Genomic DNA, 57,671 nt, shown 5'->3' with positions numbered 1-57,671 from the left:
CAACTCATCAATTTCACTTTTCGTTTGATCGATTTCTTCTTGAACTGCAGTAATTTTGAATTCAGTTTCTTTGATTTTATTATCCAGTTCCGTGATTTTCGTCATGATTCCGGTTAACTTCGTTTGATTTTCGCTGATGGCATTTGATTTTTCGTTGATTCTAGCATCTAACTCACCTTTTTTTTGTTCTGTTTCCTGCTGCTTTTTTTCAAGTTCGCTTAACGTATTTGCATTTGTTGTTGGCAAGTACATGGTGAGGGCTAATACAGTTGAAACACCCGTCACCATCCATTTTGATTTCACATTCACTTTCATATTCCCCTTCCGTATGTCCATTCTTTAGTTGCTACCCATTAAAAATCAGGATTTTTCTGACCGTCAAGAATCACTACTCTATATTTGGTAACTCATCATTTTTTCTTCAAGGTTCTCGTTGCTATTTATTAATACACACCAGCTTAAAAGTAGCTTCAATTTTTCACCTGGTTAACTTACCTTCCTAAAAAAGTGCAATCTAACATGCAAGAAATAATAGCATCTCAAAACTCTTCTTATAATAAGCGAAACTTATGGAGAAACTATCGAGACTGAGTTAAATAGGTAAATGTACGTACTTTGTGTTGGTTAAGAATAGCTGCCTCCACTATGACTGTTTCTTAAAAGAACCTTCCACCTGTCCTGATAATTGCCATAACCACATATTATAATCTTCTTTTATTTGCTTTAACACAGCTATCTGTACGTTGTCAGAAGTGGTGCTTGCGAGCATCATCCATGCTTCCACTTATGAAAAAGAGCATCTTCAGCTATGTATTAGCTGAAGATGCTCTTTAATGTCGAACTCTGAAAGAACTTTTGATAAAACTTGATAACTCATCTGTATGGTGTATTTTAATCGATTCTTATACTTCATTTAAAATCCAATAAGATCGAGTAATTGAAAGTCATTTAAGGTAATCCGATCTCCGCATCCCCTGCAGGTGAAACTCAATTCGAAATCGACGGTTTCAGCAAACGTATTTTCCGTTATCTCTTCCTCCAAGATTTCTTTTCGTTCCTCATTGGAAGTGGCTTTGCCCAATTTGTCGATGAAATCTTCTTGAAAGTTCTCAATAACCTCGTTCTTCCAGCTCACGCCTACGAGAAATTTCTGATTTACTGTTCGGATACCCACGTCTGCATCTTTGCTGCGAGGGAGAAGTTCCGCAATTGTACTGCAGTTCTCACATATGATTTGAATTTTCATTTCATCCCTCCTCAAGTTAACTAGTATCTTGAATGCAATTTCCGTCAAATTCTAATTCTCTTACACGCAAAATTTTATGCTTTTAAAAGTTTCGCATTGATGGCGACAATGATGGTGCTTAAACTCATAAATACGGCGCCAATCGCAGGACTGACCACAATTCCCCAGGGAGCCAAGACACCTGCAGCCAGCGGAATCGCGAAAATATTGTATCCGGTGGCCCACCATAAATTCTGCACCATTTTCCGATAGGTCTTTTTCGATAAATCCATCAATGCAACCACATCGTTCGGATTGCTTCGGACTAGTATTACATCCGCCGTTTCCATGGCGACATCAGTCCCAGCCCCGATGGCGATTCCGAGATCGGCTGTTGCGAGTGCCGGTGCATCATTTACACCATCTCCGGTCATCGCCACTTTCCAGCCTTTTTCTTTGATTTTCTTGATTTGATTGGCTTTGTCATCCGGCAATACTTCTGCATAGACTTCGTCGATGCCCACTTGTCTTGCTACCCAGTCTGCCACTTTCTTGTTGTCGCCTGTCAGCATGATGGAATGAATGCCTTGTTCCTTCAATGCCGTAACGGCTTCTTTGGCCGTTTCACGAACCATATCGGCAAGGGCAACCATTCCAGCAAGTTTATCTTCCACCAAAACAAATACGACCGTTTTCCCTTCTTCCGATAGTTCAGTGAACTGTTGCTGATTGTAGCTTAGCTTGTTGCTGTTCATATAACCGGGGCTGACAACGTTAACTTTCCGACCATCTACTTGCCCTTGAATGCCTTTTCCGGTAATCGATTCAAAATCGATGACTCTCCCAAATGTAATCCCTTTTTCTTTTGCGGAATTCACAATGCCCGCCGCAATTGGGTGTTCCGAATTCTGTTCAATAGTGGCAGCAAACCGTAAAACGTCTTCTTTTGTATACTCGCCGTTTGGCACAATGTTAGTGACGCCGAATTCCCCTTTTGTTAAGGTTCCTGTTTTATCAAAGACGACAGCATTCAAATTCCGGGCATCTTCGAAGCCGGTCCGATTCCGGATCAATAAACCTTTTTTTGCCGATATGGAAGTTGAAACTGCCATGACAAGTGGCGCCGCTAACCCCAATGCATGTGGGCATGTAATGACCATGACCGTCACCATGCGTTCAACCGCTATATCCAATGAGTAGCCAAGCAGCAGCCAAGCAGCAAATGTTGCAAGACCAGCGACTATTGCCAGATAAAACAGCCATTTGGCTGCACGATTGGTCAAGTCCTGTGTTCTGGATTTGGATTCCTGCGCTTCTTTGACCATCTTGATCACTTGCGATAAGTAGGACTCTTGCCCGGTTTTCTCCACTTCCACAGTCAGGGAACCTTCCTTGTTCACCGAACCGCCGATGACATCATCGCCTTCTGTTTTGTCGATGGGCATGGATTCTCCGGTTAGCATGGATTCATCCACTGTGGATTTCCCTTCCACAATTAAGCCATCTACCGGAATCTTTTCACCCGGTTTAACCAGCAACCGATCTTTATTTTTGATTTCGGATAGCGGCACATCCTGGACTTGGTTATTGTCGTCCAATTTATGTGCTTCGTTTGGCATCAACTGAATCAGCTGTTCAAGTGCATTGGAAGCCCCCATGATCGAACGCATTTCAATCCAATGTCCGAGCAACATGATGACGACCAGCGTGGCCAGTTCCCAGAACAGCTGATTGCCGTCCCAGCCGAAGACCACCATGGTGCTATAACCATAAGCAATCGTAATGGCCAGAGCGATTAAGGTCATCATTCCAGGATTTCTGTCTTTCAACTCCCTGATGCCACCGGTTAGAAACGGCCATCCCCCATAAAAGAAAACAATAGTCGATAGGCCAAATAACAGGTACATATCATTGTCAAAGCGCCAATCAACTCCCATGAAATGCTGGATCATCGGGGATAATGCCAGAATCGGAAGCGTCAGAATCAATGAAATAAAGAACCGTTTTTTGAAATCTTCCACCATATCGCCATGTCCGTGATGTCCGTGATGGTCATGGCCCCCAGATTTCCCATCCGCATTCTCTTCCTGGATCGTGGGTTCGTCGTGATGATGTTCTGAATGATGATGATCCTGTTCAGTTGAATCTAAATGTTCATGAGAACTGTGTTGATTTTGATTTTCCTTCATTAATATCTCTCCTCATATCGTATGATCAATATCCTTCTAAACCAACCTTATCTTCTCTATATTGATAGCCAAATTACCGGCTTGGCATGGATATTTCGAGGTAGTTACAGCTAACGACTCTAAACCAGCTGTGGCAATTCTTTGATTTTCAGTTTATACAATCTTTTTCGAGAAACTGTGGAGAAACTACAGAAAAATAGCCCAAACTCCAGTTAATTTAATTAGAACCAGGGTTTGGGTTATCTTATTTCAGTAAATTTGTTCGTTGTAGGCGCAAGGCATTCAAAACAACTGATACTGAACTGAACGCCATTGCAGCTCCTGCTACCCAAGGAGCAAGAAGGCCAATTGCTGCAATAGGAATACCGATGGTGTTATAAATAAACGCGAAAAATAGATTCTGTTTAATGTTGCGCATCGTTTTTCGGCTCATGATAATTGCATCCGCTGCGCTATTCAGATCGCCGCGCATGAGCGTAATATCAGCCGCTTCAATCGCAATATCCGTGCCTGTTCCGACAGCCATCCCAATATCCGCAGTAGCCAGTGCCGGTGCGTCATTAATCCCATCACCAACCATTGCCACTTTTTTGCCCTGCGCCTGCAGTTTCTTAATCTCATCACTCTTCTCTTCCGGAAGGACTTCCGAAATGACGTTTGTAATGCCCACCTGTTTTGCCACGGCTTGTGCAGTGCGGCTATTATCGCCTGTCAGCATAATCACGTCGATTCCTAGCTTCTGCAATCGGCTGACCGCTTCTTTCGATGTCTCTTTGACCGTATCTGCCACTGCCACAACACCGACTGCTCGTTTATTCACTGCGACAAGCATCGCGGTTTTCCCTTCACTTTCCAGCTGTTCCATAAGTGTTTCTACTTCCGTAAACGCAACTTCATGCTGAGTCAACAGTTTCCGTGTACCTGCAAGCAGTTCTTTGCCATCCACGACTGCATGAATGCCGTATCCTGGCAATGCTTCAAATTCAGTGGGATTCGAAAGCTCATAGCCTGCTTCTTTTGCACCGTTGACTATGGCTTGTGCCAGCGGATGTTCCGAAGCACTTTCTGCTGAACCAATCAACTGAAGCAGTTCAGCTTCGGGGAAACCGCCTGTAACCACAACATCCGTTAGTGCTGGCTCTCCTTTTGTTACGGTTCCGGTTTTATCCAACACGATGGTGTCAATGGATTGTGTATTTTCCAGGTGTTCTCCACCTTTAAACAGCAAACCCATTTCTGCAGCCCGACCGGAGCCAGCCATAATCGACGTCGGTGTTGCCAGACCGAGAGCACATGGACAAGCAATGACAAGGATAGAGATGGTTGGGATAAGTGCTGCGCGGAAATCGCCAGGTGACACGACAAAATACCAGATCAGGAACGTAACAGCCGCAATTCCGACAACGATCGGCACAAAGATACCAGAAATTTTATCTGCTAAACGCTGGATATCAGCTTTAGAACCCTGTGCATCTTCAACCACTTTTACAATTTGAGCGAGTGCAGTATCTTTGCCAACTTTCACAGCCTGCAATTTCAGCGAGCCATTTTTGTTGATGGTTGCTCCGATGACTGTATCCCCACTTATTTTATCGACCGGCATGCTTTCCCCGGTTAGCATCGATTCGTCCACTGCCGATTGTCCTTCCAGCACTTTTGCATCAACCGGTATTTTTTCGCCTGGCTTCACAAGTAAAATGTCACCTGCTGTCACTTGCTCAATCGGCACCTCAACTTCTATGCCATCTTGCAATAGGCGTGCTGTTTTTGCCTGCAGTCCCAGCAGCTTCTGGATGGCTTGGCTTGTTTTTCCTTTTGCCCGTGCCTCAAATAGCTTGCCGAGTACAATCAAAGTAATGATTACAGCAGAAGCTTCATAGTATAGTTCTGCCATTCCTGTACTTCCTGCCAAGGTCCACTCAATCGTCAAGAAGAAACTATAGAAAAATGCGGCACTTGTTCCAAGGGCAACAAGCACATCCATATTCGCACTTCTGTTTCTCAGTGCATTAAATGCCCCCTTATAGAACTGTGCCCCGACAATGAATTGCACCGGGGCTGCAAATGCTAACTGAACCCAAGGGTTCATAAGAAACATTGGCAAATATAAAAAAGACAAAAATTCGAAATGGCTAATCATTGTCCAAGCCAACGGAAGCGTTAGTACCAGTGACAGTAAAAATTTTCTCGTCTGAGAACGAATTTCCTGTTCTTTATGATCCAGCTTATTTTTGCTGTCCTGCTTTGGGATAAGTTCATACCCAAGCTTTTTGACTGTTTCCATCATGTCCGAAGGCGTGACTTGATTTGCGTCATAGCTCACCGAAATTTTCTCCAAAGCAAAATTGACGTTCGCACTTGAAATACCGTCCATTTTATTGACCTTTTTTTCAATCCGGTTCGCACATGCTGCGCAAGTCATCCCTGAAACATCAAAATCTACTTTCTCTTCGACCACATTATAGCCAAGCTTTCCGACTTTCTCTTTGAACTCCTGGATATTCGTTTTATCCGGATCGTAGACAATTGTGGAGCGTTCCAATGCAAAATTGACATTTGCTTTTTCAACGCCGTCGATTTTTGAAAGGCCTTTTTCAATCCGGTTCGCACATGCAGCACAAGTCATGCCGCTGATCTGCAATGTTTTTTCTTTGGTCTTCATCTTTATCCCTCCCATACTATGCCGGGGTATATCTTATTGAAAAAGAAAGGTCACACGCGGGGTATGACCTTATCTTCTAATTACTAGATAGCTAAAAAAGTTAGGCAACGGAATAGCCTTGCTCCTCAATTGCCTCTTGAATTTCATTCAATGACGTTTTGGTTTCATCATATGCAACTGCCACTTCGCCCTTGTCAAGGTCCACTTTTACACTCGAGACACCTTGGATTTCACCGACGCTTGTTTCAACTGCATTCACGCAGTGGCCACAAGACATCCCTTGTACTTTCAATGTTTCAGTCATATTTTTCACCTCCACGAGTAATATTAGTCAAACCTTACCATACCCCTCAAGGGTATATCAACTAGTATTTCTACTATTTTATTTTGTCATGGTTTTCATAACATCCATCAGCTCGCTAATTGCTTCTTCGCCTTTGTTTTCTTTGATGGCTTTTGTTACACAGTGATGCGTATGATCTTCCAGTAAAGCGAGTGATACTCTATTCATGGCGGATTGGATGGCGCTTACTTGGTGTAGAATGTCTACACAGTAACGATCGTTTTCCACCATTTGATGAACACCGCGAACTTGTCCTTCAATCCGTTTCAACCGATTCAGTAGTTGTTCTTTATTGGGTTGTACTGTTGTCTTTAGCGTTTTTTCCATTGGTTCAATCCTCCTTGAATATACCCTATACCCGTATTATACGTTGTTTAAGAGTTTTCGTCAAAGTAACGGATTCTTCCAATATATCACTCTAAAGCAGCAGTTCTTTCGTTACTTTAATTTACAGTAGAGATCTTTCTTTTACTATTTTCAATTGATAAGTAGAAAAATTTAAGAATTTAGATGGTTAACCGTTTTAATCAACAACGCGTCTACATCGGTGGAACTTGAAGTTGTGCAGTTTCTATGGAGTTTCTAAATTATCGTTTAATTATAAAACCAACGGGAACTCTAATTAGGAAGCACAAATACAAAAATGGAGGTTTTAGGAATGGCACATGAACAACATCAAGAACTTATTCAGGCATTGCACGATTGCGCAGCGGAATGTAATCACTGTTTTGACGCTTGTCTGCAGGAAGAAGATGTCAAGATGATGGCACAGTGTATTCGATTAGACCGGGAATGCGCCGATATTTGCGCATTTCTAGAACATGCAATCACTAGAAACTCGCCGTTTGTCTCACAATTGGCACAAGTATGCGCAGAAATATGTGAAGCTTGCGGCAACGAATGCGACAAGCACGCAGATCATCACGAACATTGTAAGCGTTGCGCCGAAGCGTGCCACAGATGCGCCGAAGCGTGCAGAAATATTGCGTAACATTTTAACAAAGCCCACGTACAAAAGATTCTTTTGTACGTGGGCTTTTTTTTGTTACAACTAGTTATGGCATATTGATCCACTTATATCCAATACCCCAGACTGTAAGAAAATGCTCATCAATCGGAAAACCGGTTTGCCGAATTTTTTCTCTTACGTTCCGAACATGCGAATCGATGGTTCTCCCTTCTGTTTTTGAATCAAACCCCCAGATCAAATCAATCAATTGTTCCCTCGGAAAAACCTTGTTCGGATTTCCCATTAAGAGCCCTATCATGGCGAATTCTTTCGGGGTTAACTTGATTGGCTCCTTCTTGAATGAAAGTTCGAACCGATCTCCTTCCCAAAGCAATTCGTTTACTTCAATGAACTTCACCGGGGTTCTTCTCCGCAACAGAGCTTCCATGCGCGCGAGTAGCTCTTCCTCATCAAAAGGTTTGGTAATGTAATCGTCCGCCCCCAGTTTTAACCCTTTGATAATATCCTCTTGTTGCTCTCGCGCAGTCAACATAATAATTGGGACATCTGAAAATTTCCTGATTTCTCGGCAAAGCGACCATCCATCCATTTCGGGCATCATGACATCTAATAAAACGATGTCAACTTTTTCTTTTTTCAAATAGGAGAGAGCTTCGGATGCTCCGAGCGCTTTTTTGCAATGAAAATTATGCGGCCTCAGGTACAGCGCAACTAAATCCAGCATCCGTTGTTCATCGTCCACTAATAACACTTTATAAATGAGAATTCCCCCTCTCTAATTCAATTAGGACCGTCGTCCCTTGCCCACGTTCACTTTTGATGGAAATATATCCCCCGTGTGACTCAACGATCTCTTTGGCAATCGCTAATCCCAAACCACTTCCCCCGCTTTGTCTAGACCTTGATTTTTCCACCCGGTACAACCGTTCAAACACGAAAGGCAGATCTTCTGACGGTATACCTTCTCCTTCATCACTCACACTGATGCTAATCGTTTGTTCATTTTGCTCCCCTCGAAGGGTTACCTGCGTTTCTTTACCGGAATGCTTTCTAGCATTATCCAATATATTCAGAAGAACTTGCTGGAAACGTTCTGGATCGATAGCTGCAACAATTTCCCGATCGCAGCTGACCAACAACGAAATATTTTTTTCATCAAAGGCTGGCCGAACCAGACTGCTGACACTGTTAAAGAGCATGGCCAGTGAGAAGTTCTCTTTTTTAATCAAGAACTGGTTGTGATCCATCTTAGCTAATTCAAACAATTGCTGGATTAACCCGGTTAAGTGTGTCGTCTCTTCCCGGATAATACCGATATATTCCTTTTGTTCTTGCGGGGAAGTGGTTGATCGGCTCACAATATCAGCATACCCTTTGATATAGGTAAGCGGTGTCCGCAGTTCATGCGAAATACTGGCTAAAAACTCATTCCGCGCCGTTTTTAAACGGTCCAGATCGTCTGATAAGGTAGTAATAGCATTTGCCAACTCACCCAATTCGTCCTTCCGTTCCATATTGAGTTTGACGTGGTTGTTTCCTATACTCAGTTGCTCAGTCGCTTCCTTCATGCGAATCAACGGCAGTGTAATCAATCGGGACAATACCAGAATGGTGATGATTGTCAGACAGATGGCAACCAGTCCTATTACTAAGAACTGTTCTGTTAAATGATCCACAATCTGTTTAATATGGCTTGTTTCCGCAAACATAAAGACATGTCCTTGGTGTTCTCCGTTGATGGTAATCGGACTGTCCGTGGCAATGTACTTTTTCTCCTTCCATTGCTCTTCCACGATTCTTCCATCTGTCGGAATTTCATCAAAGTCCGTATGGTTGAGCACTTCGGCCATTTCAGATTCAATCAAGTCAGAATTCACTAGCCGGTTTCCTTCTACATCCGTAATAATTACAGTGAAATCAGATGCTGATTCCATCATGCCGACATGGTTCAATGTGGTTTGTTCGAAACTGTCTTCCAAAACTTCACTATGGGTATTTCCTCTGGCTAATAAATTCTCCATCACTTCATCCACCCGGTCATTTACAAAGGTGAAATACAAAGTCAGGAACAAAATCGATTCAATGATGACGATAAAGACAAAAAACAGCAAACCGATTTTCAATGACAGTTTATTAAACATCACAACCTCCTTCTGACCAAATCGGTTAATTGATTTGCAAACCACTGAAAAAACTAGTCAAATAAAAATGTTTCACCAGGATGTTCCATTCGCCCATATCACCCTATTATTAGACATTTCCTTCTTCAAGCAGTGGAAGCCAGGTCTTTGTAGCATCTTCTGATAAAAAGGCTTGTCCTTGCAAAGTATAAAGTGCAAGTTCTTCGTTGTTATTTGGATTTTGGAAGATAAAAACTATTCCGTCTCCTGTGAGCTCCGGTAAGTTTAGCATCTCTTCTTCTTGAGTTTCCACCGTATATTTCATCAATGACGGGCCAGTACCATAGCTTGCAAAAAACAGCGAATCTTCATCGAAGAAAACAGCTGTCCCCCGCTCGCTTTCCTGAGTCACGAGTTCAAAGTTTTCTCCTCCATCTTCCGATACATAGATCCCAGTAGAAGTAGCTGCGGCAACTAAGCTGGAATCGGTTGGATGAAGAGCCAACGCAGAAACTTCACCCTCCAATCCTGCAGCATTCACTGCCTCCCAAGTTTTTCCTTCGTCCGTGCTTTTATGGAAACCCGTTTCCAATTGGGAATTTTTCGCTGGATTCAACAGAAAAATGTCATGGCTATTATATCCGACGGCCATGGCATGATAATCGGTTTCTCCTTCAAACGCGATACGCTCCAAGGATCTTCCTCCATCCAAACTGCGCTGAATTCCAAGTGGATTGGGCAAATCAGAATCAGCACTTGGATGTCCCGAAGTATAAAACCCTTCGTCTACTGCATTAAATCCCATGTAATCATGGAAATTATCCGATGTTTCAAACCAATCACCTTCCCGATAAATCTTTAGGCCGCTGTGAGAGGCAAAATACAGCCCATTATCATTTCCAGCGTAGCCTATTCCATGAACATGGCTCAATTCACCCTCAAACGGAACTTCAAACGCTTCATCGCCACTATTGGTGCATCCCGTTATAAAGAATCCAGCCATTACCGTAATCAACGCAAATTTCTTTTTAATCATTTTTTATTTCCTCCACTTTCTTGCTCAATTTATTTTATCCTATTCCAATCGATTATCTTTAAGTTTACCTAAAAAGTTTCGACTTTCTGTGCAGATTCTTCTAACCTTTTTAGCTATTTAACTCTTTATACAACTAAATGTCATCATTCCTGCACTGGATTTGCATACTTATTGGGTAAAGTAAAAAGAGATTATAAAAGAAAGAGGGATAAACGATGATAAAAAAGAAGTTTATGATGGGAACGATGTCGCTCTTAGCTGCATTTACGCTAGCTGCTTGCAATAGTAACGACGAAGGAATGAATCCGGCTGAAAACGACGAACAAATGGAAATGGATTCTAGTGAAGACATGAATATGGATTCTGATGAAGATATGGATATGGGAGGGATGAACCACTCCAGCTCAGGTGAAGTTCCTGAGGATCTAGCAGAGGCAGAAAATCCAACTTATGAAGTCGGAAGTCAGGCCATCATTGAAACGGATCATATGGAAGGAATGAAAGGGGCCGAAGCCACGATTGTCGGCGCTTATGATACAACGGCTTATGCTTTGACCTATACGCCGACTACCGGCGGGGAACCAGTTGAAAACCACAAATGGGTGATTCACGAGGAACTTGAAAATCCGGGAGACCTAACCTTGAAACCGGGCGATGAAGCAACAATAGCCGCTGATCACATGGAGGGCATGGACGGCGCAACGGCTACCATTGATTCAATCGAGGACACAACCGTCTATATGGTCGATTTCACACCTACGACTGGCGGGGAACCGGTTACCAATCACAAATGGGTAACCGAAAGTGAATTGTCAGGTAAATAAAAGCGATAAAGCCTGAGATCTTGTCTACAAGATCTCGGGTTTTTTATTGAAATGAGGAAGTAGGTTTTTATTTCCACTGAAACTCGATGAGTTTCAGTTTTGTTACAAGAAAATTAAGTTTTTCTTGTTAAGCTTATCGGTTCGAATTCTGCACATTTTCTCAACATCCATCATATAGAATGAATCGAATTTAAATTGTTTGAGAGAGGTTACCCAATCAATGAAAACAAGTCAACTTTTGCATGAACTCGATCTGGTCACCCGATTAGATTCCAGAACTTTAGAATTAGACATCCAAGGTATTGCCGACAACTCCAAGGTAGTGGAAGAAGGGTTTGCATTTATCGCCATTGAAGGTTTTGAAAGTGATGGCCATCTGTATATTGAACAGGCAGTTGAAAAAGGGGCTGTAATTGTCATCGGGGAACAGGCTATCACCGGTTTATCCGTCCCTTATCTCCAAGTTGCAAATAGCCGCAAAACCCTTGGCAGGATGGCGAGGAACTTCTATGGCCACCCATCTAACCAGAAAGTGATGATTGGCATTACAGGAACCAACGGGAAAACGACCACAAGCTATATGCTGCAGCACTTTTTAGAAAGCAACGGGATATCTTGTTCCGTTATCGGAACCATCCAAAACATAATCAATGGAAAAAAAATAAAAACTGCCAACACCACGCCAAATTCACTAGCTCTGCATCAACTGTTATCTATCAGTGAGGATGATGTCATTATTATGGAAGTTTCTTCTCACGGATTAGCCCAATACCGTTTGGAAGGGATTGAATTTGATTACGGCCTGTTTACTAATCTTCATCATGAACACTTGGATTATCACGGTTCCATGGAGGAGTACTTCCAGACGAAGTTATTGATGTTCAATCAGTTGAAAGAACGTGGAACCGCAGTGGTGAATGGGGACAATGCGTGGGGGCGAAAGCTCTTGGAGATCCTGCGAAGGGATGGGAAATCGGTGTATGTGATAGGCAAATCCGCTGATTACAGTTTAAGCGTTGTCCAATTCAATTCACTGACCAATTCTATTATTGTGAAAGAACAGAACGAAACGTATCAAATAAACTCCGCGATAGATGGAATACACAATATGTACAATACTATAATGGCATATGGAACTTCAAGACTGTTGGGTATTCCTAAAGAAAAGCTCTTGAATTCCATTCCGCTTTTTCAGGGGGTGGAAGGCCGATTTGAAATCACCAGACTAGCCAATGGCTCGATTGTTGTTGTGGACTATGCCCATACCCCGGATGCCATTTCTTACTGCTTGAAGACTGCGAAACTGCAGGGCGCCCAAAGAATCATCCATATTTTCGGCTTTCGAGGTGATCGAGACCCCAGCAAGCGAAGCGCCATGGTGTCTTTAGCCGCTGAATTGAGTGACCAGTACATTTTGACGTTGGATGACCTGAATACGGTTTCTCAAAGCACTATGGTGAAAGCCTTAAATCAATTAAATGAGGGCTACGGCAATCTTAAAGGAAACATCATTCCAGACCGTACACTCGCCATTCAGAAAGCGATCGATGAAAGCAGAGAAGGTGATTGGATTGTGATCACCGGCAAAGGACATGAGAAATATCAGCAATCCTACCAATTGCCGACAACCACTGACCGAGAAACGGTTGATTTGGTAATCGAATTCGAATAAACCCACCTAAAAAGAGGAGGCGACTTCCATGAAGATGCCCCAAAAGAAAGCCTATATACCGGCACTCAAATATCATTGGCTGACTCGCTTCTATGATCCGTTAATTGAATGGGGCATGCAAGAAAAAAAGATGAAAATGAAGCTGGTCAACCAAGCTTCCCTTCAACCTGGTGAACAAGTAATGGATTTGGCTTGCGGCACTGGGACGCTTGCCCTTTTACTTCAGCAATCCCAACCGGGTATACAAGTGATTGGTGTCGATGCCGATCCGGAAATCCTAGCCATCGCGAATAGTAAAATGAAAGAAAACCGGGCTAATTCAATCCTTTTTGAGGAAGGTTTTTCGGATCAGCTCCCCTTTTCGACTAACCTGTTTCATCATGTCTTTACCAGTTTGTTCATCCACCATCTGACACTGGAGAAGAAGAAGGAAACGTTTGAAGAAGTTCGTCGGGTACTCAAATCGGGCGGCCAGTTCCATCTTCTTGATTTTGAGAAACCGCAAAATGGGATGATGCGCGCTGCCTTTCTTCCTGTCCAAATCTTGGATGGATTTAAAACCACTTCACCACATGTCAAAGGCATCATTCCGGATTTGTTGAAAGAAACCGAATTTGCGGCAATTGAAGAAACAGGGCAATTTTCAACCATTCTTGGAACGTTGAGGACATACAGAGCTTTTAAACCGTGAATTGTTGCGATATTTGCGAACTTTCTTTTAATTGAATAACATGTAAAGTAGTGTAATTGTAGTTTCTAATTACCTGAATAAACAGTTTATAAAAGTTGAAAAATTAGATACTAAAGTTAGTCTTACTAATAGTTTTTCCTTTACCGTTTTGCGTATGAGATTACTGTTAAACTCTAAAAACTTTATTGAAGAAGTTGAAAAACCAATATTATGTTCTGTAAATTTTCTTCTTTTCTCAGCTTTCAGTGTTGAATACCGTTAACTCATTAGCATTCAGAACCGGTTACTTACATGAACTTCATAAAGATATATGCTTCAACAAGAGATTAAAGTTTCTCAGAATAAAAATGAAACGACAGGAAAGATTCCAAGTCGCCTCATTTCTAAACAGTTTTTGATTATTTTAAAAAACGATTTTTATGGTGAACAATGATCTTAACTTCACCATGAATAAAAAAATGCCTACTAATATTATTCCCTTTTACATGGAGTCCTTTTTCTTCATCGAATGTATTACGTAAATAGGCTCCTGTTACTAATAAATCGTATATAAAATAAGATTTCACCTGTAACTGACACTATCCAAGGTTTTAGTAATTCAGAGAGTTTTAAGAGAAGGCAATGTAGCGGTAAGAAATTTTACCACTGCCATATTGATTAACAAAACAGTCCTAACCATTTTGTTCCTTTTTATTTCTAGAAAAAAATTTTCTTACGCGTACGAATGCAATCCCGCAATAATCAGATTAACGACAATTAAGTTAAACATAATAATCGCAAAGCCAATTACACCCAGCCATGCTGATTTTTCTCCTTGCCAGCCTTTTCCAAGTCGCAAGTGAAGATAAGCCGCATAGAAGAGCCACGTAATCAATGCCCATACTTCTTTCGGATCCCAGCCCCAGAAACGGGACCAGGTAATTTGGGCCCATATCATAGCGAAAACGAGTGCCCCTAACGTGAATAGCGGAAAGCCGATGATAACGGCTCGGTAATTGATTTCGTCCATCAATTGGGTGCTGACATTTCTCATCATGGGCTGAAGGAGCTGGGAAATCCACCGACGGGTAACCACGCGTATCAACACATATAAAACAGTTCCAACCAACAACGACCAGGTGATCGTCGTCAGTTTTCTGGCGTCAATCAGCGGCGGGGTTTCCATGAACGGGGTTAGGGTTTCCTCTGTCGCGGGAACGGACTCATTCATGCCGAAAACCGGCGGCATATTATACGTGACGGAAGCTTCTTGTCCGTCTTTGTTAACATACTGAAAATTGGCTTCATAGTTCGTCAAGGCAAAATAGGAACTAGAAATGATAAAACCAAGAACCAGCACTAGTGTATACAGAATGGTCTCCAGCCAAAACCGTTGCTTTGATTTTTTAGTCAAGTCTACAACTTTTAACAAGTAAATTAATCCGGCTGCTGCACTTATGGCCAATATCCCTTCCGCAATTACGACTGTGCTGACATGAATCGTCAGCCAGTTCGTTTGAAGTGCGGGAATCAGTGGACTGATTTCTTTCGGAAACATACTGGCATACGCAATAATCAGTAAGGCGACTGGCAGGACGACCATCCCCAACACTGCTGTCTTATAGAGGAAGTAGATAAGGATAAATCCTCCGACCAGCGTCATGCCAAACGCTGTCGTGAATTCAAACATATTACTCAGCGGTGCATGCCCGGATACTGTCCATCGGGTGAAAAAATAACCTAGATTTGCAAGGAAACCAAAAATAGTAATGGCAATTGCGGCTTTCCCCCACCGCTGTTCCGAGTCGAATGTTCCTTTTTTGTTCCCTTTGACGGCCCCTCCAAACACGAATGTGGCAATTAGATACGCAATGAACGCCGTGTACAGTAAATTTGAGCTGATAGCGGTTAATGTCATGATTGCGGTTTACCTTCCTTTTCCATGTCTTCCTGCTGGTCTGTAAAAGCAGGAAGTAATGCATATTCAGAAACTTGATCGAGATCTTTCTTCAAACTGTACCAGTTTTTGTTGGTATGTCCCGCAAGCAGGATGTCACCGTTGTCGGTTTGCTGCAACCAAAAAAGACGGTGGTTAAAGTACATCCCTTGCGCCACCCCTATCATAAAAATAAATCCTCCAAGACCCAGGATTGGTAAGGTTCGGTCTTTTCGGACAGTCAGACCGGATACATTGCGTGTTTCAGCGCTTTGAAAGGTCAATTTATATTGATTGTCGCCGAAAGGCTCGATAGTATTTTGAATTGTAATGAAACTGGTTTCCCCTTTCGGTGTTGTCGGTGTGGTCATCTCAACAAGAAAACCCGGATTGTCTGGGAGTGGGCTTGCCGTTTGTGGTTCTCCATTTTCAAAACCGGAGAAATTCGGGTAATAGCCCAGCAACTCCACTGTCGACCCGTTCTTCAATTCATACCTTTCATCGGGATTAATCAAATCAATGGTCAATTCTCCCAGCGATTCCTCTGTTTGTTGGTCTGTCAACGCGAACGTCATTGTTTTAAGTTCATCCAATTTGTAATCCATCTGATACATGGCATAACCATCAAACTTTAATGGCTGATTCACACGCAATGGATACTCTTTTACAAATTCCAAGTTCTCCGTTGCTCCTGGTAAGCTGCCTTCAGGCTGCTGATACAGCACAACATCAGTCTGGTAATTTTTTACGACTGTTCCTACACGATCAATTGCTTCACTGAATCTTGCATCTTCTCCTTCGCCGTTATAAGTTTCTACCTTAAATTTCAAATTTTCCAAGGAATAGCCTGGGGCTTCGGGAATAGCCCTCGTCTCGCCTTCACGAAGCCACAGTGTTTCATCAACATAAAACCCGGGAATCATCCTTAACATGACACCAGAGAGGAAAATAATCAAACCGATATGATTGACATACGGTCCCCATCTGGAGAATCGTCCTTTTTCCGCCAAAAGCCCGTTTTTATCCATTCGGACTTTGTACTTTAATTCCTTCAATTTGGCTTCGGCTTTATGCAACGTATCGTCAGCTCCAGGACCCTGCCCATAGATGCGCTGCTTATTCATAAAGCTGGGATGACGCAGTACCCGCTGGCTTTTCAATGATCGGTAAAGGGGCACAAAGCGATCCAGGCTGGCAATAATCAACGAAATCGCAAGCATGCCGACCAAAACGATAAACCAAACTGAACTGTACATGTCATGGAATCCTAAAAAGTGATAAACACGGCCGATGCTGCCATACACATCTGAGTAATAAGCTTTAATGGCGGTTTCGCCAGTTGCCGGTACATACATGTGCTGGGGCAGGATTGTGCCTATCGCTGCCGCTATCAAAATTACTACGATTAGCCCAACTCCGACTTTGACACTGGAAAAGAAGTTCCAAACTTTATCAATAATTGATTTATTATATGTCTGTGATCGTCTTGCTACCCCTTCATATCGCATGTCGGCAAGTAGTTTATTTTGTTCTTTCTCAGTTAATGACCGCCCACAGGTTTCACAAAGGTTGGTTCCTGGCGGGTTCACATACCCGCATTTACATTGTGTTTTCTCCATCAATAAATCTCCTTACACTGGTTTGATTTGTTCCATGTAGCTTTTGATGTCTTCCTCCGACATTTCGCCAGTGATGATTTTAACGATGTTGCCCTCGGCGTTCACCAGCAGGGTTGTCGGCAGCGGGATGATGTTATAAGCTTCCATGACGCTCTTGGTTTTATCAATGACAATCGGGAACGTCAAATCGCGTTGTTCCGCATATTGCCTCACTTCGTAATCCGACTGGGCGATATTGACTGCCAAAATTTGGACTCCTTGGTCCTTATAAACCTGATACTGTCTTTCCATCAGTGGAAATTCCTTTTCGCACGGTTTGCACCAAGTCCCCCAGAAGTTGACAAATACCCCTTGTCCCTTGTAGTCAGACAGTTGATGCTCTTCTCCGTTCAAATCTGTTAATTTAAAGTCCGGTGCTGGATCTCCAACTTGGAGCATTTCCCTGTTCTCCTTATTTGCGTTGTTATAGAGTGTAAAAACAACTGCTCCGACGAGGACTAGTAAAATGGCTGTCCTCACGAAAAACCGGTTCTTCTTCTTTCTTGCCATGCCACATTCATTCCTTTCTTTTTCATCTAATCAAGCTATACCGTCAGAATCCGGTAAATCCACCAGTAAACTGCGAGAGAAACGCGATAATGTCTGTCATCATGTCGAAGTACAGCATGAGGCCCATAAGCACCATCAAGCCCCCACCCACTGACATGAACTGGGCACTCCGCTTCTTCAGGAAGGTCATTTTCTCAATGAAGAACGACATCAGTAAAAACGGAATGGCAAAGCCCAGGACGTAGAACAGCATATACAAGAGCCCGCGGCTTGGATCGGCTATTCCCATCGCCATAACGCCGGCCAGAATCGGTCCTGTACAAGGCGTCCATCCAGCTGCAAAACCTAGCCCGATTACCACGGAACCGGTATAGCCCGACGGCCGTTTCTGAAAGTGAACTTTTTTATCTGAAAGCAGGAAGTCGAATTTCAAGACGCCTGTCAGCACTAAGCCGAAAAACACCATCAAGATGGCTCCCAGCTGACGCAGCAGGTCTGCGTTCTCAAAAAAGAGCGCGCCGATGAACGAGGTCGACAACCCTAGCGCCAGAAAGATGATGGAAAACCCGACCAAAAACAGGATCGTATGAATCAGGGCACTCTTTTTCATTGCCCCTTTTCCCGTTTTCAGCTCATTGACGGATACACCGGTAACATAGGACAGAAAAGCCGGATATAACGGAAGCGCACAAGGCGAGAGGAACGATAACAGCCCGGCACCGAACGCCAGCAATAAACTTACTTCTGCCATAAAAAAATCTCCTTTTTGATGAATTTACTTTTTCACGCCTAACCCATTGCATCTTCCTCTTCTTTGAAAAAAGAGAACAGCAGACTATAGGCAGGTGATATGTATTAACTTGCTACTTTCTCCATAAAAACTAACTAATGTAGAATCAGATATGTATCTTCAACTTTTAAATTCTGCCCTCCACAATCTCTTTGTAGACAGTAAAAAATAAAAGCACCTACAAGAACTAGCAAATTGAAACTTCTCAAAAGGAGATGCTTCTTCTTTTTATTAGTCATTGTGGTCTTAGAGCCTTTCTGTTTATCCTTTTATTATATTAGGGATGCATTTGAGAATTCCTAGGGGTTATTATTATGGATACTCGCGGTGATAATATTCAATCCTCCTTGTAGTAAGAAACCCACTTTAATTTCTCGCCTTAAACCCTGACTACAACAAATGAATATACCTTAAACATTTGAAGAAAATGTGCAGTTATTACTATTAGTAAAAATTCCTGTTTGAAATTTGTCTAAAGTTTCACAAATGAATTTTTTATTTTTTCAAACAATTAATAGTTCATCATCAATCGATTCTTAAGCCGTTTCTACTGGATTATCCCTTCAAGGAACACCGTACAAGTGGAGCAGTATGACACTAGTTGGATTCGACTGCAGTGGTTTTCTCCAGTGCGTATACAATAAAACTGGCCAATCAATTTCACGCACAACCCTTCCTATATTCTCAGAAACAAAACAATTATCATCCCAAAGCCAGGAGACTTGATCTTCTTTACGAACACGTGCCGTCCAAGAATTTCGGATGCTGGAATCTACATCGGCAACAACCAGTTCGTCCACTCTGGTGAATCGAAAGCTGAAATTGTCGGTTTGAACAATTCATAATGGAAATCTAAATTCCACAGCTTCAGAAGCTTCTAATAATAATTTCAAAAGGCCAACACCGGAAACAACGGCGTTGGCCTTTTTTGTGTGCTCTCTTTTTCTAAGGAATGCACGATTGCAGCCGTTTCCCGCTGATTTCTTTTGCCAGGCTGTCATTTTCAACAAGCACCTTCCAACGGATTATAGAATTCAGCAGTTACTCCGACTACTATCGCCAGTGGTTAAATAGTATAGGCCAACCTCATGCTAGCCAATTAACTACATAAATAAACCTCGAACTTTAAGGGGCCACTACCGATACCCTTCTTTTCAATAAGTGGCGATATGCAAACCGAGCATTTACAGGAATTTCTCTATTTATTTACATAAGTTATTTTATGCTCTTTTTCAAACACCTCGAATTGATAAGCAACGTGAATCGTGGTAAAACTAAAGTGATTACAGAAATCAGAAAGACATAGCTACAATTTGATCTTCACGAGATGAAAAATTTTAGTATAGAGCCGAGTCAACGGATAAATTTGATGATTTCCCATCTAAACATTTTAAGTAAGAATATCTTTACCTTTTACTAAAATATACGAATGAGGAGGTCGAAAGCATGTGCATTTCCAATAATGAAATTGAACGTCAAGCTTATATCATGAGTGAAAAAATCAGAAACAATTCTATCTACAAGTCTATCGGAATGGAATTTGTTGGAACAGAAAATCTAGTGTTCCAGAATCAACCTTTAGAAGACATTTTGGCCAAAAAAGACCTTCCTTTAGTTAGCAAAGTAATCTTAGAAGACAGCAAAGGCATGCGCTTCGCTATTGAACCAAATGAAATTGGATTAAGTTATGCTAAAGGAGAAATCACTTATAAGGAATACAAACAGATGCAGAATAAAGAGAGCAAATTGTTTATAGGATACCTCGTAGCCCTATCAAGTGGGTTCTTTTTAGTAAGCTGGGCAGCTCTAAGATTGTTTTTTATGTAGATACCAACTCAGCAACTGCATCTTCTATTAATCGAAACGGAATTACATTCGCTTTTCGGTAAACAGAATGTCCAATAGACATAACTAGGTCATAAAATCTATCACTGGAGTTATAAAAGCAGAAGTAGCGTCCCAATCGTTACTTCTGTTTTCTTTGATAAACTCGGATAAAGCTTCTCTCTTTATAAACGATTGACTATACAGCTTAGACAGGCGAAGAAGTGAACAATCAAATATGGTAATGGAAACCGGAAATTCTACTGAGTAGTGAGAAACCCTTAAGTAGACATTGCTCAAATGTTTGGAGCTAAAACAACAACAAAAATATCTATGGCAATGGATAATTCCCATTCTACTTTAAGCCGAAAGGGAAATAAGATTTCACTATTTCCACCTCATATAACTTGAATGAATATTGATTTTAATCAATAAGTTTGCCGAATCTTTGAATATAGCAGAAAAAAAGAACAGTTATGAAAAACTGTTCTTAGGGTCTGATTTAGAAGTAGATTTTATGGCATTATACTGATACCATTCGGCTTTTTACCTACTTTTATTGTTTTTATCGTTTTATTTTGTTCATTGTCAATCACACTGACTGTATCCTCAAACAGATTTGTAACATATGTGAATTTACTGTCAGTACTTGTTACGATTCCATGTGAACCTTCACCTGTATCGATTGTCGCACTAATCTTTTTCGATTTCAAATCAACTTTTGTTACAGAATTATCGGGATTATCCTCCGTTCCTTGGTTGGCAACGTAAGCGAATTGATTGTTAGGCTCTATGTAAACCTGTACCGGACCATTTCCGACGTCTACTTTATTGATTTCGCCCGATTTCAAATCAATAATAGCAAGTGCATTATCTTTGTTTATGGTAGCTATCAACGTATTTCCATCAGAAGTAACTCCGGTTGTAGCTGGAGCCGTACCCACTTGAATTTTTTCCTTCTCTTTGAAGCTTTGAAGGTCTATTACGCTAACGCTATCTTCTCCCATGTTTGCTACATAAGCAATTTTACTATCGTAGAAATTCGGAAACCGTGTGGACCCTTTCCAGTTGAAATGGTTTCAATAATTGAATAGTCTTTCGCATCAATGACCGAAACCGTATTGTCCTCATTATTTGTCACTAATACATATTTCCCATCTTCTGTAAATACTATATGAGCAGGGTGATTACCCACTTCCACTTCTTCTATCATCTCATTAGTTTCAGGATTAAAAAAGATTGCTTTTCCCTTCATTTCCATTAACTCGCCATGTCCATCACTCATATCCGGAACGACCACTGCTCCAACGACTTTTCCATCAGGTGACACTTGAATATTATGGACAGCCCCGTCTATCTCGAATGTTTCGACTAATTTTTGCTGTTCGACACTTATTTTAGAAATACTTCCTCCTTCATTTGCTGTGAAAATAAAGCGATCATCCTCACTTGCTGCGGAATCAGTCACATCATCAGTCTCGTCCTTCACTGTTTTTGAACCTTCTTCTTTTGTATTACTGCATCCTGCGATAACGAATATAAGTAACAAAATAATGGATAATAGTAACCCGGAATATTTTTTCATTTCTTTATTCCTCCTAATTCCTAAGATATATATTACTTCCGTATAGATATAACTCTACCAAGTAAATAACCAGAAACTGCGGACTTTTTTATTATCACCAAATATATTAGACTGGACTAAATATTGTTTTGTAATTTTAAAACCCACTCCTATTAGAAATAGCCTGACACCAGATATAATCATAAATTCATGGAAAATCGACCTTTAATTAGCTGGTTTTCTGAAATTAAAAAGCATTTTAATACTCTTTATCTGCATATTTGAACTTAAATTCGGAGTACCGTAAAGGAAATATGTGCGATTACAGAGGTCAGTCAAGCAGCATTTTATCGTAAGCAAAGGGAACTGGAAAAAGATAATGTACCTCATGAAAGCCGGATTCTATAGCCAGTGGATTCTGGCTTTTTCACATTAAATTCCCCTAACATTGTAACTCTACATTTTTCTGGCAAGATTCCAAAAAGAAGAGTAAAAGCAACGTTATTTGAAGCATTCGTAACAAACAAAAAGGAAGTTAAAAAGCTCTAGTTTAACTTCTTCTCTTCCCTCCTGCTTGAGTTATTTTATAGTTGCTCAATAAGCGATCATATCGAAATAATTTTGCCTATTTTTCCATCGCCTCATGATTTTGTATATAATACTCATACTTTTTTGAATATCATTCTTGATGCTTTCTCGATTGATAAATATATTCTCCCCACTCATTTCTCCATACTTTTTGCACAACTTGCGCGTATAGTACATTAGTAAACTCATAGAATGGAGGATGAGCAATAAAACTTTAAATCTCTCACCCGATTATCGAACAAAAAATGTTGAGAGAGTCAAGATTTACGTGAAAATAGATAAATCCTTTTTTGTATGTATCGTATCTACTAACTTCGTTGAACATCTCAGTCAGCTCTGCGCGAGCTTGGTTGAATCCTAAATGGCAGCAGTATCCGTACATGAGCCTGACAAGTGAAAGAAAGTAATTTATTTGAAGTCCTCTACAAGAAACGCAGAGGACTTCAACTGACGGGCTTCCTGCAAACAAATTTTGAAGACTCAATTAAAAAAAGTTGCAATGAAAGGAAATTACAGAAATGAGAAAAATTATTTTAGGTTCATTCGCCCTCAGTTTCATCTTAATCGGCTGCAGCGCCAATGAAAGTTCTAAACAATCACAGGAGTCACCGATGAACAATGGAAATATGGATGGTCAGAGCATGGGCGGCATGAATCAAGAAGGTGCGATGGACCATGGCAATGTTCCGTCCCTCGAATCCTCTGAGGGAATAAACGAGCTGCCTATTCCCCCTGTGTTGGAAAAGAAGCAAGGTCAAGAATTCGATTATGAAGTCACCGCCCAAGAAGGTGCCACTGAATTTTTCGAGGGCGTCTCGACTGACACCTATGGGTATAACGGCAATCTGCTTGGTCCCACGCTTAGGTTGGAAGAAGGCGAACGTGTAAATGTCAAAATCACAAATGAATTGGATGAGCCGACAACATTCCATTGGCACGGTCTTGAAGTTCCTGGTGAAATAGATGGCGGTCCACGCGGTGAAATTCAGCCCGGTGACAGCCAAATCATCACTTTAGAAGCGGATCAGCCGGCCGCCACCCTTTGGTACCATCCTCATGTTCATGGCTCGACAGCCGAACAAGTTTTCAAAGGCCTTTCCGGGATGCTGCTCATTGATGAGGCCTCTGGCTCTGAGTCAGAGCTTCCTAATGAGTACGGAGTTGATGATATCCCCCTCATTTTCCAGGACCGCTTGTTTGATGAAAACAAGCAATTGAACTACGACAGTCTTATGGACGTTGACGGAACCTTAGGCGATACCTCCATCGTCAATGGAACCGTTAATCCCAAACTGACTGTCACCAAACCCGTCATGCGCTTTCGGCTTTTGAACGGAGCTAATGCGCGAAATTACACATTCCGCTTGAGCAACGGCGCCAGCTTCACTCAAATCGCTTCTGATGGGAGCTTGCTGGATGAACCTGTTGAAATCGAAACGTTGACACTAGCAGCTTCGGAGCGCGCTGAAATTCTTATCGACTTTTCATCAATGACTGATGAGGAGTCCCTCGCCATTATCAATGATGAAGGCGCAGAATTACTACCGTTTGATGTAGCTCTCGATGGTTCTCCCGTTGATTCAACCGAAAAGTGGACAGCTGATGAGCCATTCCTGAGCGAACAGGAAAAAGCGATGCCTGTCACGAAGGAAATTGAGTTGTTTGGAATGATGGATATGGTGACGATCAACGGGAAGAAATTTGATCCGGACCGCATTGATTTGCGCCAGGAAAAAGGCGTTACAGAAGTATGGGAAATTTATAATAAACCTGATATGATGGGCGGAATGATCCACCCCTTCCATATTCACGGCACTCAATTCAAAATTATTTCCCGTGATGGCAAGGAAACGCAACCGAATGAACAAGGGTTAAAAGATAGCGTGTTGGTCGAGCCTGGTGAAAGGGTGAAATTACTTGTCACATTCCCTGAAGAAGGTATTTTCGTTTTTCATTGCCATATCTTGGAACATGAAGATAATGGCATGATGGGGCAAGTTGAAGTGTACTAGCAAAGAAAAAGAAGCTGAAATCGCCCCTTTATGCACTCCTGATGAGCAGCAAAAGTGCTGGAATATTTCAAGCACCTTAGGAATGAATAGTCGACTTTAAGTTTACAGTTTTAAATCACCTCTACAGCAGTGAAACAAGAATTGTTGTGATGAAAGTAAAAAAATCACTTTCTATAAAAGGTTTCCAACTTACTTCATTCTGAAAAGGTTTTGTAAGCTGTAACACGACATCTTAGAATTCTTAACGCTTGGAACATAGCACACTTTACGTGTGCTTTTGTTTTGTAAGCAGGAGTTCCGGGAAGGAGAAAATCGATGAAAGAGCAGTTGCTGACCCACCAACCTCTTCAACCTAAGACAGACAGAGAACGACTGAAGATAATTGCCATTTTAGCTATACCCGCTGTAATAGAGAACTTCTTTCAAACATTGCTGGGTTTCGTAGATACGTACTTTGTTTCTCACCTTAGTTTGGCAGCCGTGTCAGCAGTCGGAATCACGAATGCGGTCCTTGCGGTTTACTTCGCCCTTTTTATGGCAATCGGTGTTGCAGCCAATGTTCGAATTGCTAACTTTCTGGGTGCGAACCAACCAGAAAAAGCCAGGCACATTTCCCAGCAGTCCATTATTCTAGCTGTTCTTTTTGGAATTCTCACCGGTCTCGCTACGTGGTTCTTTGCAGAGCCGCTGCTTCGGCTCATGGGCATTGAAGATGAAGTCCTGGAGTTGGGGGCGCAGTATTTCCGGATTGTCGGAATCCCTTCTGTCATCATGTCTTTAATGTTTGTAATGAGTGCAATTCTGCGTGGAGCCGGTGATACTAAAACGCCTATGAAGATCAGTATAGTTATTAACGGCATCAATGCTTTGCTTGATTATGTGTTGATATTCGGTTTCTTGTTCATTCCGGAACTCGGAATTGCCGGGGCTGCCATAGCTACGGTAATTTCCCGTTTGATTGGCACTTTAGCCCTTTTCTATTACATCAACAAAGAAAAAGTGCTGGCATTCAGAAAAGAATATTGGAAGCCAGACAAACAACATCTAATGGAACTCTCTACTCTTGGCGCTCCTGCAGCAGGTGAACGATTGGTCATGCGGGCCGGACAGATTGTCTATTTCGGCTTCGTCGTCGCACTTGGAACCAATGCCTTTGCGGCTCATCAAATTGCCGGAAATGTTGAAGTATTCTCTTACATGATCGGATATGGCTTTGCTACCGCGGCAACGATTTTGGTTGGCCAGCAGATTGGTGCCGGCAATCTGGAAGAAGCCAAAAAGTATGCGAAGCTTTCCACTCAGTTCACGGTAGTATGTATGACGTTATTGGGGGGAGTCTTGTTCTTCTTTGGAGAATGGGCCGCCACTTTCTTTACAGAAGACCCCGAAGTGATCAATGATATCGGAACAGCTTTAAAAATATCGGGTGTTTTTCAACCATTTCTTGCAGTACTCATGGTCTTGACCGGGGCATTTCAAGGGGCGAACAACACAAAATTTCCTATGTATCTGACCGCTTTTGGTATGTGGGCCATCCGCACACTGCTTGTATACCTGTTAGGAATACAGTTGGGCTGGGGTTTGGCTGGCGTGTGGATGGCGATAGGCATTGATATTGCTTTTCGTGCAGTAGTGTTAGTGATTCAATTCAGTCGCGGGAGATGGATGGCACTGGAGAAAGCACCAGAACCTGAGGCACAATGCCATCCACAAACAACTAAAGAAAACATGTCTACAAATGCAAACAACTACTAATGGAGAAAAAAGGAGGAGTTTCTTTTGGAACATGAACATCACAATGAACATCACAAAAATCGTAAATATCATGATATGGATGAAAAACTTCCCGAAGTCCAAATAAATATCACTTATAACTACGGGATAGTGACGATTAAAGTTCGTGATAAAGAAAACAATGCTGTAGCTTTAACTGAAACTCACGAAAAAAGAATGCACCTGGTTATTACCAGTGCAGATTTAGAAACTTTTTTACATGTCCACCCCATCGAAAATGCTTCTGGAGATTTCGAAGTGGTGTTGGAACTGCCTCCGGGAAGTTACCTTGCTTTCGCGGATATCAATCCTGTAAGAATGACTTATGTTATCGAGCCAATTACGATAACAGTCGGCAAGGTTACTGACACCCCAAGCATCGATTGGGAGATGCTTGCGGAAAGGGATAGTGCTACAAAAGATGTCGAGGGTAAAACCGTTACGTTTCACCATCCAAAGCTGACTGCCGGAAAATCAGCTGCTCTATCTTTTGATTTAAACGGCGAAACTCCTTTGCCTTACTTAGGGGCATTAGGCCATGTAGTTGTGCTGGATGAACAAGGAGAAAAATTTATCCACGTCCATCCAGTATCAGAAGACAAACCCGTATTTGAAGCTCAGTTCCCTTCACCTGGTTTTTATAAACTATGGGTTGAATTCAAATTCTCAGACGCGGGCGTTCTCGCTTTTCCATTTGTCATGAAAGTCGCTGATAGAAATTAACTTGCAAGAAAGAGCATAAATTAATTCGGTATCACTTTGGACATTAACCTAAAAACATAAACTAAAAAACGCCTTGCATTGAAAAAAGGTATGAAAATACCAAAATTCTATGCAAGGCGTTTTTCTGTATGGCTTCAAAAAGGGGGCAAAAAAGGGTACTGAAACAACTCTATCCTGAGAAAGAAATCCAATGTCATCCAGATGAAGCGCAACGGCAACTATACAAATGCGGAAATTATGGAAATTTACCAAATCACAAATAGATTGCAAATCGAAACCTAAATGTCACGGAACTAGGCAGGCGAAACGTACCGGATAGTGAGGTCTCTTTTGCTAACCGGCATACCAGATGGTGATGTTTGGATGGCGTCCACCTCAAATAAGCAAATTTCAAAAAAACCGAGCTTTCAATATAGGAAACTCACTTATATCATCTATTTTTATGCTACGTCATAGCCTTGTTCCTCAACAGCTTCTTTCATATTCTCTGAGGAAACTTTTGATTCGTCATAGGTAACTTCCACTTTACCAGAGTTTAGATCTACCTCTGCAGCAGATACTCCTTCTAAACCTTTTAGCGCGCCTTCTACTGATATTTTGCAGTGGCCACAAGTCATTCCCCTAACATCTAAAGTTTTGGTTTGCATGTTTTCTCACCTCCCTTTTTGAAGATTTAAAACCGGCTATTTCAATTGACATTTATTTAATGACTTGAGCAAAATGTTCAGTCAAACGAACCAGATTAGATACAAATCCATATTCGCTGTCGTACCAAGAAACAGTTTTAACAAGCTGCTTATCCCCATTTTCAACGATATCAGTTAATGTGGCATCAAAAATACCTCCGGCTGAGGTTCCAACAACGTCTGAGGACACAATTAGCTTTTCAGAGTATTCAAACGAGGGACTCGCAGCTTCTTTCATGGCTTCATTCACTTCTTCAATTGTTACTTTTCTTTCTAAGTTTGTATAAAACTCCACTATTGCCCCACCTAAAAGTGGTACTCTCACTGCCGTTCCGTCAATAATTCCGGTTAATTCAGGAATGACTCTTCCGACAGCTTTTGCTGCTCCAGTAGAAGTCGGAATTGCATTCATCGCCCCTGCCCGTCCGCGTCTCATATCCTTATTAGGGCTATCATGTAATTTTTGCGAAGGTGTATAGGCTTTAATTGTAGTCATATAACCAGTTACAATTCCAAAGTTATCATGTAATACTTTCGCAACTGGAGCTAAATCATTAGTTGTACAAGAAGCTGAAGAAATGATCATGTCGTCTTTTGTAACAATGCCCTCATTAACACCGTAAACGATCATCTTCGTTTCCTGATCTGCTGGAGCAGTTATAATTACTCTTTTAGCACCTGCGTCAAGATGTGCCTGAGCCTTATCAGCCGTTTTATAAATACCGGTTGCTTCTAACACGATATCAATTTGCAACTCATTCCATGGGAGATCCTTTGCATCAGCTTCTTGGTAGAATTTAACTTCCTTCTCACCAACAACCAAGACATTTTCATGTACCTGAACATCCTGCTTTAATCGCCCATAAGTTGTATCAAATTCTAATAAATAAGCTAAGTTTTCAATATTAGCTAAATCATTCACAGCAACTAGTTCCAGATCTGAATTTGTATCTAATAATCTTCTTAATGTTGTTCTTCCTACACGTCCAAACCCATTAATAGCTAATCTTGTAGTCATTTATTTTCCTCCTCTAATATAGAAACTTAGTTATTTTCAGACAATTTTAACTCGAATAAACAGGCAGCACAAGTCGTTTCCGTTATAACGAATGTTGTACATTTTTCATTTGTTATCTTTCTATCCCTACTTCGAAAACTCCTTTATTCCATACATTAATTCCTCAATCGTTTTATTATCTATCTTTGATTGAATAGCGTTACTTATCCACCCAGCGCTTGATAGGGCGTTCTATTGTCGAAAACCCTACATTTTTTAGTCCAGCTTGAATAGCATTAATTTGAATTAATATATTCACATAATTACAATCTTCATCAAACATTCTTTGGATATCATGGGCTTGACCTTCTACTCATTTTAAAGGATTAAGGATTTATTGCTTTTCACTTTTTGTTCTAAGTATACTTGGCTGATTACATAAGAATTTATCCAGATGATTCACTAACGTATATAATATTCTTATACCATACCCTTAGTGTGATTTGGTCATAAGTATAACTTCTATTTTTATAAAAGACTAAGATAAAGTTTCTGTCTTGTCTTCTTCAACTGAATCTCTCTTTTAAAATATCTTTGGATATAATTATTATATACACTGAAGCATTCGTAAAAGTACACTTAAACGAAAAAAAGGAAGGAAAGAAGCTAATTCTATCGCTTCTATCCTTCCGATAATCCCTCATATGTAAAGTTTACAAATAAACTGTAAAAAAGAGATTCCCGCCAGCTTAGATAAAAAATTAAGAGGTTACTTCAGTTCTACCCAGCCATTCTTTAAAGCTGTTACAACAGCTTGTGTTCGATCATGAAGCTCCATCTTTCGTAAAATAGCAGAAACAGAATTCTTAACCGTCTTTTCGCTGATTTCCAACACTCCGCCTAAGGATCGATTGCTGTGACCATCTGCCAGCAGCTGCAAAATCGCTGATTCCCGGGCCGTGAGTAAATGATACGGACGCCCCTGACCTCTGTTTGAAGTAAAGTACCTAGGTTCTCCTTTATGACCAGCTTATTAAACTCAGCGAAAAAGTCCTTTGTGACCTTTGGGTGCAAGTAAAAGCCGCCATTGACAACCGTTTTAATGGCACTGGCTATTGAAGCAGAATCCATTTCCTTCAGCAGATAACCCGAGGCTCTTCCCTTGATCGCTTGAGAAACGCACGAAAAATCATCAACGATTGAAAAAATGAGCACTTTTGAAAACGGAAATTGCTGAAGAAGTTCCTGCATGGCCTCAATTCCGTTTTTACGTGGAAGATTTACCTCGATTAGTACAGCATCAGACCGATACTGCTTATATAACGGAAGAAGTTCCATCCCATTCTTTCCTTCAGCTACAATTCGTAAATCCATATCCATTTCCAAAACTCGCTTTAGGCCTTCACAAAAAAAGGGGAGAATCAACGATTAATAGACCAATTTTTTGAAGATTATTATAGAAAGAAATAAAAAGAAGGAATCAAAGCATTACTTATAAAAACAGGTCTCCGCTGGAAACGTCATGATTCGTTCATTGATATACCGTTGTTTCCGCTTTATAATGAGGATACTTGAGGAAAAGGAGGTATGTTTGGCATGCCAATCAGTATTTTCGGATTTCAGGCTTTATGGAGTCCGTCTTACTTAGGAGTCCTTATCTTGATCACGGTCTTTTATTTTTTCATCACAATCAAATGGCGGGGGAAATTTAAAGACAGTGAACCTTTACATCAGAAAGAAGCTCTGCTGTTCGTTTCAGGGATGGTTTTGTTATATGTTATAAAAGGCTCACCGATTGATCTGCTCGGCCACATCATGTTCACGATGCACATGGTTCAGATGGCGCTGTTACTGCTTCTGGTACCCCCCCTATTGATTATGGGGATTCCAACGTGGCTGTGGAGATGGTTTATCGATTTGCCGATTATCAAACCGCTATTTCTGTTCTTCACAAAACCGATGCTCGCGTTATTATTGTTCGGGATTTTCTTTTCGGTATACCATTTGCCCCTGGTATTCGATTTTGTAAAACAGGACATATTGCTCCATTCGTTAATGAACGGGACACTTTTCATACTGGCGATTTTCTATTGGTGGCCGTTGGTCAACAAATTGGAAGGCATGCACAAATTCCATGGACTGAAAAAACTCGGCTTCCTTTTCGGCTTAAGCGTTTTGATGACACCGGCGTGTGCATTGATCATCTTCAGTGATTCACCATTTTATGCAACATACAGCGATGCAGATTTATGGCTGCAGGCAATGACTTTATGCGTACCAATCGGTACTTTATCCCAGTTGAATTTGTCTGGTCCCGAGTTGTTTTCTTCTATGTCCTTAATTGAAGATCAGCGGACCGGTGGCATTACGATGAAGATTATACAAGAGTTGGTTTTTACCGTGTTTATATGGCTGGCATTTTATGAATGGCTGCGCAATGAAAACGAAAATGCCGATGAAATTACCGCCCAAGTTTTAAAGGACCGAAAAGAGATGGCTTATCACCGACATAATGGTTGAAGCAAGAAAAAGGGATTAAAGAGAATGAATTTACCGCTATAGCCTACTAAATTAACACAAAAAAATGGGGCAATATAAAACACCTTCGAAATGGTACACTTATCATGAACTGATTTCCATTTAAGGGCAGTTTATAAAAAAGTACCCTGCAGTTAGGCTTACCATAAGATGACTCCGGTATTCTACGAGGTCACTGAAAAACCCTCCTTTGAAATCAATAGGAGACACAAAAAGAGGCAGAATGGCAGACTTTTCTGCCTCCTGCCTCCTTTTTTGTTCGATTATTGCTCTGCTGCTTCCCCGCGCTCACCCAGTAACCGAAGGATTTGTTTCAAGTTCACCGTAAAAATCAACATGGCTCCTTGCACTGCCATGCCGCTGAATCCAGCTCCGGATGCCCCATGATTATCCATGCCGATTCTTCAGTTCGCTGTTCTTGGCTTCGATTTTATATCGCTCCTTGGCGGTCTGCTTGAAGAACTCACTTTATTGGAAGACAAACTGGTTTGTATGTTCTATGGATTAACTGGTCATCGAATAGGTCTTGCTTTTGGCTCCTTCCTTTTAACAGTCTTCTCTTAGCGGACAGCGTTCACAAAATTCCTTTGACTAAGCCCCTCTCTTTTTTCCCTGCCGAGCTTTCCGGATGACCATATGATCTACTTTACAAACGTACATGTCAACGTCTTTATTGAAATGGGGTTCAGCTTGGAGATAAGACAGATGTGGTTCTTCTCCGCGTATTGGAGATTCTCTTTTGAAATGAATATCTCATGTCTAAATTCGTTATCACATAACAGAATCCATCGGTAAATAACTGTATTCTTCAAATGAATATTGTTTTTTAGGTGCCTTTAGACTCTGTTGGAGTTCGTCCTCTCTAACTTTCAACCAAGTCTGTATAAATGACCAACCGTTCCTCGTACTCACCTGTACTTTCATCAAAAACGCCTGTACAAGTGATTAGGTTTAAATGTGATTCTGAACTGTCGCCAAATATCATCTCCCGGTTCTAATTTTTTCAAATCATAAAAAGTTCCAGGCTGGGAAAAGCCATCTACATGACCAGCCAAAACGGCATTGCCATTATCGCCTGGTCTTATTCCAGGCTCATACCACCCAATTTCATAGATGCTTTTCGGTGCTTACATTCTGCCGTCTGCAGTTTGGCCGACCGGAATCACTGTTGCACGTGCATCGATTGCCGGTATTTCAATGAGTGCTGGCATGACGCCAGGTTGTTTTTCCTCTGTATCTTCTCTTGCAGGCTGGAACGAATGAACGGAAAAGTCTTTTTTCAAAATTTCTTCTTCAAATGCAGTTTCCCGCTGAACAGTTTTTTCGGAAATTTGTTCTTTCATTTGCTGGAAAGCCAGTTCCCCTTCTGAGGGTGAAGAGTCGGTCTCCAGAATCGGGCTGCCGCTGAGAGTTGTGAAAAGAAACAAGATATAAATAAGGAAAGCCTTTTTAATAAATGAGTTTATTATTTCCACTCCTCCCTCTTTATATTTTACTCCATACCGCTTCCTACCCGTTAAAAACCGGATATAACATTATCACTCAAATTTTCTATATAGGTTTGAAGAATTCTTAAGAAGAATGAACCGTATCTTACTCAATAGATAAATTGGTTTTAATTCCAAATTTTTTTACCAAAGCAGAATGCAAGTTAATACTTCGCTTTTTCGAAACATTTGAAATAACACCAAGTTATAAAATGTAGAAGATCACCTGTGTCAATGAAATTATGCAGAGGTATCAACGGTTCTCTTGTTTCAACAGGCGATTCGAATACTTTTTCTTTATATCGTATATGAGAGGCATATTCCATTTGGATGTTATGACCGTCAGTTTTGAAACAGGCTCACCCCTTTATTGCTTAGTCATTTATAAAAGTATATTAACAATAAAAACCCATCTGGCTAAGAACCTGCTGGAAACGATTTTTCGTTGTATTTATGTTACGCTAAATACAATTTATTAAATACGGGTGTTATCTCGAGTTACTAGTCTGGCGCAAAATGCCTGCCAGAAGTCTCAAGACTTTCATCATTACCTGGAAAGCGAGAAACTCTTTCCAGGCAGAATTACAAAGGAGAATTTACATGCTGAAAAAAGAATGGCCGAAGTACTCAATCTTGGCAATTGCCCTCATTGCAACTTGGCTCAAAACTTATACAGTCTATAAAACCAGTTTTTCAATTACAATCGATAATCCTCTTCAGGAACTCATCCTTTTTTTGAGTCCTTTAAGTTTATTGTTATTTTTTTATGGACTTTCCCTATTTTTTAAAAGCGTGAAAAATCAAAACCGTTATTTATTCATTGCAACTCTTTTTACTTCCGTTGTTTTGTATGCAAATGTCGTGTTCTATCGATTTTTTACTGACTTTATCACATTGCCTGTGCTCTTTCAGACAGACAACTTCGGGGATCTTGGTGCAAGCACAGTAGCCAGCATTTATATGACGGATGTATTATATTTCACCGATGTCATTGTATTGTGGCTGGCCATCAAATTTATTCGAGTAAAAACCCATGCGTCAGAATCCCCTATGGTTCAGCGCAAGGTCTATTTCATCTTATCTGCCGCTGTCCTGTTCTTGAACTTGGGTCTGGCTGAAACGGAAAGGCCCCAACTTCTGACACGCAGTTTTGACCGGGAAATGCTGGTAAAGAATTTAGGTATGTATAATTATCATCTTTACGATCTTTTTATCCAGTCCCGTTCCCAGGTACAGCGAACATTTGCTGAGAGTTCAGATCTGGTAGAGGTGAATAATTATATACGCAGCAATCAAATAGATCCGTCGGCTGAAATGTCTGGAATAGCTGAAGGAAAAAACCTGATTATAGTAGCCTTGGAATCCATGCAGTCGTTTCCGATTAATAATGAAATGAACGGACAAACCATCACACCTTTCTTGAATGAATTGACCGAAGATGAAGACACTATTTATTTCCCAAACTTCTATCATCAAACTGGGCTTGGGAAAACCTCAGATTCCGAATTTCTGCTGGAAACGTCCTTGTATCCTCGAAGCGGTGGTGCCGTATTCTTCACTCATAGTGGAAATACGTTTAATTCCATGGCTGAAAAGCTTGGAAACAAAGGTTATTCCACGAGTGTGCAACACGCGAATACGAAAAGTTTCTGGAATCGTGACATGATGTATGACTCACTGAGCATCGACGAATTTTTAGATTTGGACAGCTTTACGGTAGAAGAAGGCCAAGCCGTCAACTGGGGCTTGAAGGATATTCCTTTCTTTGAACAGTCTGTTGCGAATATGACTGAAATGCAGGAGCCTTTCTACAGCCGTTTAATTACCTTGACTAACCATTACCCATTTACGCTGGACGAACAAGATAAGATGATTGATGAGTTTGACTCGAATTCAGGGACGTTGAACCGCTATTTCCAAACAGTCCGTTACTTGGATGAGGCTGTTAAGTCCTTGTTCGAAGAGTTGAAAGAAAAAGGACTTTATGAAAATTCCATCATTGTAATGTATGGTGACCATTATGGGATTTCAGAAAATCATAACGAAGCCATGGCCCAATATTTGGGCAAGGAAATTACACCTTATGAATCTGCCAAGCTGCAACGGGTACCATTTTTCGTCCACATTCCCGGTTCAGGAAAAGGCGGTGTCAATGAAGAAATTGGCGGTCAAATCGATATGCGTCCGACAATCCTTAACTTGATGGGCATCGATACTTCGACAGATTTGCAATTCGGCAATGATTTGTTTTCAGAAGAGCGAGAGGAGTTTGTTATCTTTCGCGATGGACGCTTTGTAACCGATCAATATGTCTTTGCAGAAAATATTTGTTATGAGAATGGCACTGGCGAAGAAGTTGATAAACAGCTATGTGCGCCTTACATCGAACAGGCTCTTACTGAACTGCAGTACTCGGAATCGATTATTACCGGGGATTTGCTGCGGTTCTACGATAAAAAAACCGGTGAACTACTGCTTGCCGATTAATATTAGCAATACAAAAAGGACAAACGGCTGGTTGCAGCCCATTTGTCCTTTTTGTATTGGCCTATATTTAACATAATCGTAAAGCCGTTTATTCTTTTTGATACTATTCTTCGTATTTGTTGTAATAGAATAGTACGTCCTCCACATACTCTTCGCTATGGTTGTAAGTGGAAATTGCCTGCTCGAGATTCCCTTGTGAAGCACCGCTTTGGGATAAATAGTTTGCTGCGCTGTATAAGGCATCTTTTAAATTATATGGGTCCGCCACACCGTCTTTATTGCCATCCACACCGTATCCTCCATACTTTTGAATCGCAATGGGGTCCGTTTTTTCACTATCGTCAATATCGCCTTTGCCAAGACCCGTACAGGTCGGGTGGCTCCAGCCAACAAATGTGCACGGCATAAATTGCAAATGGCCTTCCGCACCTGCTGGTGACAGAAGAGGATCCATCGTAGAGAATTTTGTTTCAACGCGATGATGTGCAGCCAATAAGGTCCATGGGATATCGTAAGCGTTCGCAGCTTCTTGATATAAAGGAATATAGTCCTCTGGCACTTCCGGTTCAAACATATGTTGAGCAAACTTCTTCAGAGGACTATCGTCCGCTTTTCCGGAAACTAGCATCAATGCAAAGATTACCAATATAGATAAGATAGCAATAACCGACCAAAAAGCAACGAATTGCCTATTTGCACCGTTTCGCTTTCTTTTCCTGATTTTCGTTTTCATATTTTTCACACCTGACATCACTATTTCTGTTAACCTATTCCATCCTCAAGAAAAATATTTTTTCCCGTTTTTCCCTTTGCATCAATTCTTCAAAAGCCCGAACCCCATAATGTTTTTAGGAATTCCCCTTGGATCAGCCCGGTTTTATCTGCTCCATGTAGCTTGCAATATCCTGCTCGGACATTTCACCTGTAATGATTTTTACGATTTTCCCCTCTGGATTGGCCAAGATCGTGATAGGAAGGGGGCGAATGTTGTAAACTTCCATCACGCTTTTATCCTTATCGATGACAATGGGAAACGTCAGATTACGCTGTTCGGCATATTGCCTCACTTCATAATCCGATTGGGCAATGTTGACAGCCAGTATCTGCACACCTTGGTCCTTGTATACTTGATACTGTTTGTCCATAGCAGTTTAGTTTTCTCACCTGCTGTCACATATATATTAATTGAACCAATTTCATAATTCCGAGCCCTTGCGGCTCTAAGGAGTTACAGGAATTCGATAGACTTCATAGCGAACAGGAATTGATTGCTGGCATTGGCTGTTCAATTCATCAATACATAATCGTTTTCTGAATTCAACATCATGGATTCAAAGAACAGCGAAGGGAAGTTTTCATTCCATTCGATGAAACTTACGTTTGCTGTCTGGTCGGTTGTATAGCCATAAGCCAGTTGTGTACGAGGATCATCGGTCAACTGCAGTTTGACCAATGGCCCTTCAGGCGTCAGCCAGTTTAACTGGGCTAGACGGTTTTCAAGCGAAAAAGTGATCCACCCATCTTCTGCTTCTTCCGTTTCGAACAATGGTTCTTGCCCGATCATCATCCAGGTTTGGCTCTGATGTTTTGGCGGCAGCCAGTAATTTTTAGCTAAAACACCTTCCTCTAAAGTAAATTCAGGGATTTCGTGGCGAAGCTCTTGTACCCAGTCCCCATTGCCCAGCTGCAGGTTACGTGAAACGAAGACATTCCCCTGCAAAATTTCTGTATTTCCTCTAGTGAAGACTCCATACGGATTGGTTGTCGGGTCTGGACCGTAGATTTCCTCGTCCAGGCTTGCCGCAGCTTCCGGGTTCCAAGATTTGAATTCGGACTCAGCTAGATTTTTGACATTCAAGGATAGTGCATAGGGAATCCATCCGGTATTTTCAATTTCTTCGAAAATGAGCGATGTCCCGTTTTCCAGTGTCCGTTCGACCAATGTGTAAGTTCCGACATTCAAGCCAAGCAAAGACATGTCATAGACAACTGTCCTATCGCTGCCTTTTTCAGTGGTTACCGATTCACTTAAGTTGATGAACATAGGCTTTTCAATCGCCAACGTCACTTCTTTATCCGAATAGACCTCGACTTCATTTTTCAAAAACATGATAGCTGTAAAAATAATCAGCACCATGAAAAATACGACGAATAATAAAATCACTAATTTCCTGAACATATTTTCCACCTCAGTTTTCTGTATTGTGGCTAGTTTTGGTTAGAGTTTCTGATACAAAAGAAAAAATCGCTCAATTGAGCAGCGAATGAACAGAAAATGAAGATGTTTTGACAAGTTGCCCGTAAGCCAACAAAACTTGGTTGAGTCGTGTCCAGAGGCGTTCATAAATTAAGTCGACAGGAAAAAAAGCGCTCTAGAGGCGCTTTTTTTACGCGTATGAATGCAGTCCCGCAATGATTAAGTTGACAACTATTAAATTGAACATGATAATCGCAAAACCGATTACACCCAACCAGGCTGATTTTTCACCGTGCCAACCTTTGCCGAGACGTAAATGCAAATAGGCCGCATAAAATAACCAAGTAACCAACGCCCAGACTTCTTTCGGATCCCAGCCCCAGAAACGGGACCAGGTGATTTGAGCCCAAATCATGGCAAAGACCAGCGCGCCCAGAGTAAATAATGGAAAGCCGATAATCACTGCACGGTAATTAATTTCATCCATCAGTTGAAGATTGACATTTTTCATTAGTGGTTGAATAAGTTGCGATATTCTCCGGCGGGTAATCAATCTAATTAGGACATATAGAACAGTTCCAACTAACAAAGACCACGTGACAGTCGTCAGTTTACTAGCATCTACTAACGCTGGGGTTTCGACTAGTGGTGTCATGGCATCCTCTGTTACTGGAACCGATTCATTCATACCGAAAATAGGGGGCATGTTATAAATAATCGTGGCTTCCTGATCATCTTTGTTCACATACTGAAAGGTGTTTTCATAATTTGTTAGGGTGAAGTAAGAACTTGAAATAACAAAACCTACGACTAGCACCAAAAAATACAGAATTCCTTCCAGCCAAAATCGCTGCTTTGACTTTTTTGACAAATCCACCACTTTGAGCAAGTAAATCAACCCCGCTGCCGCACTCATGGCCAAGATCCCTTCCGCAATGACAACCGTGCTGACGTGAATCGCCAACCAGTTTGTTTGAAGCGCCGGGATAAGCGGGCTGACTTCACTCGGGAACATGCTTGCATACGCAATAATCAACAAGGCCACCGGCAATACAACCATTCCTAAAACGGGTGTTTTATAGAGGAAATAAAGAATGATGAATCCTCCTACAAGCGTCATGCCGAACGCTGTCGTAAATTCAAACATATTGCTGAGAGGTGCATGTCCCGATACGATCCACCGGGTGAAGAAATAGCCGAGGTTTGCAAGAAAGCCAATCACGGTGATCGTAATCGCTACTTTTCCCCAGCGTTGTTCCGAGTTGAACGTTCCTTTCTTATTGCCTTTAACAGCTCCACCAAAAACGAAAGTGGCAATCAGGTAAGCAAAGAACGCAGCGTACAGTAAATTCGAGCTAATCTCGGTTAATGTCATGACGAAGACTCACCTTCCTTTTCCGCTTTCTCTTTTTTATCGATTTCATCCTGCTGATCTGTGTAAGCAGGCAATTTAGCAGAGTCAACCACTCGATCCAGGTCTTTCTTCAAGCCGAACCAGTTTTTATTGGTATGGCCAGCAAGCAGGATCGTGCCATCAGCCTTCTGCTGAATCCAGAAACGGCGGTGGTTAAAGTACATCCCCTGCGCGACACCAATCATGAAGATCAAACCGCCAAGGCCAAGAATCGGCAAGGTGCTGTCTTTGCGAACCGTTAAACCGGAGACATTACGCGTATCCGCATTCTGAAAGGTTAATTTGTATTGATTTTCACCGAGTGGTTCCACCGTATTCTGGATGGTGATAAAGCTTGTTTCCCCTTCCGGTGTTTCTGGGGTAGTCAGTTCCACCAGGAAACCGGGATTGTTTGGCAAAGGGGTCGCAGTTTGCGGTTCTCCATCTTCAAAACCAGAGAAATCTGGGTAATAACCAAGCAGTTCTACTGTTGATCCAGTCTCCAATTCGTACAGTGCATCCGGATTAATCAAGTCGATTGTCAATTCCCCCAATGATTCTTCCGTTTCTTTGTTCGTCAACGCGAATGTCATTGCCTTTAATTCATTCAGTTTATAATCCATTTGATACACGGCATAGCCATCAAATTTCAACGGCTGGTTGACACGGATCGGGTATTCTTGAACGACTTCCAAGTTATCGGTTGCACCGGGCAGGCTATCTTCCGGCTCTTGATAAAGAACGATATCTGTTTGGTAGTTCTTCACGACCGTTCCCACCCGATCGATTGCTTCCCCGAACTTCGCGTCTTCTCCTTCGCCCGTATACGTTTCCAATTTAAAGTTTTTGTTTTCCAGGTAATAGCCCGGCACTTCAGGAATCGCTCTGGTTTCGCCTTCGCGCAGCCAAAGCGTTTCATCGACATAAAATCCGGGCATCATCCGCAGCATGACGCCGAAAAGGAAAATAATCAGACCGATGTGATTGACGTAGGGGCCCCATCGGGAAAAACGGCCTTTTTCAGCCAATAGTCCATTTTTTTCTGTCCGGACAGTGTATTTCAACTCTTTTAATTTCGTTTCTGCTTTTTCCAGTGCATCTTCAGCCCCAGGGCCGCTGCCATAAATGCGCTGCTTGTCCATAAAGCTTGGATGGCGCAAAACCCGTTGGTTCTTTAACGACTTATAAAGCGGGACGAAACGGTCCAAGCTGGCAATTACCAACGAAATGGCCAACATCCCGACCAATGCGATAAACCAATAGGAGCTGTATAAGTCATGGAACCCAAGCGCATGATAGACGCGTCCAACACTGCCGTACGTATCGGCATAATAAGCTTGGATCGTTGCTTCGGTACTCGCTGGAACAAAAGCTTGCTGGGGCAGGATCGTGCCAATGGCTGCAGCTACCAACAGGACGACAATAATGCTGACTCCTACTTTGACACTTGAAAAGAAGTTCCAAATTTTATCGATGATGGATTTATTATAGGTTTGGGAACGTCTGGCTGTGCCCTCATAACGCATATCCACTAGCTTGCTGTTTTGATCTTTTTCAGTCAAAGAGCGCCCGCACGACTCACAAAGCTTCGTGCCAGGAGGATTCGTATGGCCACATTGGCATTGTACGTTTTCCATCTAAAAAATCTCCTTATTCGGGTTTGATTTCTTCCATGTAGCTGGCAATGTCCTCTTCAGACATCTCCCCGGTAATGATTTTCGTGATCTTCCCTTCAGGATTGACCAGCAGTGTAGTCGGCAAGGGACGAATGTTGTAAGCTTCCATTACACTTTTGGTTTTATCAATCACAATCGGAAAGGTTAAATCCCGTTGTTCCGCAAATTGTCTCACTTCATAATCGGACTGAGCAATATTGACGGCTAAGATTTGAACGCCTTGGTCCTTGTACACTTGATATTGTTTTTCCATCAGCGGAAATTCTTTCTCACACGGTTTGCACCAAGTCCCCCAGAAGTTCACAAACACGCCTTGACCTTGGTAATCCGATAATTGATGTTCTTTACCTTCAAGATCCACTAAGGCAAAGTCCGGAGCTTCATCTCCCACTTGCAATAGTTCACTTTTTTCACCTGCAAAGCTGTTGTAAATCGTAAAAACGATGGCTCCTGCCATCACCAGTAAGATAGCCGCCCGTACATAAGACCGCTTTTTCTTTTTAACTGTCATGTAAAAACCCTCATTTCTATCTAATCAGTTAGAATCCTGTAAATCCTCCTGTGAATTGAGAAAGGAAAGCAATAATTTCTGTCATCATATCAAAATACAATAAAACACCCATCAGAATCATCAATGCGCCGCCAATTGACATGAAAAGCGCACTCTTTTTCTTTAGAAAGCTCATTTTCTCAATGAACAGGGACATCAAAAGGAAGGGAATCGCAAAGCCTAACACATAAAACAGCATATAGAGGAGCCCTCTATCCGGATCGGCTACGCCAAGTGCAATGACCCCTGCCAAAATCGGTCCCGTACAAGGCGTCCACCCTGCCGCAAATCCAATACCAATCAAAACAGAACCGGCATATCCAGAGGGTCTTTTTTGGAAATGGACTTTTTTATCTGACAACAAAAAATCAAACTTCAAAATACCTGTAAGTACCAAACCGAAAAATACCATCAAAATCGCACCTAATTGCCGTAAAAGAGCTTGGTTTTCCAAGAAGAACGATCCGATAAATGAAGTGGATAATCCTAATGCCAAAAAAATGATGGAAAAGCCGATTAAAAAGAGAATGGTGTGAATCAACGCATTGCGCCTCATCACGCCTTTTTCGGTTTTCAAGTCATTCACTGAAACACCGGTAATGTACGAGAGAAAAGCTGGATACAGCGGCAGGGAGCAGGGAGAAAGAAATGATAACAGTCCTGCACCAAACGCTAGAAGTAAACTGACTTCTGCCACATGGTCATCTCCTTATAAAAATTTACAGCATGAACCAGTCATACCTGCTTATGATTTAAACGGACTTCTTGCGGAATCGATAGGTAACGCTGAAAAATCGAAGGTCAATCCTTCTTGTTTTTGACCACTAAGACCACCATGGCTACTGAAATCAAGATGAAGGCAATCAGCGCGAGGAAAGGAATTGTCACAAATCCAAACCAGTTGATATACTCAGAGCTGCAGGGAACACCACTAACACAGGGTTTAATCCCCCCGAAGCCAGGTACTTTTTGTTCCAGGTAATGGAGAATCGAAATACTTCCTCCCAAAAGCGATAAAGGCAAGACGTAAATAAATACCTTTGCATCGTTCCGGAATGTGGCAATTCCTAAAATCAAGACCAGTGGATACATCGCGATTCGTTGATACCAACAAAGTTCACAAGGAATGAATCCTTTGATTTCACTGAAGTACAGACTGCCAAGTGTCGCAATCAATGCCACAAACCAGGCACCGTATAACAAAATCGCATTTTGGCTGGATTGTATTCTTTCTTTCTCCATTACTCCTCACCCATCAATTCTTGTTCAATCAGCTCTTTAATCGCTTCATAGTCAAACGGATCTTCTAATGTCTGCCCATTGATAACAATCGTCGGTGTTTGGGCAACTCCAGCTTCTTCCACTAACGCTGTGTCAACTTCCACAGCATCCATTGTGGCTTGCTTTTCCATATCTTCTTTCAATTTCGTTTGATCGATTGATGGATAAACTGCTGCCACTTCCAGAACTTTTTCAGGAGTGATCCAGGCCCCGTCATGGTTTACTTCTGGCTGTGCCGCAAATAGAGCTTTGTGGAAATCCCAATAAACTTCCGGACTTTGCTGATAAACGGATTCTGCCGCTAGAGAAGCTAACGTAGATTCCTCTCCATGGAAAAGAACGTTGATATAGGAAAACTTCGCCTCTCCTGTGTCCACGTAATCCTGAACGAGTTGCGGATAAACCGTTTCTCCCCACGCTTTGCAAGAAGGACATTTGAAGTCTCCAAATTCGACGACTGTAACTGGAGCTTCTTCTTCGCCTAAAATCGGCTGTCCGCTGAGATCGATTTGTGCCGTTTCCACTGCTGGCGCTTCTTGTTGATTAGTCAAAACCACAATCGCAACCAAAATCACAACTGCTAAAGATGTTAAGAGAACCGCAAACTTCAAGCCGGATGGCTTAGCTTTTTTCTGATTGTTATTCATAATCTTCCTCTTTTCTGTATAGGTTTATTTAAGAAATACTCATCATCAATCCTACATACAATGCCAACACACTAAATAGGCTCATTAATAAGGAAACGAATGAAGGTGCCTTCTGCTTAAAGCAGTAGAGAACAAGAAAACCAAAAATGACAGCTACCCCAAAGAACAACGAGCCCAGAAGAGTGAAATCAACTTGCAGGTGCATCGCGGGATCGATCTGCCCCGAATAAAAGTAACGGAAGAGATCGGAGGCACCACTTCCCTTCAAGTAGGCTTCAATGGAATGAGGAGGCTCTTGCTGGCCCAATACGGCAGTTGCCGCAAAAATCAACAGCAAGACGACGCTTTCTGCCCTTGACCAAGGAACCGGATTTATGTCTTCTCCACGTTGGAGTTTTCTTCTCATCCAGACCCCATTAATCCAAGCGAACAACAAAACAGGGAGTACCAGTAAATGCTTCAGCAAGATTGCCTGGCCGTAGGGCATCATCCAAGCATCTTGATATTCCGTTACATCCACCGCCAATGTCATGATAAAAATTCCTGAACCGACGACAATCGCCAAACAACTGAGGGCTACCGGTGTATACCATTTTAAAAAGGACAGCCAGTTTTGTGCAGTAGTCGAAAACCAACTCACCACCAACAACAAGCCTACCCAAACCGCGACAGCTGTAAAATGCAGCGTATGAACAACAAAGCCACTCCAGTCGGTCAGGGAAGCTGCATGGCTTGCCCATCCCACCGCCAAAAGCAGAATAAAGGAAAAAACAAGCGCAATGCCTATAAATGCTTTTCTTTTAAAGACTGGAACAAGCGACACAAAAAGGTAGAAAAATACCGAAATAAAAACAGTTACGGTCCAGGCTTGCCCAACTTCGAATTCTCCTATGACATTTTGAGTTGTTACTAAAAGACCGATATCTTCATAGAGAAACAGAATTAATCGAATGACCGGTGCCGCAGACAAGAAGGCGATTCCCAGAATGGCCACTTGCAACACACGTTTGTTGATTTTCAAGTGGGGCTTTAGGTGAGACGGAACCAGTTGAATCACCAATGTACCGATCAACAGGGAAAAGCATAGATACAGCAGAGTCTCTGTTACATAAATCCAAATCATTTATTTCCCCTTTTATTCGACACCCACATCAACGTGCCAACAGCAATCACTGCCAGTATCATCAACACAATCACCATCACATAAGGTGCATTAGTCGTTTCCTGAGGAGCCGCTAGATTTTCATTTAGAGGTTCTTCCGTTTCCCCTTGGTCTGCCAGTTCGTCCTCAGTGGACGGCGTAGCTTCTTCTGTTATCCCTGAAGAGATTAAGTCCTCACTGACTTTTAGGGTAAAGGCATAAGTTCCTTCAATGGGATGGCCATCAGCTCCGATGATCTTCCAGTTGACCGTATAGGTGCCGTTTGCTATTGCCGCCCCTAACGTCCCTGTCATGGACTGTCCACCAATTTCAACACCTATTGGAACTTCCTGTCCTCTTTCATCTTCCACCGTAAAAGAGCTTCCTTGTTCCAAGTCGGTATTGAATTCCAATACCATTTCTTGCAATTCCTCGGTGACTACATCTCCCTCTGCAGGGTTAGCACTTTCCAATGCGGTGTGCGCAAAGACGGCTGATGATGTTAGAGATAAGAAAAATAATAGGAATAAGACCACTTTTTTCACTAGACTTCACCTCTTTACTCGTAACTTTTTTCTTGTAAAACTGATGCTTTTACAGCACTTTTTCTTTTTATTCCCCATTCATTCTAACAGGCGAACAACAACATTTAAACAATCGTTTGAATATAAGATTGACAAAGTTTCGAATTTTTCCTACACTGGACATAATCAAACGAACATTTGAATGAGGTGGAACCATGGATGAAATAAAAATCAAAGTTAAAGTTGGAACAAAACAAGATACTTGCCAAACCTTTTGCTATGACGAAGAAGTGATTGAGCGAATTCAGCCCAAGCTCGTTGGAATCAGTGGAGTTGAATTGCTTTTCAAAGCACTTTCGGATGCAACGCGCTTAAAGATCACCTATGCGTTAACGCTGGAAAAGGAACTATGTGTATGTGATGTCGCCAATATTCTCGAGACTACAACGGCCACAGCCTCTCATCATCTTCGCTATTTACGAAATATGGGCTTAGCGAAATATGAAAAAAGAGGGAAATTGGTCTTTTACTCACTGACAGATGATCACGTAAAGCAACTGGTACGCATTGCGTTGGAGCACGCCAAAGAGGATCGATACAAATGAGCAAAGAAACGAATGGTTATCAAATGCGTAATCTGTACGGCAAAATTCGAGAAAAACATTCGGAACATTCTTTCTGTTCAAGATGTTCAGTTGAATTGCGGCGCTTCGAAAATCTCAGTTGCCGGTGAAGCCTCTATATGAACAGTTGGAAAAAGTGAGAAAATCATTTGACCCTTTTTTTCGAAACGGTGCCTTTGCACTAGGATTGAAAATACTGGCGTTGCTTTTAATCATCCCAGGGTTGCTCACTCTTTGGATGGCTATCTTCGCTGACATGAGCACCACATTAATTGTCGTATTGAACTCTCTTCGACTGATGAAGAATAAATATTAAGAAGATAACTTAAAGAGAAAATGAAATAAAGAAACAGCCGACATCTCTTGGGATGTCGGCTGTTTTTGTTAAGATCCAATATAATTTCGTGGATCAACTGCATTGGAACTTGAACCGTTCCAGATGCCGATATGTGTTTCGAAATGTAGATGTGGTCCGGTCGAACGCCCGGTATTCCCCATGCCACCAATTCGTTGTCCCTGAGATACTGCCTGACCAGTAGAAACGTCAATCGAGTTCAAATGGCCATATACCGTCGTCATCGTTTGCCCATTGACTGAATGTGTAATGACAACGGCATTACCTAGTCCGCCCATCGTACCAGCACTTGAAACGTAGCCGTTGGCTGCTGCCATTACCTGTGTACCTGGAACATTAGCAATGTCCATGCCTGCGGTAAATTCAGGTCCATCTCCAATATCACGCCATCCAAAATTAGAGGTGTTTCTGCCTGCTGCTGGTCGGATAAACGGAGACCCCGAAGCTGCTGCAGGAGCTTCATACTCACTGGCTGGTGCATTCGCTTCTACGGATTTTTCCACGCTCGGTGTTTTTACAGCTGCTGATTTTGTACTGCTCTCAGCCGCAGCTTTTCGTTCTTCTTCAGCTTGTCTCGCGGCAGCTGCTTCTTCAGCTGCTTGTTGTTCAGCCGCCGCCTGTTCAGCCGCAGCTTTTCGTTCTGCTGCCAACTTGCGCTGACGTTCTTCTTCAGCTTTTCTTGCCACTTCTGCAAGACGCTTCTGTTCATTCACAATTTGTGTTTCCAGTTCCGCACTGATGTCCAGAGCTTCAGCACGCTGACCCTCTAAATTGGATTTCTCACTTGCTAAACGTTCTTGTTCAGCTTGTAATTCTCTCCCAAGACCTGCTTGCTCCGCTTTTTGCCCATCAAGTGAAGATTTAAGAGTTTCTAACTCTGCGCGACGTTCTTCTTGCTCAGCAAGTTTTGTTTCAACTTGTGCTTTTTGCTCAGCCAGCAATTCTTTGTCTGCCGCCTGTTCACGCATGATGTTACGGTCTGCTTCGATTAACGTATTCACGGCTGAAAAACGGTCGATGAAATCAACAAAGCTGTTTGCGCCAAGTAATACATCTATGTAATCCACCGAGCCTCCACTTAATTGGATGGCACGTGCCCGTTCTTGTAGTAATTCCGTACGTTCAGCAATTTTTTGCTCAAGTTCAACAATTGAAGCCTTTAATTCTTCAATTTCCTCTTTTGTTTGTGCAATAGTGCCTTCAACGCTAGCGATTTTCGCTCCAGTTTCTTGAATTTTAGCATCAAGTACCTGAATTTGTGCCATGATTTCTTCCAATATGGACTTATTTTTAGATATTTCATTCGACTTTTCGTTGATTCCAGAGTTTAATTCGCCTTGCCTCTGTTCAACTTGCTGTTTCTTTTGCTCTAGTTCACTTAGTGTATCAGCACTTGCTGTTGGTACCAGCAGTGATAAAGCCAATACAGAAGTCAAACCAGTCAACATCCATTTCGATATCATGTTTCGTTTCCCCTTTCAAATCCCAATTCATTTCTCTCTATATCGTTCTATTTAGAAAAACTTAAAATATGCGTGTACATCCGTTAAAGTCATTCAGGAAGTAGCTATCAGTTAACTTCATGAGTTTAAAAACCCAGTTTAGTTTAACTATTTTTAGTTCCCTACAAATTCCGGCTCTGTTATTGTAACACCCTATACGGTTTGCTTTGTTACAGTCACATTTCATTTTGGTATAAAATAATAACAATTTAACATTTTTACTTGAAAATATTAGGGGATAGAAAAATCCAACTCATAAATATAAGTCGGATTGCTTACTTGTATGCTTATTTACTATCATTACTCTTATAACAAATTTTGGGCGTTGACATGTGAAATTCGCTTTACCCATGGTTAGGCTTTGGGAATTCTTCAACATCACTATTCTTTGATTTATTTGCTTTAGCTAAGTTCCGTTTCCGTCCTCTACGCCAAGCCAACACAAGAAAACTTATAAACAACGTATAAAGAAGAATTAAGGCAGCAATATAGGCTTTATTAAATCCCTTTCGTTCGATGACATTGAAGGCTTCCCCTAACTCACGATCCAATGTAATTTGGTAATCACCGTCATCATTCTGACGAACCACGTCATTTTCAAATAATCCCCGCATTTCTTTGTCGTCACCAATCACTTCGGCTGGTATCGTCAAACTCTTTGTTGAGGAGGAATTATTAATAGCGATAATCCATGACTCTTCCTTATTAGACCGTTTATAGACAAGCCATCCATCCTTTTCATGCAAGACTTCCGTTTCTCCTGTCCGAAGTGCTTCCGACTGATTTCGAAGCGAAGTCAAACTTGTAATGTGGTCAATCAGTTCTTCGTCTACCCCCATATTTAGAATAGAGTGAGATTCAGGGGGGGCACTTCCGTTCATAGCAATCTCGGAGCCGTATTGAACAATCGGGATTCCGGGCATGGTCAATAACTGAAACATCAATAAGTTCCATCTCGTTGGGGGAAACCCTCTCACTGCCACGATGTCAGATGTAAAGCGATTGCTTAAAAGAGAATCCACTCGAGTTAATTGGCCCTCAGCCGTCTCTTCAAAGTCCGGAGAAGTTGTTGAAAGGGGATCGAAATTTTTATAACTGCTTCGCAAATCCTCTTCTATACCAGGCTTTACAACCGCATCCAGTCCGGATTGAGGTCCCATTTCTAAGTCGCTTATGATATAGACACCCCGAATACTTTTCATGGTTTCTGAAAATTGACTAATAAAATCTTCATCCAATTGATCTGCGGTTTGTAGGCGAATTCCATCTATTTCATATTCTTCGACAAATTCACTGAACCAATCAATTAATTTTCTTTGAGCTTCCGGATTTGTTGTATCCAGTGCCATCGTTCCATCTTCATTTTCAGAGAACCACTCCGTATTCTCTTTGTTCCATACGTGTTCTTTGCTGACCCGTTGAGTCGGAAGATCGATCATGACTTTCATATCCAATTCATGGATGCTATCAATGGCCTCTTGAAATTCTTCCTTTGTACCAAAATGGCGTTCAAACTGTTGATAGTCGATTACTTCTTTCCCATCATAAGTAGCAGTGGAAAATACCGGACCAATCGATACCATTGTAAAGCCCATGTCTTTGATGTACTGCATTTCGCTGGCCAACCCTTTAAAATCGCCACCATTGAATGCGGTTAAATCCCGCGAGTCCACTTCGTAATCATTCTGTATAACTTTGTTGAAGTAACGATCGACTAACAAATCGTATATAATTTCATCTTGCAATGAGTTCTTTTCATTTGCTGCTGCTGGAGTTACTAAGCTCACTAATAAAATTCCAGTTATAATTGCTAAAAACCACTTTGCTTTCAATCCAACTTCCTCCTTCGGTAAAACTCATCGATTTCCTTACGTCCGGTCTAGTTTATCAAACAGCAGGCATCGCTACTATGCAATATTGTCAAAAATCAAGTATCTTTAGCTTAGTTTCGTCGAAACTGTGAAGAAAGATGTTTGCTTCATGGTTGATTCCCCATCCAGTTCAGTACCAATGCACATATCTTTTTTCATGGAATTGCCTTATTACTTAGTTGATTAATCGCCTAAATCCATTAGAGTTAGAGTTACCTGACGGGATAAGTTCAGTTAGTAAAAATACCTAAACAGAAGAAGTGAGGGAGGAAAAAGATGACAGCAACGAAAAAAGAGAACAAAAGAAAACAAAAAAAAGAGAGATCCTCAACATACGGATTCCTCTTTTATAGTGTGGCCCTCTTTGTTTGGTCCCTTTATGATTTTGTTTTGAATGATAAAACGGGATGGCAAATGCCCATTTTGCTTATTGGACTGGCTATTTACCTGTGGTCAAAAGTGTTTTACCACCAACAACTAGTTAAACAACTTGCTGAAACTAAAAACAGTTTTAAAAAAACTTAATGACAGAATTTCTTTCGAATCCGAACAGGACAAACGGTAAATTCATATAAAACTCATCCTTCTCCATTTAAAAAGAGTTGGCGAAAAATGCTAAAAATTATTCAAATACAAGATATTCAATCTTTTCCTTCATTACAGAAGCAGTACATAAAAATAGTTGTAGCTCAATGCAGCTTTTTGCTGAGCGAAGCTCCAGCTTTTTTGTAGTACGGCAACACATCAGTTCGTTTTTCGTAATGGTAAAAATAGTCCAGTGTACCGAGAAATAACGCTTTCCCCATTCTTTGACGCTCCAACTCCGATTTTATAAATTGAAGATCCTTCGAATTATCGATAAATCCTATTTCAGTTAGGGAGGCAGGAACTGTGTTTTCACGCAGCACGGCTAAATTCCCTACTTTAACTTGACGATTGGTCAACTTCCACGCTTCTTGCATGCGTGCCTGCAGATAAATGGAAAGCGCACGTGACTCTTGGACGTTCGGATTTGTCGCTGTTGTTTTCGCATAGTAAAAGGTTTCTTGTCCGTTTACTTCGCCATTAAATTTATTGGTATGAATGCTAACAAAAACATCTCCATCATTTTTTGCTGCTGCCTTAGCACGGTCACTTAACTCAATGAAAACGTCGGTACTGCGTGTCATTGTAGTAGCAATCGGTGTTTGATCAAAATAATTTTTCATGTGTTTTCCGACATTTAGAGTAATCATCTTTTCTTGAAAACCATTAGCGACGGATCCCGGATCTGTCCCTCCATGACCGGGATCTATAATAACTTTCAAATCACTCGTTCCTAGGGAAGTGGAAACTGGCGCTGGAACAGTTGGCTTTAAAGCTACAAGATAATTTGTACTGACGTAACCAATAACACCATTCACCTGAACATGTGACCAGCCATTTTTTGATGAAGCGACATTAACGGTTGTTCCATGTTTCAAACTGCTTATTACTTTATCCGAAGTGCTGGGACCAGAACGCATATTTAAAGCATCAGCACCTGTATTAACATACATTGTCTTGCTAAATGAAACACCCTCCGGTTTAACTCTGAAATTTTCATTTAAGCTTCTTGCCAAAAAAATTGCAAAGTCTGCTCGAATGATGGTCTCGTCCGTTCGAAAACTGCCATCAGGAAAGCCTTGTGCAATTCCTTTTCGCATTAAGTTGTCCACCGAAGTAGAGATACTGATTCCACCCAAATTAAAACTCCTATTTATCAGAAGAGCCATCTCTCCACGAGATAGAACTTTATATGGTTGAAACGAGCCATCGGGATAACCTGATATTATCCCTTTCCGAACTAATTCATCCACATACCCTGAAGCGAAGTTGCCTACTCTTACGTCAGAGAATTTGGTATTTCTTTTAACTCCACTTAACCCTAGTGCTCTGCCGAGCATAGCGGCTGCTTCACCTCGGGTTACCTGTCGGTTAGGCACAAAAGTTGTTGCCGTTACCCCGTGGACAAAACCACGAGTCACGAGATACGAGATTTCAGCTTGAGCTCGATGATTAGCTACGTCTACGAAAGTGAGATTTGTATTTGCATAACTTTTTGGCGTGTATATCGAGACTAGCAAAATCATTACAAGCATTATTATCCATTTTTTCAACTCATAATACCTCCTATTTTATACCTACAATATACTTTAAACTGTTTCTACTTGAATACACATCTGACATTATATTTAATTTTTATTTTATTTTGTCATTTTAATCGGAACACCTGGGCAGAAAGATACATTTCGTTATAGAGATTTGGCTTTTCCAATGAGATTCAGCTGGTTATACGGGTGCAATTCGATAATTTTAAGCTAAAAAGAATACTCTGGGAATATACTTGACAATTAATAAAAGAAAACCTTATAATCAATATATGAACATATTCTCATATATTGATTATAAGGTTAAAATATATCTTTGGAGGTCTTTAGAAGATGAGTATGGATTTTGAAAAAAAAGAAGTTTCCGTCACGAGTAGCCGGTTAGATGAAGAAACCCTCTTTGTCGTCTCCCAAACATTTAAAGCATTAAGTGACCCTACTCGAATTCGCATTTTGAATCTGCTGTGTTCCGGTGAATACTCCGTCAATGACCTGGCAGAAAAGTTGAATTTGGGGCAATCCACGGTGTCGCATCAACTGCGTTTTCTGAAACAGTTGCGATTAGTGAAATATCGTAGAGCTGGAACCACACTCTACTATTCGGAAGACGATAATCATGTCATGAATCTTTTAAAGCAGGCCATTGAACACGCGATCCATCATTGAAAAACGTTTAATTACAAGATTCACAGCTGGACATCCTATGCGTTGAAAGGAGTAAAAAAAATGGCACATGATCATAACCGATTACAAAAAGATGCTTCCAATCTCCTGCATTCAATGGGATTAAGTTATACACGACCGACTTATACACTTCAAAAATCGGATCCCAAAAAGCCAGACACTTTAGTTTAAGAGACCTTTCCAACATTTAAAAAAATTGATAGACGGTGAGATTGATCACCTGTATTTGAAGATGATTCGTGATTACCAAGACCGGTACCTGGTTCCTCAAAGGAAAACAGCGACTCATTCCCACCTATGGCCAGCATAAGGGCGTGAAGCTGATTGGTACGGCGGATTATGAGACCGGTGCAATTTTCTGCATCGAAGAAGAATAGTATAATGCCCATGCTTTTCTACGTTTCCTCTCGAGAATCTGAGCGATTTAATCAACGGGTAAAATTGTCATGATTCTAGACAACGCTAGGATTCACCACGCCAAATTGATTCAGCCATTCTTGGAAGAAAATCGATGTCGCCCTCAAATGGTCTTTTTGCCTCCGTGTAGTCCCATATTGAACATAATGTTAATGTAAGGTGTCTGGAAATAGTTAAAGGAAACAGTCATTAACAATGTATTCTTTGGCAACGTCCAGAAAATTATTCTGGCTATCAGTGCGTTTCTTCAGGACGTCATGCGCCGAAAAAAGAAACGATTGATCGGTTGTGCGTTAGATTAGTAAACATTAATTCAACTTATATAGATGATATTACACGCCACTTTTTTTAGTTTAGAGGGAATAAGTCCACAAAATTTATGGACACAAACAATAAGTGTACGAAAACCAAAGAGACTACATTTAAAGAGGTGATAGAAATGGAGACAGTTAAAGAACAACAATCTCATGAAACACATAACCATGACCATGATCACGGAAAGATGCCCATTATTTGGTACTTCATTGGTTTAGCCCTAGCGCTTATTGCTTTATTTTTAAATGGAGAGTATACAATTACTAAGAACATTTTATTTTCAATTGCAACAATTAGTGCGGGCTATCATGTCATTCTTCTTGAAGGAATTGGAGAAACAGTTGAAAATACAAAAGCCAAAAATAAATTTACACCTAATTCCCACATTTTAATGGGATTAGCTGCACTTGGTGCTTCACTGATAGGGAATTTTTGGGAAGGAACGTTGCTGATTCTCATATTTTCTGGTGCGCATTTTTTAGAAGATTATGCTGAAGGTAGAAGCAAACGAGAAATCACAAAATTACTTAAACTGAATCCAACGACTGCCAGATTGATCATTTCTGATGGCAATACAAAGATTGTTGATGTTAATGAATTAAAAGTGGGAGATCGGCTCCAAGTATTGAATGGAGATCAAGTACCCATTGACGGAGTCATTTTATCTGGAAATACCTCCATTGATGAATCTTCTATCAATGGAGAAAGTATCCCTAAAGAAAAATCAAAAGGAGACGTGGTTTTTGGGAGTACGATTAATGGAACAGGAACTTTCACAATGGAAGTCTCAAAAGAAAATAAAGATACTGTCTTTTCAAAAATCTTACAACTAGTCAATCAAAATCAAAATAATCAAACAAAAGCCGCCAGTATTATCCAGAAATTTGAACCGAAATACGTTACAGTTGTTTTAATGGCAATACCGCTCTTCATTATACTCACTCCTATGATTTTGGATTGGACTTGGTCACAAAGTACTTATAGAGGATTAGTTCTTCTAGTCGCAGCTTCACCGTGTGCTCTAGCTGCAGCTACCGTATCCGTAACTTTGTCAGCCACTTCAAACCTAGCTAAAAGAGGCGTACTTTCAAAAGGAAGTTCATATTTGTCTCAATTAGCCGGGATTCAAGCAATTGCCTTTGATAAAACGGGAACCTTAACGAAAGGAAAACCTGAAGTAACCAATTATTATTTTACTAATTCTGTAAACGAAGAAAATATTATTGATATCGTAGTGGCTCTTGAAAAGGAATCCAACCACCCCTTAGCAGATGCTATTCTAAGAAAGTTTGAACAAAAAAATAAACTAGCTATTGAAGTAGAAAATCAGATTGGTAGAGGATTGACAGGAGATTACAAAGGTAAAAATTATCGAATAGGAAAGCCGACTTCTTTTGACGGTGTTTCAGATGAATATATTCATTTAAATAGTGAATGGGCGTCAGAAGGTAAGACAGTCGTATATGTAGCAGAAGATGAAGAAGTGATTGGTCTGATTGGGCTAATGGATATTCCAAGTGAACATGCGAAAGAAACTATTGAGTATTTTAAAAAACTAGGTATACACACTACTTTAATTACTGGTGATTCTGAAATGACCGGGAAGGCGGTTGCTGAACAGTTAGGACTGGATGAAGTTATCGCTAATGTTATGCCGGAAGACAAATCTAATATTATAGATCAACAAAAAGAAAACTATGGCATAACCGCTATGGTGGGCGATGGTGTAAATGACGCACCTGCTCTTGTGAAAGCAGATGTCGGAATTGCTATGGGAGATGGTACGGATGTTGCAGTAGATGTATCTGATCTAGTTTTAATGAAAAACGATTTATCCAAATTAGTAAAAGCTCATCAGATTTCCTTAAAAATGAATCGTGTTATTTGGCAAAATATTATTTTCTCAATGACAGTTGTAGCATTTCTAATTATCGTTACCTTATTAGGATTAACGGATATAGCAATCAGCGTCATTATTCATGAAGGAAGTACATTGGTTGTAATTCTCAATGGGCTTCGTTTGTTAAGATCTAGATAATCTGGTCCAGACTTTTTTAAAATAGGATTACTATAAAGTGTTTGTAAAAGTACTTTTTTACAAACTTATACAGACCAAAAGAGAGAAAAGAGGCTTTTAAATTTGCCCTTTTCTCTCTTTTACTTAAGCAACTCCTAGAAAGCTATTGAAAGTTCCCTTAGAAATCATACGCACTAAAAGGAAGGTTATTAGCGGTCTTTCCATTCCAATTCAATGGCGGAATGGACAATCCTCAGGTCGGAAGTAGCCTTTCTTACTTTTTCTTTTATAGCGGCTGAATCCGCAAGGTTATCTCCCTCAACAGAAAGATGTAGATTCAGTGCATTCTCTTCTCCGTCGATCGACCAAATATTTAAATCCCCGACAGACAATACCCCTGGAATTTTCTCGATTTTCGCCTGTATTTCTTCTATATCAATTCCTTCGGGCACGCCTTCTAACAGAATTTTCATGGTTTTAGTAAGATTGCGCACAACGTTCACTAAAATAAACAGGGCAATTGCCAGGGATAAAATCGGGTCGAGGATATGAATATCCTTGAACAGCAGAACAATGCCGACAATCAGTACTGCCACCCATCCTAAAACATCTTCGAGCATATGCCAGGACAGGACTCCTTCATTTACTGATTTTCCTTTATGTAACTTGAAAGCTGCATAACCATTTAAAAGAACGCCTACAATGGCAAACCAAATCATCCCTTGGGCATTGGAATGTTCCGGATTAAACAGCAAAGGGATAGCCTGAGTAAAAATATAAATAGAGCCAGCAATCAAAACAGCTGCATTGATTAATGCGCCCAAAAGGGAAAAACGTTTATAGCCGAACGAAAACTTCTCATCCCCTTCTTTATTTGAAAAGTTTTGTAGAAACCAAGAAATCCCTAAAGCAATAGCGTCTCCTAGATCATGAATAGCATCAGACATGATTGCGACACTGTTAATTAAAAAGCCGCCAATGAGTTCTCCTATTGAAAATAGAAGGTTGATCATGAAAGCCAACTTGATATTCTTGGTGGATTTATGAGCTTTTGCCATGATACGTCCCCTTTCCCTGACTCCTGTTTTAGTTTCGATTTTAGAAAAATTACGTGGATTCTAAATGCACAGCAGAATCATCTGTCCTTTAGTCATCTATTCCCCGGAAACATCAAAATATGCATAACATTAATAAGTGGCCAATCGTTCATGTGGTCGTGCTTACTCAATGGCTAAATTAATATTCAACTTGTTTTCCTATCACTACTGATTTGCCATAGATTACAGGTGTTTTTTAAAATTCGTCACTTATTCATAATCGCAAAATCTATTACTTCGTTCATTCTAACAAGCATACTCAAATATTAAAACAATCATTTGAATGTATCATTGACAATCTAGCGAAATCTTTGTACACTTGCATTAATCAAACGTTCGTTTGAATGTTTAACTATTAGAAGGATATTAGTTGGTTCTAGTATTCACAAAGGAGTTGGTGGTGCTGATTACGACAATTTTTTCCGCTGTTGCAGCTTATATTGCGACAAGTATTGATTACGTCATCATTTTATTGATTCTGTTTTCACAGACCAAAAAATCCGGCCAATTAAAATCCATTGTCGTCGGTCAGTATTTGGGGACAGCCCTATTGGTTGGCGTCAGTCTATTGGCTGCATCCGGTCTTACCTTCGTTCCGGAACATTGGGTCGGGCTGCTCGGACTGATTCCAATTTATCTGGGAATCAAAGTGTGGTTTAAAGAGGAAGAGGAAGAGGAGAACGACGAAGAGGATATCCTGTCCCGCTTGTCTTCCGGAAAATCCAATCGTTTTTTTGTAACCGTCACAGTCATTACACTGGCGGCTGGCGGTGACAACATCGGTGTCTACATACCCTATTTTTCAACCTTAAATTTGAGTGAGACCGTTGTGATGCTTGTTGTCTTTGCCATTATGACAGCTGTTTTGTGTTACCTCAGCTACCGTTTGGCCTCCGTTAAATCAATCTCGGAAACAATCGAGAAATGGGAACGCTGGATTGTGCCGGTCGTCTTTATCGGACTGGGCATCTTGATCATGGTGGAGAACGGGACATTCCGTTTCCTTTGGAGTTTAGTGAGCTGATATGGTTTTCGAGTTTTGTTTTCTATAGAAAAGAAAGACTGCTGTAAAACAGCGAGTCAGAAAAAGGAGTGAAAGAAATTGGCAAAAGAGATTTGTGATGTGGTCTGTATAGATGAAGAAAAGGTGGAACGAGTCCAGCAACAGCTGGCAGAACAGAATCCATTGGAAGTGGCGAAGATCTTCAAGGCGTTGTCGGATGATACGCGTATCAAGATCGCCTATGCCTTATCGCTGGAGGACAAACTTTGTGTGTGCGACGTTGCGAATATCATCGGCTCTTCCACCGCAACCGCCTCCTACCACCTGCGCCTGTTAAAAAATATGGGGTTGGCGAAATACCGCAAAGAAGGCAAATTGGTCTATTATTCGTTGGATGACGCGCATGTGAAACACTTGGTGCAAGTGGCCTTCCTCCATCAGAAGGAGGTTGTTGAAGTTGGTTGAAAAAACAAAGGAAACAGAAGACAAAACGGTTTACCGGGTGGAAGGCTTTACGTGTGCCAACTGTGCCGGGAAATTTGAGAAGAATGTTAAGCAGATTTCCGGTGTCCAGGATGCGAAAGTGAATTTCGGGGCTTCGAAAATTTCCGTTTACGGGACGGCCTCGGTTGAAGAATTGGAAAAAGCCGGTGCATTTGAAAACTTGAAAGTGGCACCGGAAAAACCGAAACGCCAGACGGCTCCCGAAGTGAACGTGGCAGTCGAAGAAAAAAATGTCTTCCGGGTGGAAGGCTTTACGTGCGCCAACTGTGCCGGGAAGTTTGAGAACAACGTCAAGCAGATTCCCGGTGTCCAGGATGCGAAAGTGAATTTCGGCGCTTCGAAAATTTCCGTTTACGGGACGGCCTCGGTTGAAGAATTGGAGAAAGCCGGTGCATTTGAAAATTTGAAGGTCGCTCCTGAAATCACAGGCCGGCCAGCCGGTCCGAAAACGGAAACCGATA

At 41.3% G+C, this 57,671-nt stretch carries 56 protein-coding genes and 3 pseudogenes (1 of these 59 running past the window's edge); 21 read left to right on the top strand and 38 right to left on the bottom strand.

The window, feature by feature from the left end:
• The 6 genes from FQ085_RS14645 to FQ085_RS14620 all read right to left on the bottom strand — a co-directional run.
• Positions 1-309: the beginning of a murein hydrolase activator EnvC family protein gene (locus FQ085_RS14645; RefSeq protein ID WP_149456952.1), read on the bottom strand. The gene continues 1,131 nt to the left of window position 1, outside the view; only the first 309 of its 1,440 coding nucleotides appear in the window; its start codon is at positions 307-309; the stop codon falls past the left edge of the window.
• Between the two features lie 604 nt (positions 310-913).
• Entirely contained in the window at positions 914-1,246 is a 333-nt protein-coding gene (locus tag FQ085_RS14640) for a hypothetical protein (protein WP_149456951.1), read from the bottom strand.
• A 74-nt stretch (positions 1,247-1,320) separates the two neighbouring features.
• Positions 1,321-3,414 (bottom strand): heavy metal translocating P-type ATPase, encoded by a 2,094-nt coding sequence (locus FQ085_RS14635; RefSeq protein ID WP_149456950.1) that lies wholly within the window; start codon positions 3,412-3,414, stop codon positions 1,321-1,323.
• A gap of 244 nt (positions 3,415-3,658) precedes the next feature.
• Complete coding sequence (locus FQ085_RS14630) at positions 3,659-6,076, bottom strand: heavy metal translocating P-type ATPase (protein ID WP_149456949.1); 2,418 nt, start codon at positions 6,074-6,076, stop codon at positions 3,659-3,661.
• A gap of 100 nt (positions 6,077-6,176) precedes the next feature.
• A complete protein-coding gene (gene copZ, locus FQ085_RS14625; protein ID WP_149456948.1) occupies positions 6,177-6,380 on the bottom strand; it encodes a copper chaperone CopZ in 204 nt (67 codons plus the stop codon).
• A gap of 78 nt (positions 6,381-6,458) precedes the next feature.
• On the bottom strand, positions 6,459-6,746 hold the full coding sequence (locus FQ085_RS14620) for a metal-sensitive transcriptional regulator (RefSeq protein ID WP_142830125.1): 288 nt from the start codon (positions 6,744-6,746) through the stop codon (positions 6,459-6,461).
• 331 nt (positions 6,747-7,077) lie between these two features.
• Between FQ085_RS14620 and FQ085_RS14615 the strand changes: the two genes are divergently transcribed.
• On the top strand, positions 7,078-7,410 hold the full coding sequence (locus FQ085_RS14615) for a four-helix bundle copper-binding protein (RefSeq protein WP_149457027.1): 333 nt from the start codon (positions 7,078-7,080) through the stop codon (positions 7,408-7,410).
• A 64-nt stretch (positions 7,411-7,474) separates the two neighbouring features.
• Here FQ085_RS14615 and FQ085_RS14610 read toward each other — a convergent pair whose 3' ends face one another.
• The 3 genes from FQ085_RS14610 to FQ085_RS14600 all read right to left on the bottom strand — a co-directional run bounded on the left by FQ085_RS14610 (position 7,475) and on the right by FQ085_RS14600 (position 10,545).
• The gene (locus tag FQ085_RS14610; RefSeq protein WP_149456947.1) at positions 7,475-8,149 is read right to left on the bottom strand and encodes a response regulator transcription factor; all 675 of its coding nucleotides are present in this window, start codon (positions 8,147-8,149) and stop codon (positions 7,475-7,477) included.
• On the bottom strand, positions 8,142-9,530 hold the full coding sequence (locus FQ085_RS14605; protein ID WP_149456946.1) for a sensor histidine kinase: 1,389 nt from the start codon (positions 9,528-9,530) through the stop codon (positions 8,142-8,144). Before FQ085_RS14605 ends, FQ085_RS14610 begins: the two co-directional genes overlap by 8 nt.
• A gap of 109 nt (positions 9,531-9,639) precedes the next feature.
• On the bottom strand, positions 9,640-10,545 hold the full coding sequence (locus FQ085_RS14600) for a F510_1955 family glycosylhydrolase (RefSeq protein WP_149456945.1): 906 nt from the start codon (positions 10,543-10,545) through the stop codon (positions 9,640-9,642).
• Between the two features lie 215 nt (positions 10,546-10,760).
• Between FQ085_RS14600 and FQ085_RS14595 the strand changes: the two genes are divergently transcribed.
• The 3 genes from FQ085_RS14595 to FQ085_RS14585 all read left to right on the top strand — a co-directional run bounded on the left by FQ085_RS14595 (position 10,761) and on the right by FQ085_RS14585 (position 13,732).
• Positions 10,761-11,369, top strand: a complete 609-nt coding sequence (locus tag FQ085_RS14595; RefSeq protein ID WP_149456944.1) for a YdhK family protein — start codon at positions 10,761-10,763, stop codon at positions 11,367-11,369.
• 220 nt (positions 11,370-11,589) lie between these two features.
• Positions 11,590-13,041 carry a UDP-N-acetylmuramoyl-L-alanyl-D-glutamate--2,6-diaminopimelate ligase gene (locus tag FQ085_RS14590; RefSeq protein WP_149456943.1) on the top strand — a complete coding sequence of 484 codons (1,452 nt, stop codon included), beginning with the start codon at positions 11,590-11,592 and terminating at the stop codon, positions 13,039-13,041.
• A 28-nt stretch (positions 13,042-13,069) separates the two neighbouring features.
• The gene (locus FQ085_RS14585) at positions 13,070-13,732 is read left to right on the top strand and encodes a class I SAM-dependent methyltransferase (protein WP_149456942.1); all 663 of its coding nucleotides are present in this window, start codon (positions 13,070-13,072) and stop codon (positions 13,730-13,732) included.
• Positions 13,733-14,444: 712 nt separating this feature from the next.
• Here the strand turns inward: FQ085_RS14585 and ccsB (FQ085_RS14580) are convergent.
• From ccsB (FQ085_RS14580) to FQ085_RS14565, 4 genes are read right to left on the bottom strand one after another with little or no spacing between them, the layout of a single operon-like run.
• Positions 14,445-15,629, bottom strand: coding sequence for a c-type cytochrome biogenesis protein CcsB (gene ccsB, locus FQ085_RS14580; protein ID WP_149456941.1), 1,185 nt, complete (start codon positions 15,627-15,629; stop codon positions 14,445-14,447).
• Positions 15,626-17,266 (bottom strand): cytochrome c biogenesis protein ResB, encoded by a 1,641-nt coding sequence (gene resB / locus FQ085_RS14575; RefSeq protein WP_149456940.1) that lies wholly within the window; start codon positions 17,264-17,266, stop codon positions 15,626-15,628. Before resB ends, ccsB (FQ085_RS14580) begins: the two co-directional genes overlap by 4 nt.
• Before the next feature lie 12 nt (positions 17,267-17,278).
• A complete protein-coding gene (gene resA, locus FQ085_RS14570) occupies positions 17,279-17,815 on the bottom strand; it encodes a thiol-disulfide oxidoreductase ResA (RefSeq protein WP_149456939.1) in 537 nt (178 codons plus the stop codon).
• A 43-nt stretch (positions 17,816-17,858) separates the two neighbouring features.
• Positions 17,859-18,566 carry a cytochrome c biogenesis CcdA family protein gene (locus tag FQ085_RS14565; RefSeq protein WP_149456938.1) on the bottom strand — a complete coding sequence of 236 codons (708 nt, stop codon included), beginning with the start codon at positions 18,564-18,566 and terminating at the stop codon, positions 17,859-17,861.
• Between the two features lie 618 nt (positions 18,567-19,184).
• On the opposite strand from FQ085_RS14565, the pseudogene FQ085_RS18495 reads away from it, so the two are divergent.
• Both FQ085_RS18495 and FQ085_RS18490 read left to right on the top strand, forming a co-directional pair.
• Positions 19,185-19,331: pseudogene (locus tag FQ085_RS18495) on the top strand (NlpC/P60 family protein); the annotation flags it as partial.
• Positions 19,286-19,450 (top strand): NlpC/P60 family protein, encoded by a 165-nt coding sequence (locus FQ085_RS18490; RefSeq protein WP_366522838.1) that lies wholly within the window; start codon positions 19,286-19,288, stop codon positions 19,448-19,450. The pseudogene FQ085_RS18495 and the gene FQ085_RS18490, both read left to right, overlap by 46 nt.
• Here FQ085_RS18490 and FQ085_RS18145 read toward each other — a convergent pair.
• On the bottom strand, positions 19,445-19,606 hold the full coding sequence (locus FQ085_RS18145; RefSeq protein WP_188074758.1) for a hypothetical protein: 162 nt from the start codon (positions 19,604-19,606) through the stop codon (positions 19,445-19,447). The genes FQ085_RS18490 and FQ085_RS18145 overlap by 6 nt on opposite strands.
• Before the next feature lie 445 nt (positions 19,607-20,051).
• On the opposite strand from FQ085_RS18145, the gene FQ085_RS14550 reads away from it, so the two are divergent.
• Positions 20,052-20,432, top strand: a complete 381-nt coding sequence (locus FQ085_RS14550) for a hypothetical protein (protein WP_149456936.1) — start codon at positions 20,052-20,054, stop codon at positions 20,430-20,432.
• Positions 20,433-20,944: 512 nt separating this feature from the next.
• Here FQ085_RS14550 and FQ085_RS18365 read toward each other — a convergent pair.
• Entirely contained in the window at positions 20,945-21,373 is a 429-nt protein-coding gene (locus tag FQ085_RS18365; protein WP_262499820.1) for a YncE family protein, read from the bottom strand.
• A 68-nt stretch (positions 21,374-21,441) separates the two neighbouring features.
• Entirely contained in the window at positions 21,442-22,014 is a 573-nt protein-coding gene (locus FQ085_RS18360; RefSeq protein ID WP_262499812.1) for a YncE family protein, read from the bottom strand.
• A 1,085-nt stretch (positions 22,015-23,099) separates the two neighbouring features.
• Between FQ085_RS18360 and FQ085_RS14540 the strand changes: the two genes are divergently transcribed.
• The 3 genes from FQ085_RS14540 to FQ085_RS14530 all read left to right on the top strand — a co-directional run bounded on the left by FQ085_RS14540 (position 23,100) and on the right by FQ085_RS14530 (position 27,089).
• Positions 23,100-24,593, top strand: a complete 1,494-nt coding sequence (locus tag FQ085_RS14540) for a multicopper oxidase family protein (protein WP_149456935.1) — start codon at positions 23,100-23,102, stop codon at positions 24,591-24,593.
• 315 nt (positions 24,594-24,908) lie between these two features.
• The gene (locus FQ085_RS14535; protein ID WP_142830107.1) at positions 24,909-26,348 is read left to right on the top strand and encodes an MATE family efflux transporter; all 1,440 of its coding nucleotides are present in this window, start codon (positions 24,909-24,911) and stop codon (positions 26,346-26,348) included.
• A 24-nt stretch (positions 26,349-26,372) separates the two neighbouring features.
• Positions 26,373-27,089, top strand: a complete 717-nt coding sequence (locus tag FQ085_RS14530) for a hypothetical protein (RefSeq protein ID WP_149456934.1) — start codon at positions 26,373-26,375, stop codon at positions 27,087-27,089.
• Positions 27,090-27,529: 440 nt separating this feature from the next.
• On the opposite strand, the gene copZ (FQ085_RS14525) is transcribed toward FQ085_RS14530, so the two are convergent.
• From copZ (FQ085_RS14525) to FQ085_RS14510, 4 genes and pseudogenes are all read right to left on the bottom strand, one after another.
• On the bottom strand, positions 27,530-27,736 hold the full coding sequence (copZ, locus tag FQ085_RS14525) for a copper chaperone CopZ (protein ID WP_101802113.1): 207 nt from the start codon (positions 27,734-27,736) through the stop codon (positions 27,530-27,532).
• 52 nt (positions 27,737-27,788) lie between these two features.
• The gene (gap, locus tag FQ085_RS14520; protein ID WP_149456933.1) at positions 27,789-28,793 is read right to left on the bottom strand and encodes a type I glyceraldehyde-3-phosphate dehydrogenase; all 1,005 of its coding nucleotides are present in this window, start codon (positions 28,791-28,793) and stop codon (positions 27,789-27,791) included.
• 199 nt (positions 28,794-28,992) lie between these two features.
• Positions 28,993-29,115: a metal-sensitive transcriptional regulator gene (locus FQ085_RS18355; RefSeq protein ID WP_262499811.1), complete on the bottom strand. Its 123-nt coding sequence runs from the start codon at positions 29,113-29,115 to the stop codon at positions 28,993-28,995.
• A 426-nt stretch (positions 29,116-29,541) separates the two neighbouring features.
• Positions 29,542-30,197, bottom strand: a pseudogene (locus FQ085_RS14510) (LuxR C-terminal-related transcriptional regulator).
• A gap of 171 nt (positions 30,198-30,368) precedes the next feature.
• Between FQ085_RS14510 and ctaG the strand changes: the two are divergent.
• A complete protein-coding gene (gene ctaG, locus FQ085_RS14505; RefSeq protein ID WP_149456932.1) occupies positions 30,369-31,292 on the top strand; it encodes a cytochrome c oxidase assembly factor CtaG in 924 nt (307 codons plus the stop codon).
• 281 nt (positions 31,293-31,573) lie between these two features.
• Here ctaG and FQ085_RS18485 read toward each other — a convergent pair whose 3' ends face one another.
• From FQ085_RS18485 to FQ085_RS18340, 3 genes are all read right to left on the bottom strand, one after another.
• Entirely contained in the window at positions 31,574-31,705 is a 132-nt protein-coding gene (locus tag FQ085_RS18485; protein ID WP_394121203.1) for a hypothetical protein, read from the bottom strand.
• A 528-nt stretch (positions 31,706-32,233) separates the two neighbouring features.
• Positions 32,234-32,365, bottom strand: a complete 132-nt coding sequence (locus FQ085_RS18345; RefSeq protein WP_262499810.1) for a hypothetical protein — start codon at positions 32,363-32,365, stop codon at positions 32,234-32,236.
• A 72-nt stretch (positions 32,366-32,437) separates the two neighbouring features.
• On the bottom strand, positions 32,438-32,785 hold the full coding sequence (locus FQ085_RS18340) for a hypothetical protein (RefSeq protein WP_262499809.1): 348 nt from the start codon (positions 32,783-32,785) through the stop codon (positions 32,438-32,440).
• A 612-nt stretch (positions 32,786-33,397) separates the two neighbouring features.
• Here FQ085_RS18340 and FQ085_RS14495 point away from each other — a divergent pair.
• On the top strand, positions 33,398-35,284 hold the full coding sequence (locus FQ085_RS14495) for an LTA synthase family protein (RefSeq protein WP_149456931.1): 1,887 nt from the start codon (positions 33,398-33,400) through the stop codon (positions 35,282-35,284).
• Positions 35,285-35,387: 103 nt separating this feature from the next.
• On the opposite strand, the gene FQ085_RS14490 is transcribed toward FQ085_RS14495, so the two are convergent.
• The 11 genes and pseudogenes from FQ085_RS14490 to FQ085_RS14440 all read right to left on the bottom strand — a co-directional run bounded on the left by FQ085_RS14490 (position 35,388) and on the right by FQ085_RS14440 (position 44,714).
• Positions 35,388-36,017: a lytic transglycosylase domain-containing protein gene (locus tag FQ085_RS14490; RefSeq protein WP_149456930.1), complete on the bottom strand. Its 630-nt coding sequence runs from the start codon at positions 36,015-36,017 to the stop codon at positions 35,388-35,390.
• Between the two features lie 133 nt (positions 36,018-36,150).
• Positions 36,151-36,432 (bottom strand): annotated as a pseudogene (locus FQ085_RS14485) (redoxin domain-containing protein); the annotation flags it as partial.
• A 137-nt stretch (positions 36,433-36,569) separates the two neighbouring features.
• On the bottom strand, positions 36,570-37,463 hold the full coding sequence (locus FQ085_RS14480; protein WP_149456929.1) for a hypothetical protein: 894 nt from the start codon (positions 37,461-37,463) through the stop codon (positions 36,570-36,572).
• 208 nt (positions 37,464-37,671) lie between these two features.
• Positions 37,672-38,856 carry a c-type cytochrome biogenesis protein CcsB gene (gene ccsB, locus FQ085_RS14475; RefSeq protein WP_149456928.1) on the bottom strand — a complete coding sequence of 395 codons (1,185 nt, stop codon included), beginning with the start codon at positions 38,854-38,856 and terminating at the stop codon, positions 37,672-37,674.
• The gene (locus tag FQ085_RS14470; protein ID WP_101191808.1) at positions 38,853-40,511 is read right to left on the bottom strand and encodes a cytochrome c biogenesis ResB family protein; all 1,659 of its coding nucleotides are present in this window, start codon (positions 40,509-40,511) and stop codon (positions 38,853-38,855) included. Before FQ085_RS14470 ends, ccsB (FQ085_RS14475) begins: the two co-directional genes overlap by 4 nt.
• 13 nt (positions 40,512-40,524) lie before the next feature.
• A complete protein-coding gene (gene resA / locus FQ085_RS14465; RefSeq protein ID WP_101191809.1) occupies positions 40,525-41,061 on the bottom strand; it encodes a thiol-disulfide oxidoreductase ResA in 537 nt (178 codons plus the stop codon).
• 28 nt (positions 41,062-41,089) lie between these two features.
• The gene (locus tag FQ085_RS14460; protein ID WP_101191810.1) at positions 41,090-41,797 is read right to left on the bottom strand and encodes a cytochrome c biogenesis CcdA family protein; all 708 of its coding nucleotides are present in this window, start codon (positions 41,795-41,797) and stop codon (positions 41,090-41,092) included.
• 104 nt (positions 41,798-41,901) lie between these two features.
• A complete protein-coding gene (locus FQ085_RS14455; RefSeq protein ID WP_101191811.1) occupies positions 41,902-42,342 on the bottom strand; it encodes a disulfide oxidoreductase in 441 nt (146 codons plus the stop codon).
• Positions 42,342-43,028 (bottom strand): DsbA family protein, encoded by a 687-nt coding sequence (locus tag FQ085_RS14450; protein WP_149456927.1) that lies wholly within the window; start codon positions 43,026-43,028, stop codon positions 42,342-42,344. The genes FQ085_RS14455 and FQ085_RS14450 overlap by 1 nt, the downstream gene beginning before the upstream one ends.
• Before the next feature lie 28 nt (positions 43,029-43,056).
• Entirely contained in the window at positions 43,057-44,151 is a 1,095-nt protein-coding gene (locus FQ085_RS14445; RefSeq protein WP_101191813.1) for a copper resistance D family protein, read from the bottom strand.
• Positions 44,148-44,714 carry a copper resistance CopC family protein gene (locus tag FQ085_RS14440; RefSeq protein ID WP_101191814.1) on the bottom strand — a complete coding sequence of 189 codons (567 nt, stop codon included), beginning with the start codon at positions 44,712-44,714 and terminating at the stop codon, positions 44,148-44,150. Before FQ085_RS14440 ends, FQ085_RS14445 begins: the two co-directional genes overlap by 4 nt.
• A gap of 194 nt (positions 44,715-44,908) precedes the next feature.
• Here FQ085_RS14440 and FQ085_RS14435 point away from each other — a divergent pair, with 194 nt between their 5' ends.
• A complete protein-coding gene (locus FQ085_RS14435) occupies positions 44,909-45,298 on the top strand; it encodes an ArsR/SmtB family transcription factor (RefSeq protein WP_101805597.1) in 390 nt (129 codons plus the stop codon).
• Positions 45,299-45,700: 402 nt separating this feature from the next.
• Here the strand turns inward: FQ085_RS14435 and FQ085_RS14425 are convergent, their stop codons facing one another.
• Both FQ085_RS14425 and FQ085_RS14420 read right to left on the bottom strand, forming a co-directional pair.
• Positions 45,701-47,134 carry a murein hydrolase activator EnvC family protein gene (locus tag FQ085_RS14425; protein WP_149456926.1) on the bottom strand — a complete coding sequence of 478 codons (1,434 nt, stop codon included), beginning with the start codon at positions 47,132-47,134 and terminating at the stop codon, positions 45,701-45,703.
• 383 nt (positions 47,135-47,517) lie between these two features.
• Positions 47,518-49,005 (bottom strand): alpha-amylase family glycosyl hydrolase, encoded by a 1,488-nt coding sequence (locus FQ085_RS14420; protein WP_149456925.1) that lies wholly within the window; start codon positions 49,003-49,005, stop codon positions 47,518-47,520.
• 315 nt (positions 49,006-49,320) lie between these two features.
• Here FQ085_RS14420 and FQ085_RS14415 point away from each other — a divergent pair, with 315 nt between their 5' ends.
• Positions 49,321-49,569 (top strand): hypothetical protein, encoded by a 249-nt coding sequence (locus FQ085_RS14415; protein WP_149456924.1) that lies wholly within the window; start codon positions 49,321-49,323, stop codon positions 49,567-49,569.
• A gap of 164 nt (positions 49,570-49,733) precedes the next feature.
• Here FQ085_RS14415 and FQ085_RS14410 read toward each other — a convergent pair whose 3' ends face one another.
• The gene (locus FQ085_RS14410) at positions 49,734-51,182 is read right to left on the bottom strand and encodes an N-acetylmuramoyl-L-alanine amidase (protein ID WP_262499808.1); all 1,449 of its coding nucleotides are present in this window, start codon (positions 51,180-51,182) and stop codon (positions 49,734-49,736) included.
• A gap of 330 nt (positions 51,183-51,512) precedes the next feature.
• Between FQ085_RS14410 and FQ085_RS14405 the strand changes: the two genes are divergently transcribed.
• The 4 genes from FQ085_RS14405 (at position 51,513) to FQ085_RS14390 (ending at position 54,627) form a co-directional block, all read left to right on the top strand.
• On the top strand, positions 51,513-51,839 hold the full coding sequence (locus FQ085_RS14405) for an ArsR/SmtB family transcription factor (protein ID WP_101805639.1): 327 nt from the start codon (positions 51,513-51,515) through the stop codon (positions 51,837-51,839).
• Positions 51,840-51,899: 60 nt separating this feature from the next.
• Positions 51,900-52,028, top strand: a complete 129-nt coding sequence (locus tag FQ085_RS18220) for a winged helix-turn-helix domain-containing protein (RefSeq protein ID WP_149456923.1) — start codon at positions 51,900-51,902, stop codon at positions 52,026-52,028.
• Between the two features lie 275 nt (positions 52,029-52,303).
• On the top strand, positions 52,304-52,432 hold the full coding sequence (locus FQ085_RS18480; protein ID WP_101191818.1) for a transposase: 129 nt from the start codon (positions 52,304-52,306) through the stop codon (positions 52,430-52,432).
• Between the two features lie 281 nt (positions 52,433-52,713).
• Positions 52,714-54,627, top strand: coding sequence for a heavy metal translocating P-type ATPase (locus FQ085_RS14390; protein WP_149456922.1), 1,914 nt, complete (start codon positions 52,714-52,716; stop codon positions 54,625-54,627).
• 188 nt (positions 54,628-54,815) lie between these two features.
• Here FQ085_RS14390 and FQ085_RS14385 read toward each other — a convergent pair whose 3' ends face one another.
• Positions 54,816-55,664 (bottom strand): cation diffusion facilitator family transporter, encoded by an 849-nt coding sequence (locus tag FQ085_RS14385; protein ID WP_101191820.1) that lies wholly within the window; start codon positions 55,662-55,664, stop codon positions 54,816-54,818.
• 442 nt (positions 55,665-56,106) lie between these two features.
• Between FQ085_RS14385 and FQ085_RS14380 the strand changes: the two genes are divergently transcribed.
• The 3 genes from FQ085_RS14380 to FQ085_RS14370 all read left to right on the top strand — a co-directional run.
• Positions 56,107-56,727 (top strand): CadD family cadmium resistance transporter, encoded by a 621-nt coding sequence (locus FQ085_RS14380; RefSeq protein WP_101803174.1) that lies wholly within the window; start codon positions 56,107-56,109, stop codon positions 56,725-56,727.
• A gap of 78 nt (positions 56,728-56,805) precedes the next feature.
• On the top strand, positions 56,806-57,171 hold the full coding sequence (locus FQ085_RS14375) for an ArsR/SmtB family transcription factor (RefSeq protein ID WP_101803172.1): 366 nt from the start codon (positions 56,806-56,808) through the stop codon (positions 57,169-57,171).
• Positions 57,164-57,671: cation transporter (locus FQ085_RS14370; RefSeq protein ID WP_316834604.1), on the top strand; the 508-nt coding region annotated here is incomplete at its 3' end. The genes FQ085_RS14375 and FQ085_RS14370, both read left to right, overlap by 8 nt.

This window comes from Planococcus sp. ANT_H30 (assembly GCF_008369335.1).
Taxonomy (GTDB): Bacteria; Bacillota; Bacilli; order Bacillales_A; family Planococcaceae; genus Planococcus; species Planococcus kocurii.
Note: the sequence above shows the minus strand (reverse complement) of the source record. Positions and strands in the feature narration are given on the sequence as shown.

Excerpts from the sequence above, each read along its gene's own strand:
- FQ085_RS14640 (WP_149456951.1), bottom strand. The coding sequence starts at position 1,246 with ATGAAAATTCAAATCATATGTGAGAACTGCAGTACAATTGCGGAACTT.
- FQ085_RS14635 (WP_149456950.1), bottom strand. The coding sequence starts at position 3,414 with ATGAAGGAAAATCAAAATCAACACAGTTCTCATGAACATTTAGATTCA.
- FQ085_RS14630 (WP_149456949.1), bottom strand. The coding sequence starts at position 6,076 with ATGAAGACCAAAGAAAAAACATTGCAGATCAGCGGCATGACTTGTGCT.
- copZ (WP_149456948.1), bottom strand. The coding sequence starts at position 6,380 with ATGACTGAAACATTGAAAGTACAAGGGATGTCTTGTGGCCACTGCGTG.
- FQ085_RS14620 (WP_142830125.1), bottom strand. The coding sequence starts at position 6,746 with ATGGAAAAAACGCTAAAGACAACAGTACAACCCAATAAAGAACAACTA.
- FQ085_RS14615 (WP_149457027.1), top strand. The coding sequence starts at position 7,078 with ATGGCACATGAACAACATCAAGAACTTATTCAGGCATTGCACGATTGC.
- FQ085_RS14605 (WP_149456946.1), bottom strand. The coding sequence starts at position 9,530 with ATGTTTAATAAACTGTCATTGAAAATCGGTTTGCTGTTTTTTGTCTTT.
- FQ085_RS14600 (WP_149456945.1), bottom strand. The coding sequence starts at position 10,545 with ATGATTAAAAAGAAATTTGCGTTGATTACGGTAATGGCTGGATTCTTT.
- FQ085_RS14595 (WP_149456944.1), top strand. The coding sequence starts at position 10,761 with ATGATAAAAAAGAAGTTTATGATGGGAACGATGTCGCTCTTAGCTGCA.
- FQ085_RS14590 (WP_149456943.1), top strand. The coding sequence starts at position 11,590 with ATGAAAACAAGTCAACTTTTGCATGAACTCGATCTGGTCACCCGATTA.
- FQ085_RS14585 (WP_149456942.1), top strand. The coding sequence starts at position 13,070 with ATGAAGATGCCCCAAAAGAAAGCCTATATACCGGCACTCAAATATCAT.
- ccsB (WP_149456941.1), bottom strand. The coding sequence starts at position 15,629 with ATGACATTAACCGCTATCAGCTCAAATTTACTGTACACGGCGTTCATT.
- resB (WP_149456940.1), bottom strand. The coding sequence starts at position 17,266 with ATGGAGAAAACACAATGTAAATGCGGGTATGTGAACCCGCCAGGAACC.
- resA (WP_149456939.1), bottom strand. The coding sequence starts at position 17,815 with ATGGCAAGAAAGAAGAAGAACCGGTTTTTCGTGAGGACAGCCATTTTA.
- FQ085_RS14565 (WP_149456938.1), bottom strand. The coding sequence starts at position 18,566 with ATGGCAGAAGTAAGTTTATTGCTGGCGTTCGGTGCCGGGCTGTTATCG.
- FQ085_RS18145 (WP_188074758.1), bottom strand. The coding sequence starts at position 19,606 with ATGACAGCCTGGCAAAAGAAATCAGCGGGAAACGGCTGCAATCGTGCA.
- FQ085_RS14550 (WP_149456936.1), top strand. The coding sequence starts at position 20,052 with ATGTGCATTTCCAATAATGAAATTGAACGTCAAGCTTATATCATGAGT.
- FQ085_RS18360 (WP_262499812.1), bottom strand. The coding sequence starts at position 22,014 with ATGAAAAAATATTCCGGGTTACTATTATCCATTATTTTGTTACTTATA.
- FQ085_RS14540 (WP_149456935.1), top strand. The coding sequence starts at position 23,100 with ATGAGAAAAATTATTTTAGGTTCATTCGCCCTCAGTTTCATCTTAATC.
- FQ085_RS14535 (WP_142830107.1), top strand. The coding sequence starts at position 24,909 with ATGAAAGAGCAGTTGCTGACCCACCAACCTCTTCAACCTAAGACAGAC.
- copZ (WP_101802113.1), bottom strand. The coding sequence starts at position 27,736 with ATGCAAACCAAAACTTTAGATGTTAGGGGAATGACTTGTGGCCACTGC.
- gap (WP_149456933.1), bottom strand. The coding sequence starts at position 28,793 with ATGACTACAAGATTAGCTATTAATGGGTTTGGACGTGTAGGAAGAACA.
- FQ085_RS18355 (WP_262499811.1), bottom strand. The coding sequence starts at position 29,115 with ATGTTTGATGAAGATTGTAATTATGTGAATATATTAATTCAAATTAAT.
- ctaG (WP_149456932.1), top strand. The coding sequence starts at position 30,369 with ATGCCAATCAGTATTTTCGGATTTCAGGCTTTATGGAGTCCGTCTTAC.
- FQ085_RS18485 (WP_394121203.1), bottom strand. The coding sequence starts at position 31,705 with ATGGATAATCATGGGGCATCCGGAGCTGGATTCAGCGGCATGGCAGTG.
- FQ085_RS14495 (WP_149456931.1), top strand. The coding sequence starts at position 33,398 with ATGCTGAAAAAAGAATGGCCGAAGTACTCAATCTTGGCAATTGCCCTC.
- FQ085_RS14490 (WP_149456930.1), bottom strand. The coding sequence starts at position 36,017 with ATGAAAACGAAAATCAGGAAAAGAAAGCGAAACGGTGCAAATAGGCAA.
- FQ085_RS14480 (WP_149456929.1), bottom strand. The coding sequence starts at position 37,463 with ATGTTCAGGAAATTAGTGATTTTATTATTCGTCGTATTTTTCATGGTG.
- ccsB (WP_149456928.1), bottom strand. The coding sequence starts at position 38,856 with ATGACATTAACCGAGATTAGCTCGAATTTACTGTACGCTGCGTTCTTT.
- FQ085_RS14470 (WP_101191808.1), bottom strand. The coding sequence starts at position 40,511 with ATGGAAAACGTACAATGCCAATGTGGCCATACGAATCCTCCTGGCACG.
- resA (WP_101191809.1), bottom strand. The coding sequence starts at position 41,061 with ATGACAGTTAAAAAGAAAAAGCGGTCTTATGTACGGGCGGCTATCTTA.
- FQ085_RS14455 (WP_101191811.1), bottom strand. The coding sequence starts at position 42,342 with ATGGAGAAAGAAAGAATACAATCCAGCCAAAATGCGATTTTGTTATAC.
- FQ085_RS14450 (WP_149456927.1), bottom strand. The coding sequence starts at position 43,028 with ATGAATAACAATCAGAAAAAAGCTAAGCCATCCGGCTTGAAGTTTGCG.
- FQ085_RS14445 (WP_101191813.1), bottom strand. The coding sequence starts at position 44,151 with ATGATTTGGATTTATGTAACAGAGACTCTGCTGTATCTATGCTTTTCC.
- FQ085_RS14435 (WP_101805597.1), top strand. The coding sequence starts at position 44,909 with ATGGATGAAATAAAAATCAAAGTTAAAGTTGGAACAAAACAAGATACT.
- FQ085_RS14425 (WP_149456926.1), bottom strand. The coding sequence starts at position 47,134 with ATGATATCGAAATGGATGTTGACTGGTTTGACTTCTGTATTGGCTTTA.
- FQ085_RS14415 (WP_149456924.1), top strand. The coding sequence starts at position 49,321 with ATGACAGCAACGAAAAAAGAGAACAAAAGAAAACAAAAAAAAGAGAGA.
- FQ085_RS14405 (WP_101805639.1), top strand. The coding sequence starts at position 51,513 with ATGGATTTTGAAAAAAAAGAAGTTTCCGTCACGAGTAGCCGGTTAGAT.
- FQ085_RS18220 (WP_149456923.1), top strand. The coding sequence starts at position 51,900 with ATGGCACATGATCATAACCGATTACAAAAAGATGCTTCCAATCTCCTG.
- FQ085_RS18480 (WP_101191818.1), top strand. The coding sequence starts at position 52,304 with ATGATTCTAGACAACGCTAGGATTCACCACGCCAAATTGATTCAGCCA.
- FQ085_RS14390 (WP_149456922.1), top strand. The coding sequence starts at position 52,714 with ATGGAGACAGTTAAAGAACAACAATCTCATGAAACACATAACCATGAC.
- FQ085_RS14385 (WP_101191820.1), bottom strand. The coding sequence starts at position 55,664 with ATGGCAAAAGCTCATAAATCCACCAAGAATATCAAGTTGGCTTTCATG.